We start from the raw sequence: 55149 nt of genomic DNA, 5'->3' as shown, positions 1-55149 counted from the left end.
CAATGTGGCGGTCTCGTCCGCCAAGGCCCTGAGCGGGCAGGTCAGCGTGACCCTGGCCGGCGACAGCAAGATCGGCAGTGCCATTGGTGGCGCCGTGGGGGTGCCGCTGGTGGTGGGCGGCACGCTGGACAACCCGGAAGTCACGCTGTCGCGTGCGGCGCTGCTGGGGGCCGCCATCGGCACGGTGTTGCTGCCTGGCGTGGGTACCGGGGCCGGCGCTGGTGTGGGCGAAAAGGTCGGTAAAAGCCTGCGCGGCATCTTTGGCAAATAAGCCGGACGCCTTCCCGGTTGATGCGTCAATGAGCGCTTACTTGCCCCTAAAGCCTTGGCTGTTCTGAAGTTGCGCTGAGCTGCGTCCTTGTCCTACAGGGCCATGCGGGCGCTGCTGATTCGGAAAATCGTCGCCTGCTTTTAGCATGGGCTTATGGGTCATGGGCTGCGTTGACTCACCTTGACTTCACACTTTGATGCCCATGACGTGCGTAACGCCGTAACGCCTCATCCTGCGCATTCGCGCAAGAGGCCACTTTCTGGAGGCCATCATGCTCAAGTACGCGATTATTTTTGCGCTGATTTCATTGGTTGCCGCTGCCCTCGGTTTCGGTGGTGTGGCAGCGGGCGCAGCAGGCATTGCCAAAATCCTGTTCGGCCTGTTCCTGATCCTCGCGGTTATCTTCATCGTGCTGGCTGCGCTGGGTGTAGGCGCTGCAAAGAAAGCGCTGAAGTAGATGGCTGCGAGCACCGACATGCCGGCCAGCACCATGGCCGCGCGGTTCCGGCAGCGGCTGTTCCACCCGTGGCGACAGCCGGGCAATGAGGCTGCGCGCTTGCCTGCGTCGCCTGCCGGTGTGGCGCCCAAACGGCCGCTGGGTTTCCAGGCCAGCATTGCCGAGTTTTTACTGATCAACCGCCTGCGCGCGCGCCGGCCGGCGGCGCCGTCTGCCGAAGTGCTGGAGCGCGCGGCCCGCATTGTGTTTGTGACCTGCAAAAACTGGTTTGCACCGGCCGAGAACCGGGAAGTCAGCCACCGCACACGTCTCTGACTGCGCGGCCGCCTGACGCACATTCCTGCAAACCGTGCCGCTACTGCACGTCACGCATCCACAAGGTTTCTTTTCACCGGTTCAGGCTTATGCACACCACCCTTATTGACCTGCTGCTGGAATACGAGGTCACTCATCCTGCCCATTTCCTGTTTCACATCGAGGCGGCTTTTCACGAAGGCCACCACGTTGTGGAAGAGCGCCTGACCATCACGCCCAGCATGAAGGTGCGGAATTTTTCGGATGAGCGCAGCGGCAACCGCTTTATTCGGCTGGATGCTCCCAAGGGCGTGCTTTCGGTGAACTACCATGCGCGCGTGGAGCTGCACCCGGCCCCGGTTCCCCTGCACCTGGACGAAACCCCCGTGACGGCGGTGCCGGATGAAGTGCTGCGCTACCTGATGCCCAGCCGCTATTGCGAATCCGACGTTATGAGCCGGGCCGCGCAGCAGCTGTTTGGCCACTTGCCGCCGGGCATTGGCAGGGTGCGTGCCATCGAGGCCTGGATTCACGACTCGATTGGCTACCTGCCGGGTTTCAGCAACTCCACGACGACCGCGCAGGAGGTGTTTGTGCAGCGCGCGGGTGTCTGCCGTGACTTTGCACACCTGGGCATCACGCTGTGCCGGGCCTTGAACATTCCGGCGCGGCTGGTGGTGGGGTATGTGCATTTTGACGAGCCGCCGGAAGATTTCCATGCCGTGTTTGAAGCCTGGCTGGAGGGGCGATGGGTAATTTTTGACCCGACACGCATGGCGCCTATCGACCGCCTGGTGCGCGTGGGCACAGGCCGCGACGCCAAGGACGTGGCCTTTGCAACCATTTTTGGCGGTGTGCAGATGCTGCGCAAGGAACTCTCGATCACCGAGGGAGACATCCTGCCCGGCGTTTCAACAGGCGTGCATTCGCCCGCGCTGACCGTGGTCACGGTTTAGCCCGCAGGCGCTGCCATGGCTGCCGCGTTGCGGCGCTTCAGCACCAGCAGCCCGAACAGTGTGGCCGTGATGTACATGCTGAAGGAATAAATCGCCGCCGGCAGGGCCAGCTGGAAGTTGTTCAGCACGGCCAGCGCGATGAAGATGGCCAGCGTCGCGTTGTGAATGCCGATCTCGTAGCTGATGGCGGTCGAGATGGGTTTGTCCAGGCCCGTGGCCCGCGAGACGTAGTAGCCGGCCAGCAGGCTCACGAGGTTGAAGGCCAGCACCGCAGGGCCGACAGCCGCAAAGGTGCTGGCAAGCGCCTGCCACTCCTTGACGACTGCGCCAATGGCCACCACGGCCAGCACGATGATGCTGAAAATCTTGGTCGGGTTTTCGCTGCGCGCGGCCCAGGCGGGTTTGCGCGTGCGCAGCCACATGCCGATGGCCACCGGCACCAGCACGATGACGATCACCTCCACCACCTTGCCGAACTGCAGCGGCACGACCTGGCCGGTTTTGGCGAAGGTCTCGATCGCCCAGTTGGCGATCACCGGCATGGTGACGATGGACAGCAGCGTGTTGATGGCGGTCAGCGAGATGTTCATGGCCACGTTGCCGTCGAAGAGGTGGCTGAACAGGTTGGCCGAGATACCACCGGGCGAAGCGGCCAGCAGCATCAGCCCCACCGCAAAGAGCGGCGGCACATTCAGCAGGACGATGATCGCGTAGCAGGCCACGGGCAGCACGATGACCTGCAGCACCAGTGCCACCGCCACGGCCTTGGGGTATTTGAGCAGGCGGGTGAAGTCCTCGACCTTCAGGGTCATGCCCAGGCCGAGCATGACCAGCGCGAGTGCCGCGATCAGCAGCTGCGCGACGACAGGTGAGCCGCCGCTCATGACTTGTAGCTTTCGTCGAGCTTGTCGAGCTTGCGAATCAGCGAGGGCCAGACAAAAGCACCACCCAAGCCGCCGGTCTGCACGCGCATGGCCTCGGCCACACCCTTGACGATGAGCGGGTTGACCTCGGTGAGTTCGCCGCCGGCCTGGGCGTCCAGCTGGATGCGGCAGGTGTTCTCGAAGGTGTACATGCTCAGGAAGGCGTCGGCAATCGTTTTGCCCACTACCAGCAGGCCGTGGTTGCGCAGCATCAGGAAGTTGGCTTGCCCCAGGTCGGCCTGCAGGCGCGGTTTTTCATCGTCGCGGAAGGCCACGCCTTCGTACGCGTGGTACGCGAGGGACGCCAGCACGAAGGTGGACTGCTGGCTGATGGGCAGCACGCCGCACTTTTGCGCGCTCACGGCCACGCCGGCACGCGTGTGGGTGTGCAGCACGCAGCCGGCGTCGGCGCGCGCGTCGTGGACCGCACTGTGGATCACAAAACCGGCCGGGTTTACCGGGAAGGGCGTATCAATGATCTTGTTGCACTGGCCGTCGATCTTGACCAGGCTGGAGGCCGTGATCTCGTCGAACATCAGGCCGTAGGGGTTGATCAGGAAATGGTGATTGCCGGCGCCGGAAATGGTCTCAGGCAGCTTGGCGCTGATGTGGGTGAAGACGAGGTCGCTCCAGCCGTAGAGCGCGACGAGGCGATAACAGGCGGCGAGGTCGCAGCGCAGTTGCCATTCTTCGGCGCTGACGACTTCCTTGAGGGAGGGGATGTGCATGAGGGTTGTCTCCGTGGTGTGTATGAATAAAGGTGCTCTGCGGCATGAACTGCCCACGATACGTGGGTGCTTGACGGGGAACTGTCAAAAATTTGACAATTGACCGCATGCCTGTCGTTCCGAAGACACCTTCGCCCCTTTCACCGCTCTCACCGCCATCCTTGCTTGCCCGCATGTCGGCCAACCCGTGGTTCGGTGCGCTGCCGGCGGCGGACCGTCAGGCGCTGCTGGCGTCGTCCGAGGTGCTGCGCCTGCGGCCCGGCGAAATGCTGTTTCGCCAGGGGGATGCACCCGGCGGCTTTTATGGCCTGCTCGGCGGCCTGCTGAAGATCTCCTCGCTGCGGGAGGATGGGCGCGAGGCGATTCTGGTGGTGCTGGAGGCGGGCAACTGGATCGGCGAGATCTCGCTGATGGACGGCGAGCCGCGCACGCACGATGCCACGGCCTTGTCGGCGGTGGAGGTGCTGGTGGTGCCGCAGGCCGCTTTTACCCTGCTGATGCAGGGTGCGCCGTTTGCGCGGGCCATTGCTGGCTTGCTGGCCGCGCGCGTGCGCTCGCTCTACGGCATGGTGGAAGACGCCGCGCTGCGTTCGACGCGCGCCCGGGTGGCGCGCCGCCTGCTGTTGCTGGCGCGCGGCGATGCCACGATGGCATTGAAGGCGCGGCCGGTGGTGCGGGTTTCGCAGGAGGCGCTGGCCATGATGCTGGGCATCTCGCGGCAGACGCTGTCGGTGGAACTCAAGGTGATGGTGCAGCGTGGCGCCATCGCGCTCGGTTACCGCTGCATTGAAATTGTTTCGCCTGCGCGGCTGGAGGCGTTGGGCAACGTATCGCGCTAGGGCGGGTTCAATGCCGGCCGGGCCGCGTGTCGTTTTCCAGCCGGGTCAGCCAGACCATCGCGCTTCCCGCGTCGGCGCCACACATCTCGGCAGACGCCATGAGCTGCCCGCACACCGCAGGCCGTTCGGGCTGGCCGAAAATCAGGCAGCGGTTGGCATCGTCCAGCTGCGCGCAGCGCACGCCGGCCGGCTTGCCGTGCGGCATGCCGGGTATGGCGGAGCTGATGGAGGGCGCGATGCAGCAGGCGCCGCAGCCGGGACGGCAGTTCATGGCTGGTGGTTTGCTATGAAAAATATAGCTGCTCGCGCAGATTTCTATTGGGCTGGAGCCGTATTTGATGCTCAAAAAAGGCCTGTGGGGCCGTTTGTGGGGCAAAAATCAGTCGGGTTTGATTTTTGCCCGTGCCGCCACTTCCTTCCAGCGCACCTGCTCGGTCTTGATGAAAGCGCCGTACTGCGCCGGGGTGTCGCCGATCGGCTGGGCGGTGTCGCCGCGCAGGCGTTCGGTGGCCTGCGGATTGCGCATGGCCTTGTTGCAGGCTTCGGCGATGCGGTCGATGTTGGCCTGCGGCATGTTGGCCGGCGCATTGAGGCCATACCACTGCGTCATTTCAAAACCGGGGTAGCCGCTTTCCGCCACGGTAGGCACGTCGGGCAGCTGGGGCAGGCGCTCCTTGGTGCCGGTGGCAATGCAGCGCAGCTTGCCTGACTTGATGTGCGCCAATATGGCTGGCGCACCTACGCTCGCCGCTTCGAGCCGCCCGGCCAGCAGGTCGGTCAGCTGCGGGCCGGTGCCGCGGTAGGGCACGTGCAGCACAAAAATGCCGGTGGCCATCTTCAAATATTCAAACGCCAGATGGCCGGCACTGCCGTTGCCGGCCGAGCCGTAGTTGAGCTGGCCGGGCTTGGCCTTGGCCAGCGCGATGAATTCTTTCAGGTTGTTCGCAGGCACGCTGGAATTGACGACATACAGGCTGGGCACCTTGGCCAGCAGCGAGATGGGCTTGAAGTCCTTGTTGGTGTCGAAGGGCAGCTTGTCGAAGATGAAGGGGTTGACCGCCATGGTCCCGATGTGGCCCAGGATGATGGTGTGGCCGTCGGTGGAGGCTGCGCACTCCTGCATGGCGATGTTGCCGCTGGCGCCGGGCTTGTTTTCCACAAACACGGTTTGGCCCAGGCTCTTGGTGAGTTCGTTGGCCGCTGAGCGCGCAACGATTTCCGAGCTGCCGCCGGGCGCGAAGGGTACGAGCAGGCGTATGGGTTTGCTGGGCCAGGTGCTTTGCGCGTGCGCGCTGCCGAGAAGAAGGCCGGGGAAGGCCGAGACAGCGGCTGCGGCGCTGCCGGCCTTGAGGCCAAACTGCAATGCGCCGCGGCGCGTGTTGAGGTGTTTCATCTGATGTGTCTCCATGTTGTGGTCGCCGCCGTTTTCATCGCCGGCGTGTCGGTCCAATATAGGACCGAACATGAGGTGCGGCGCTACGTGATTCCGCTAATGAGGCTAACCCCCATGCGCTAGATGAAGGATGCGTCGAAACGTTCGCGCGCGGCCTTCAGGTTCTGGTGGTTGCGCTCGGCCCAGTTGTCCAGCGGGATCAATGTTTCGCTGAGCGACTGGCCCAGCGCGCTGAGCTGGTATTCCACATGGGGCGGCACGGTCTGGCGGTCAAAGCGCAGCACCAGGCCATTGCGCACCAGCTCCTTGAGTGTCTGCGTCAGCATCTTTTGCGAGATGCCTTCGATGCGGCGCATCAGTTCGTTGTTGCGCACCGGGCCGTCAGCCAGCGCCGGGATCACCAGCAAAGCCCACTTGCTGGCCACCAGCTCCAGCGCTTGCCGCGACGGGCAGGCCTGGCTAAACACATTTGAAGCGTCGGTGGGTGGGTCGCCGGGAATTGTCATGGTTACCAGAAGGTGCGTACTTGCCTATGGGTAATCGTAAACCTAAGCTGGTGGCTCTTCAACCGATTAACCCTGTTCCTGAAAGAAGTCCCCTGATGGCCTGGCTCTATTTACTCGCTGCAAGCATTGTCGAAATCGCAATGGCTTTGTTCCTGAAATCTTCCGAAGGCTGGACGCGCCTGTGGCCCAGCGTGCTGGGGGTGGCCGCGGCCGGCGCCAGCATTTTCTTTTTGACGCATGCCGTCAAGACCTTGCCGGTGGGTACGGCCTACGCGATCTGGACGGGCATCGGCTCGGTCGGCGTGACGCTGATTGGCATTCTCTGGATGGGCGAAAGCGCCTCGGCACTGCGCCTGACCTGCGTGGCGTTGGTCGTGGCCGGCATGGTGGGCCTGCGCTTGCTGGATGGCACTGTTTGATCAACCCATCGCACGGAGAAACGCATGACCCATCTGGTTTATATCGAAGCCTCGCCGATGCAGGCGGCATCCACTTCAACTTCCGTCGCCACCGCCTGGCTGGACGCTTATCGCCAGGCGCATCCAGACGTCACCGTGGACACGATCAACGTGTGGGACATCGACCTGCCGCCTTTTGACGCCGACATGATCGCAGCCAAGTTTGCCGTGTTGCGCGCGCAGAATGCGACAGCGCCGCAGCAGGCGCTGTGGGCGCGGGCAGTGGAGGTGTCGCAGCGCTTCAATGCGGCGGACCGGTATCTCTTCAGCCTGCCGATGTGGAATTTCGGCATTCCCTATCGGCTCAAGCATTTCATCGATGTAGTGACCTTGCCGGGGCAGAACTGGAGCTGGTCAAGAGAGGCCGGTTATAAGGCGCTGCTGCCAGGCAAGAGTGCGACGCTGGTGTATTCAAGCGCAGGCGCGTATCTGCTGCGGCCCGAGGAAGATGAATCCGATTTCCAGAAACCATACATGCGGCGCTGGCTGCGTTTCCTGGACATTGCGGTGACGGCGGAAATCAGCGCCGCACCGACGCTGGTGCCGCCCGAAGAACTGGCGGCGACCAGGGCCGGTGCGATGGAACGCGCCCGCACCTTGGCCTCAACCCGTTAAGTTATGTCGCCAGCCGGGCGCTGGCAAACAGCACCTGGTCGATCACCGCCTGCACATTTTTGAGGTGCGCATCATCGAGCAGCTTGCCGTCCGCGTCAAAAGCGGTGCCGGCGCGGCCCAGGGCAAAAGCCTTGGGCGCGACCCAGCACTGCGCGTTGAGCAGCAACGGCACCAGATGGCTTTGCGAACGCAGGCCGCCCAGCGCACCGGGCGAGGCGCTGAGAACGCCCACGACTTTGCCAGTGAAAGACTTGAAGCCTTCGTGCCAGGCCGGGTCGCTCTTGACGGGGCTGGAGACCCAGTCGATGGTGTTCTTGAGCAGCGCGGTGTAGCTGCCGTTGTACTCGGGCGAGCAGATGATCCACGCCGGGTGTTCAAACATGAGCTGCTTGAGTTTCATCACGTCGGGCGGCGTGCCCTGCGCCTCCAGGTCGGCGTTGTACATGGGGATGTCGAAATCAGCCAGCTCGATGTGGGTGACTTCGGCGCCGCTGGCGCGCGCCAGTGTGGCGGTCACCTGGGCGAGTTTGCGGTTGAAGGAGTTTTGGCGGGTGCTGCCAGCAAAGACGAGTAGTTTCATGCCCGCTATTGTGGCCGTTAGGGTGCCGGCTTTGGGCCCTCTGCCGCACACAATCGTCTTTCAGAAGTCTTTTGGGTCTGCAGCCCAAGCAGGGAAAGCGCGGGCAGCTATTAATTTGATAGCTAAACCCTGAGGCCAAGCAAGGCCATGCCCTCCGGCGGGCCGCACAAATCAGGCCTCGCCTGATAAAATCACGCCTTCGTCCTGTGGGGACCGATGGGCCAGGGCACCGCATGGCGTGCCGTGCGGCTGCGGCAGGCCTGGCCACCATCGACACCGGACCGCTCCATGGCATGCAGGCGCCCCAGCCTGAAAGCCGCTTTACCCGAAGGAGGCGTGATGCACTCGCCTTATGTTTACCCGCAAGAATTTGACGTGATCGTGGTCGGTGGCGGCCATGCCGGCACCGAGGCCGCGCTGGCTTCCGCACGTATGGGCTGCAAGACTTTGCTGCTGACCCACAACATCGAGACCCTGGGCCAGATGAGCTGCAACCCGTCCATCGGCGGGATCGGCAAGGGCCACCTGGTCAAGGAGGTGGACGCCATGGGCGGCGCGATGGCACTGGCCACCGACGAAGGCGGCATCCAGTTCCGCATCCTGAACAGCTCCAAGGGCCCGGCCGTGCGAGCCACCCGCGCGCAAGCCGACCGCATTCTGTACAAGGCGGCGATTCGCCGCAAGCTGGAGAACCAGCCCAACCTCTGGCTCTTCCAGCAGGCGGTCGACGACCTGATGGTCGAGGGCGACCGGGTTGTCGGGGCGGTGACGCAGGTCGGCATTCGCTTTCGTTCCCGCACCGTGGTGCTGACGGCCGGCACTTTCCTGGACGGCAAGATCCATGTCGGACTCAATAACTACTCGGCGGGCAGGGCAGGCGATCCGCCTGCGGTATCGCTCTCAGCCCGGCTCAAGGAACTCAAGCTGCCGCAAGGCCGGCTCAAAACCGGCACGCCTCCGCGCATCGACGGCCGCACCATCGACTTCAGCAAATGCACCGAACAACCCGGCGACGGCATGCCGGGCGGCACTGAAGGCCCGGTGCCGGTGTTCAGCTTTATGGGTGGCGGCATTGCCCATCCGCGGCAAATGCCGTGCTGGATCACCCACACCAACGAGCGCACGCACGAGATCATCCGCTCCGGTTTTGACCGCAGCCCCATGTTCACCGGCAAGATCGACGGCGTCGGCCCGCGCTATTGCCCGAGTGTGGAAGACAAGATCAACCGCTTCGCCGACAAGGACAGCCACCAGATTTTCCTGGAGCCGGAAGGCCTGACCACGCACGAGATCTACCCCAACGGTATTTCGACCAGCCTGCCTTTTGACATCCAGTACGACCTGGTCCGTTCCATGGCGGGGATGGAAAACGCCCATATCCTGCGACCCGGCTACGCCATCGAGTACGACTACTTTGACCCGCGGGCGCTGAAATCCAGCTTTGAAACGCGCGCCATTGGCGGGCTGTTTTTTGCCGGCCAGATCAATGGCACCACCGGTTATGAAGAGGCGGCGGCCCAGGGCATGTTCGCCGGTATCAACGCCGCACTGCAATGCCAGGAGAAAGAAGCCTGGTTGCCGCGGCGCGACGAAGCCTACCTGGGCGTACTGGTCGACGACCTGATCACCAAGGGCGTGACCGAGCCTTACCGCATGTTCACCAGCCGGGCCGAGTTCCGCCTGATGCTGCGCGAGGACAACGCCGACATGCGCCTGACCGAAAAGGGCCGGGAACTGGGTCTGGTAGACGACGTCCGCTGGGATGCTTTCAACCGCAAGCGCGACACTGTTTCACGTGAAACAGCCCGGCTTCGGGCAATCTGGGTCAACCCCAACAACCTGCCGGTGGCCGAAGCTGAGCGGGTTCTGGGCAAGTCCATCGAGCGGGAGTACAACCTGCTGGACCTGCTGCGCCGCCCGGATGTGAACTACGCCGGACTGATGTCACTGGAGGAGGGCAAGTACGCCAACCCCGAACTGGCCGCCGAAGCAGCGGCCAGCGACGACATGGCCAAAAGCGTGATCGAGCAGATCGAGATCACGGCCAAGTACGCCGGCTATATCGACCTGCAAAAGACCGAGGTCGAGCGGGCCGCGCACTACGAAAACCTGAAACTCCCGACGGATCTGGATTACCTGCAGGTGCCCGCCCTGAGCTTTGAGGCGCGCCAGACCCTGGCCAAACACCGGCCCGAAACCCTGGGTTTGGCCTCCCGGATTTCCGGCATCACGCCCGCCACCATTTCCCTGCTACTGGTGCACCTGAAGAAAAACCTCTGGAAAAACACGACGCCGCTCCAGGCGGCCGGGGCTTCCACCGAAAAAGCCCAAGCCTGATGCGGGGCGGTGAACAGGATTTGCGCGCCGGCCTCAAGGCGCTGCAGCTGGACTTGAGCGATGCACAAGTCGGCCAGTTGCTGGATTACCAAGACCTGATCGGCAAATGGACCAAGGTGTACAACCTGACCGCCGTGCGCGACCCGGCTGAAATGCTGACCCACCATTTGCTGGACAGCCTGGCGGCGGTGCTTCCGCTGCGCCGGCAACTGAAAAAAGCCGGGCTGGAGCAGGGTGCTCGCTTGCTGGATGTGGGTTCCGGCGCCGGCCTTCCGGGTGTCGTTATTGCGATTTGCTGCTCCAATGTAGCGGTGACTTGCGTGGATACGGTGGCCAAAAAAGCCGCGTTTATCAAGCAAGCGGCGCTGGCTTTGAAGCTACCCAACCTCTCCGGCCTGCACGCCCGGGTCGAAACCATCACCGCCCCTTTTGACGTGATTTGCTCCCGGGCCTTTGCGTCCTTGGTCGATTTCACCAACTGGTCGACCGACGCGCTGGCACCGCAAGGTGTGTGGATGGCCATGAAGGGCAAACACCCGGCCGACGAAATTGCCGCCCTGCCAGCCGGCGCTGAAGTGTTTCACGTGGAACAACTGCAAGTTCCGGGGCTGGACGCCGAGCGCTGCATTGTCTGGATGCAGGCGAAAGCCGCCGCCAGCCCGGCCTGAAAACCGGGGCCGAGCGCCTCAGCCCGTTGTTCGGGCACAAAAAGAAACCTCTGCGGACACTGAATCAGCCCTGATCGGGCTGGTTTGGCATTTCTGCGGCACACCCCTGTCGTAAACTCACAGCCTCACTTCTCTCTACTTTCTGGAGAACCTCCATGTTGGGCTCATTCGTCGCTACTACTGGTGTGGCCGACTACGGCGCTTTTGTCGTCGCCATCATTGTCTTTTTGCTGATTCCCGGTCCGGGCAACCTGGCGCTGATCACCTCGACCAGCAAGGGTGGCATCGCGGGCGGCCTGGGTGCAACCTTTGGCGTGATTGCTGGAGACCAGGTTTTGCTCTGGGCGGCGGTCGCGGGGGTGTCGGCCATCATGGCGGCCTACCCGACGGCTTTTCATATCGTCCAGTGGGCGGGTGCCATTTACCTGGCCTGGCTGGGCATCAAGATGTTGATGGCCAAGCCCGGTGACGCGCCCTTGCTCAATATCAAGCCGCGCCACTACTTTCAGCAGGCGATGATGATCACCTTGCTGAACCCCAAGGCCATCGTGTTCTATATGGCTTTTTTCCCGCTGTTTGTCGACCCGGCCCTGCACCAGGGGCTGAAGACTTTTGCCGTGATGGCGGCCACGATTGCGGGCCTGACTTTCCTGTATGGCCTGACCTCGGTCATGATCACCTACCACCTGGCTGAGCGCATACGCGCCAACCCGAAAATCACGGCGGCCCTCAACAAGCTGGCCGGCGTTTTCCTGATCGGCTTCGGCCTCAAGCTCGCGGTCTCCAAATGAATAACAAAAATCACATGAATAACAAAATGCAATTTTTCGACGGGCCGCCCCTAGAAAAATTAGCCCCCTCGGGGGGCAGCGCCTTACACGCAGTGAAAAGCGTGGGGGCTCTTTGATGGCCAAAATATTCTGCATAGCCAACCAAAAGGGTGGGGTAGGGAAGACAACAACGACGGTGAACCTGGCCGCAGGCCTGGCCAAAGTCGGCCAGCGTGTGCTGATGATTGACCTGGATCCGCAGGGCAATGCCACCATGGGTTCAGGCGTCGACAAACGCAAGCTGGAAATGACGGTGTACGACGTGCTGCTGGAGTCGGCCTCGGTGGCCGAGGCACGCGTGCACAGCGAGAAGTGCGGCTACGACGTGTTGGGCGCGAATCGCGAACTGGCCGGCGCAGAGGTCGAACTGGTCGATGTCGAACGCCGCGAAAAGCGCCTCAAGCTGGCGCTGGCCGAGGTCGACAGCCAGTACGACTTCGTGCTGATCGACTGCCCGCCGTCGCTCAGCATGCTGACGCTCAACGGCCTGTGCTGCGCGCACGGCGTGATCGTGCCCATGCAGTGTGAATACTTTGCGCTCGAAGGCCTGACCGACCTGGTCAACACCATCAAGCAGGTGCACGCCAACCTCAACAAGGACCTGCAGATCATTGGGCTCTTGCGCGTGATGTTCGACCCGCGCATCACATTGCAGCAGCAGGTGAGCGACCAGCTCAAGGAACACTTTGCCGACAAGGTGTTCAACACCGTGATCCCGCGCAACGTGCGCCTGGCCGAAGCGCCCAGCTACGGCTTGCCGGGCGTCGTGTTTGACCCGGCCTCCAGGGGCGCGCAGGCTTTCGTCACGTTTGCCGAAGAAATGGTGGGGCGCATCAAGGCGATGTGAACCGCACAAGTGCTGTTCTGTAAGCAAAAATGCCTGCAGACCAATAAGCACGGGCGCAAGCAGCTATTAAAATCATAGCAAGCTGATTCTTCTTTTCATGAAACCCGACAACGTCCTCATTCTTCCCGGCTGGAAAAACAGCGGCCCCGGCCATTGGCAAACGCTGTGGGAGGAGGTCGACGGCTACACCCGCGTGGAGCAGCACAGCTGGATGCACCCACTGCGCGGCGACTGGACGGCGCGCCTGGAAGAGGTGCTGTTGTCCTGCGACGAACCCGCGGTGCTGGTGGCGCACAGCCTGGGCTGCATGCTGGTGGCGGCCTGGGCCAGCCACTCCAGGAACATTCACCGCGTCAAAGGTGCGCTGCTGGTGGCCCCGCCTGACGTCGACCGCGAAGACGTGCGTGAGCTGCTGCCCAGCTGGTCGCCAGTGCCGCTGAATAAACTGCCGTTTGAGAGCGCGCTGTTTGCCAGCATTGACGATCCTTTCTGCGCGATCCAGCGGGCGCGGCAATTCGCGGCCGCGTGGGGCTCTACCTTTGTGGACACCGGACCTTGCGGGCACCTGAATGCCGAGAGCGGCCTGGGCGGCTGGCCCGAAGCGTACCTGCGGCTGCTGCAGCTCAAGGACCTGACCTCGCCGGCCATTGAACCTTCACCCGGCATCACCCCTGGCCTATGACCTCATTTTTTTACCAACGCACGCGCGCGCGCTACCTGCAACTCGCCCTGATAGTGCTGGCGACAGGGGCGAGTGCCTCTCTGCATGCCGAGCCTGATGAAGAGTTGCTTGGAAAATCGCAAAATTATCCGCTGGGCAACGTGAACAACTGGCAGCTCAACCCTTTTCGCGTTGGCTCCTGGTCGGCGCTCGACAAAGTGCCCGGGGTGCGGATCCGCGTGGTCGGGCACCCGGCCGAGGCCAGCCCCTTGCCGCGCGCAGCCAGCCCGGCGGCGGTCAGCTACCGCTACAAGAACACGAACTACACGCTGGCCGACTACCTGGACCGCCAGCGCGCCACTGGCCTGCTGATCCTGAAAAACGGCGAGATCGTCGCCGAGCACTACCGCTACGGCCGTAAGGACGACGCGCGGTTTTTATCTTTTTCCATGGCCAAGAGCGTGACCTCGCTGCTGGTCGGCAAGGCACTCTCGCTCGGGTTGATTGCCTCGCTCGACGACCCCACCGAAAAATACGCCAGAGACCTTGCCGGCAGCCCCTATGGCGCCACTACGATTCGCCAGCTGCTTCGCATGAGTTCAGGGCTGACGTTTACCGAACGTTACGATGGCAAGGACGACATCGCGCGCCTGTCGCGCGCCTCGTTCGGGACGCCTGGTGCGGGCATGCCGCTGGATGTGCTCAAGTCCATCACCGACCGGCATTCACCCCCCGGCGAAAAGTTTGTCTACGCCGGCTCCGAGACCGACGTGCTGGGCCGCGTGGTGGTGGCCGCCACCGGCAGGAACATGTCCGAGCTCACCACGGAGTGGCTGTGGAAGCCCATGGGCGCCGAACATGATGCCTTCTGGCGTGTCTCCGCCGACGGGCAGGAGCAATCCTACGGAGCCTTCAACGCCACCCTGCGCGACTGGGCGCGGCTGGGCCAGTTGCTGGCCAATGACGGCCATGCCATCGACAAGGCCACCGGCAAACCCGGCGCATTGCAGGTCTTGCCGCTGGACTACCTGCTGGACGCCACGGATCCGGCGCGCCAGCCGCCCGCGTTCAAGCCGCGCAAGGCCACGCCTTACTTTGGTTATGGCTACCAGTTCTGGCTCATGCCGCTGCGGGCACGCACTTTTGCCATGCAGGGCATCCACGGCCAGACGGTATATGTGCAGCCGTCCACCGGCATTGTGATGGTGCTCACCTCGGTGTGGGAACAGGCCGGCGGCAAACAGGATGCGCAACCTTATGAAGAGCGCGACGCCCTTTGGCGCGGCGTGCTGCAATCACTGGGCGGGGACCTCACGCCCGGCTCGCAATGACGAATTGAAAGAAAGAAAAAAACCATGGTCACCAAAAAACCCAAGGGCCTGGGCCGCGGGCTCGAAGCACTGCTCGGCCCCAAGGTCAGCGAGACCGCCACCGACGCGGAAAACGCCAGCAGCACGGCCAACAGCCCCGGCTTGCCGGCGTCGCTGCGCCTGTCCGACATGGTCCCGGGCCAGTACCAGCCGCGCACCCGCATGGATGAAGGCGCGCTCTATGAGCTGGCCGAGTCCATCAAGGTGCAGGGCATCATGCAGCCCATCCTGGTTCGCCGGCTGACCAGCGGCGCCAACGACGGCAAGTACGAAATCATCGCCGGCGAGCGGCGCTTTCGCGCGGCCAGGCTGGCCGGGCTGGACGAGGTGCCGGTGCTGGTGCGCGACGTGCCCGACGAGTCGGCCGCCGCGATGTCGCTGATCGAAAACATCCAGCGCGAAGACCTGAACCCGCTCGAAGAGGCCCACGGCCTGCAGCGCCTGGTCAAGGAATTCGGCCTCACGCACGAGCTCGCCGCGCAGGCCGTCGGCCGCTCGCGCAGTGCTGCTTCCAACCTGCTGCGGCTTTTGAATTTGGCTGATCCGGTGCAAACGATGCTGATGGCGGGCGACCTGGACATGGGTCACGCGCGCGCCTTGCTGGGCCTGGACCGTGCGGCACAGATCACCGCGGCCAACCAGATATCGGCCAAAAAAATGTCGGTGCGCGAGGCCGAAAGCCTGGTCAAAAAACTCAGCGCTGAGTTTTCACTGAAGCCGCAAAAAGCCACCAAGGAAAAGTCCCGCGACACCCGCCGCGTGGAGGAAGAACTCGCCGACCTGCTGATGGCCAATGTGGAAGTGCGCATCAAAAAACAGGTCAAGCGCAACGGCCGGCGCGAAGACATGGGCGAGGTGGCGATCCAGTTCTCATCGATGGACGAACTCAACGGCCTGATCGAACGCTTGCGCGGCAATAAATAGACTGTTTGGGTTATTTTTCGCCGATGAATCGGGTGGCGATAGTCAAAATGTGAACTAATTCACGACTTTTGTGACTCTTACAAGGCTTTCTCCAGAAAGCGGGTGACGGCTGGCGCCTACATGCTTATTGTTACTACATGTAATTATTTGTGTGTTTGCGTATGAATTACCTGGCGAATCGTTCTTTCCGTAGCGCTCACCTGGCCCGGTTCGGCGTCACCACCGTCTCCGACATGACAGACTGGATCAAGCCAGACTGGCGAGAAGGGTTTGCCGGCCTTGGCGCCTGCGCCACCCTTGCGGTGGTGATGGCCTTGGCGCCTCAGGCCGCAAAGGCGCAGCAAACCATTGAGCGCGTCAAGCTCACGGACAACGACCTCAGCTGCCAGCAGATGTACGCCGAGGCGCAGCAGATGGACACCACCATGGCCCTGGCGGTTGTCAGCGCAGCGCCCGCGGCCACTGCCACGCCCGTTGCCGTCGTGCCCGTTGCCGTCGTGCCCGGTGGCGCGCTCACGCTGGCGCAAATGCATGCGCCGACCGCCGCGCTGGCCACGCAGCAGGGGCTTTCGACCCAGTACCAGCAACAAATCGCCAACAACATGGCGGCGGCCCAGCAAAACGGGCGCAATTCCGCTGCGCCATCGCCCGCGCAGCCCAGCGGCCTGGCCGGTGCGCTGGGCGCAGGGATGTTGGGCTCCTTGCTGGCGCGCACCGGTGCCGCAGCTGCCGCCACCGCCACCGTACCGGCGCCAGTTCAGGCGGCTGGTGCTGGTCTGGGGGCCCAGGCCAGGGCGCGCAAGGATCACCTGACTGGCTTGTTCCTGTCCAGGGGCTGCAAGCTCTCGGAAATGCAGAAGTAGCCCCCAATTTTTTACCCCCGTTTCCCCCAACCTCCATCAACCTTACCTACTGCAGGACCGGTCATGAAACAACACTCCCTTGCCGCCGCGCTGGCGCTTTCCCTGGTGGCTGCCACCGCATCTGCGCAAACCATCGAGCGCGTAAAGATGACGGACAACGACCTCACGTGCCAGCAGATCTATGGCGAGATCGGACAGATGGACAGCGTGGTCACGCGCGCCGCCCAGTACACCGCGGCACCGGCCACTGCGGATCCCACAGATGCAGGTAGTCAGGTTGCCGGAGCGGTGGTGCAAACTGCGCTGGCCACCGCAGCGGCCAATACGGCGGCGCAAAACGCCGGCGGCTTTGGCGGATTCGGCGGCGGCCTGGGCGGCATGTTTGGCGGCATCGTGCAGCAGCTGGCAGGCAATACGGCCCAACAGGCCGCCAACAGTGGCGTCGCCCAGCAGCAGGCCGCAACCGCGCAGCAACAGGCCGTCGCCCTGCAGGGCCAGCAGGCGCAGGGCCGCAAGGAACATCTCACTGGCGTGTTCCTGGCCAAAGGCTGCAAGATGAGCGATATCCAGAAATAATTGAGCCCCCACGCTCCCCCACTGCGTGTGGGTCGCTGCCCCCCGAGGGGGCCGCCCGCCCTCCGGCCCGGCAAAGCCGGTTCCGGGGCTCATGCTGGGTTGAAGAATTCTTTGGGCACTATCAAGCGGGGGCCGCGGGACTGGCTTTGCCAGACCGCAGGCGCCGCCCCCTCGAGGGGGAACGGGCTACACGAAGTGAGCCCGGACGGGGGTGGTTATAGATCGCACGGCACGAGCTGGTGAAGAGGGCCTCAGTTCAAAAGCCCGCTTTTTAGCGGGCTTTTCACATCCACTGCAAACGCGCAGTAGAGCTCGCTTCACAGCGAGAAAATCTTGCCCGGGTTCATGATGTTCTTCGGGTCGAGCGCGCGCTTGATGGTGCGCATCATGTTGACTGCGCCGTCACCGGCTTCGGTTACCAGAAAGTCCATCTTGTGCAGGCCCACGCCGTGCTCGCCGGTGCAGGTGCCTTCGAGCGCCAGCGCGCGGGTGACCAGCTTGTGGTTCAGCGCTTCGGCCACTTCGCGCTCCTTGGGAATCGTCGGGTCGATCAAATAGCCGAAGTGGAAGTTGCCGTCGCCGACATGGCCGACGAGGAAGTAGGGAATGCCGCTGGCATCGACTTCGGCCACCGACTCCAGCAGGCAATCGGCCAGGCGCGAAATCGGCACGCAGGTGTCGGTGGAAATCGCGCGGCAGCCGGGACGCGACTGGATGGCCGCGAAGTAGGCGTTGTGCCGTGCCGTCCACAGGCGCGTGCGCTCTTCCGGTGTGCTGGCCCATTCAAACGCGTTGCCGCCGTGGCCGCTGGCGAGCTCCTGCACCAGCTCGGCCTGCTCTTTCACGCTGGCAGGTGAGCCGTGAAACTCCATCAGCAGCATGGGCTCTTCGCGCAGCGTGAGCTTGGAGTGCGCATTCACCATGCGCACCGTGTTGTGGTCGATCAGCTCCACGCGCGCAATCGGAACCCCCAGCTGGATGATTTCGATGGTGGTGCGCACGGCGGCTTCGATACTCGGAAAGGAACACACCGCAGCGGAGATGGCTTCAGGCAGGGGGTACAGCCTGACGGTGACTTCGGTGATCACGCCCAGCGTGCCTTCGCTACCCACCATCAGGCGCGTGAGGTCGTAGCCCGCCGATGATTTCTTGGCGCGCGTGCCGGTGCGGATGACGCTGCCGTCTGCGGTGACGACCTCCAGTGCCAGCGCGTTCTCGCGCATGGTGCCGTAGCGCACCGCATTCGTGCCGCTGGCGCGCGTGGCGCTCATGCCGCCCAGGGTCGCATCGGCGCCCGGGTCGATGGGGAAGAAGAGGCCGGTGCTTTTGACCTCTTCATTGAGCTGCTTGCGCGTCACGCCCGCCTGCACGGTAACGGTCAGGTCTTCGGCATTGATGGACAGCACCTTGTTCATGCGGCTCACGTCGATGCTGATGCCGCCCTGCACGGCCAGCAGGTGGCCTTCCAGCGATGTGCCCACGCCGAAAGGAATCACCGGTACGTTGTGCCGGGCGGCCAGCTTCACCGCATCTGCCACGTCTTGCGTGCTTTCGGCAAACACCACGGCCGAAGGCGGCGGCGCGGCGAAGGAGGACTCATCGCGGCCATGCTGCTCGCGCACCACCAGGGCGGTGGAGCAGCGCTCGGCAAAGCGGGCTTTCAGCGCGTCGATCAGCGCGGCAGGGGTTTCGCGCTGGCAGATTTCGGGAAGCAGGTGCGTGGGCAGGGGGGCGTTCATGGTGTCTCCGGGTCGGTGGCACAGTTTACGACGTGTCCGTCGTTCCTGCCAGCCATTGACCCGGTGAAAACCCCCTTGGTGACGGCGCGGCGCCGGTCAGGAACTTGCTGCCTTGATCAGCTCGCCCAGCGAGATAAAGGTGTCGTGGTTGGTGTCGATTTGCTCGAAGCGCTGTGCCACGGCGGGAAAGTGCTCGGCTTCCTGGCGGTCCAGCTTGCCGTCCTTGTTGGCGTCCGCACGGTTGAAAGCCGCTTCAATGTCTTTGCTGGTCACACGGTTTTGCGGCACGGCGCCGGCTGCGCCGCCCGTACCCGGGGATGAAGGCGCCACCTGCGCAGGAGGGCTGTTGGGGCTGGCGGGCGAGGGCGTTGCAGTTTGCGCCCGTGCGGCGCCGGCTGCACCCACGGCCAGTGCGGCCACCAGGAGCACGCTGCGCAACTCGAAGCCGGGAATAGAATGTTTTGTATGCTGTGTTGCTGTCGTGTGCATGGTCATGCGAAGAGTCTTTCAAGGAGTGAACAAGCAACCATTGCAACCCAGCCTGTCCGTTGCGGCCAGCAGTTTTGCAGGGTGTTTCCTCACTCACATGATGGCGTACGACGACACATTTTCTTGCCCGGCGTAACGCTTGGAGCTTCATGCACTTTCACCGCGCTTCACCGCGTCTCAGACCATGGCCAACAGACTCTCACAGATCGCAACGCGCACCGGCGATAACGGCACCACCGGCTTGGGCGACAACACGCGTGTGTCCAAGGACAGCCTGCGTGTGCATGCCATGGGCGATGTCGATGAACTGAATTCGCACATTGGCGTGTTGTTGTGCGAAGAGCTGCCGCCGGGCGTGCGCGAATTGCTGGTGGAGGTGCAGCACCAGCTCTTCAACCTGGGCGGCGAACTCTCCATTCCCGGCTTTGAACTGCTTAAGCCCGAAGCCGTGGCGCTGCTGGACGACGCGCTGGCCGAACACAATGCGAAGCTGCCGCGCCTGGCGGAATTTATCTTGCCGGCGGGCTCGCGTGCCGCGTCGCTTGCGCATGTGTGCCGCACGGTGGCGCGCCGTGCCGAACGATCGGTGGTCGCGCTGGGTGCGGCCGAACCGGTCAAGGAGTCGCCGCGCCACTACCTTAACCGCCTGAGCGATCTGCTCTTCGTTCTGTCGCGCGTACTCAACCGCATGAACGGCGGTGACGACGTGTACTGGAAGAGCGAACGCATGGCACAGGCCGCCGGTACGAAATAACAACAACGGCCTGCGCGGTGTTCTCCGCGTGAACTGCAGCCATGCCGGCCAGCCGGCGTCTGTAAACAGGTCCCGTTCGGGTGCGGTTGGAGCTGGCGGTTTTGCTATCAATAAGATAGCCATTGCGCGCGATCATCAAGCGTCGCAGCACTAAAACATCTTGATCTCAAGTTGCCGTCGGGTTCTGGCCAAAAAAATGGCGCTTCTAGACCCGCGTCAGCATGTGCGCCGGCAGCCAGCCGGAGAAGGCGGGCAGCAGCGCATTGATGCGCCGCGCTGCCTCCTCCTGATAGAACTGGCGGGCGACCAGCTGGAAGATCTCTCCCCGCAGCTGCCAAAGGTGCTGTGCGGTGTGCGCCTCGTCGATGCGCCAGTGCATGCGTTCGCACATGGGCCCTTCGCATCGTTGCAGCGTATCGTGGAGCTGATGGCGCAGCTGGTCCAGGTCCAGCGTCGATGGCTCCAGGGCACTTTCATGCGGCCGGCTGTGCAGCGACTTCATCCATGCCATGGCGGTCTTCTCATGTGGAGGGCCTCGATACAGCTGGGCGTCAGCGCACAAAGCGGCCCTCGAGGCTCACGATGGAGAGGTCCGCGAAGTCCAGGCCCGTGTGGTCGTCGGGGCTGAAGCTCACTTCCAGCCCGCCCAGGTCGAAGCGTTTCATGCCTTCCAGGGCCGCCTGCAGCGTCTCCCGCGTCGGGTTCTTGCCCGCGCGCCGCAGGCCCTCCACCAGCACCTTGGCAGCGGCATAGCCTTCCAGCATCGCCGGCGACAGCGCTATCCCCTTGGCTTTGGCCAGGTCGTTGGCTTCCTGCACCATCGTGTAGGCGTAGGAGCGCTCCGCCGGGTAGACCTGCGTGACGATGACGCCGCGTGAATACTCCCCCAGCGCCTTGATAAAGCCCGTCGATGCATTGTTGGACAAGGTGACCACGCGCACGGACGACTTGGTGGCGCGCAGGGCCCGCACCCCTTCCGCCACGGCGTTGCTCGAGCCGATCCAGAGCACGGCTTGTGCATCGCTTGCCAGAATGGGTGGAACAAGCTGGTTGTAGTCGGGCTTGCTGCGGTCCGCTTTCAGGATATTGGTGGGCTTCAGCTTCGCCTGCGTAAAGCCCTTGTTGGCCCCTTCCAGCCCGTCACGGCCAAAGGAGTCGTCCGCATGCACCACAGCGATACGCTGGATGCCCAGCGTGTGCAGGTGCTCGATGGCCTTCTCGGCCTCTCGCTGGTAGGTTGCGCGCACGTTGAAGACATAGCGGTTGACCGGCTGGTGCAGGATCATCGCGCCCGTGGAGGGGCCGACCAGCGGCATGTGGTTGGCTAGCAGTACGGGCAACACGGCTTCGGTGGGGGGCGTGCCGCGCGTCAGGAACAAGGCGACGGCGCCGCGCTCGGCCAGCTTTTGCGCGTTCTCGCCGGCGAGCTTGGGGTCGAACTTGTCGTCCAGTGACACCAGCTCCAGCTGCCGGCCCGCGATCCCGCCCCGCGCGTTCACCGCGTCCAGCCACAGTCGTGCGCCGTCGGTGTTTTCCTTGACGCCCGCGGCCACGGGACCCGTGAAACCGGCTGTCTGGCCGATCAAAATCTGTGCGTGTCCCGCGCCGCACAGGACGGCTGCCAGCAGCGCTGTGGCCCATCGACTTACAGTTTTTGTGTCCATTTGTTACCTTTCGTCTTCTTGTCGGCGAACGATACAAATGCGCATCTATAAGATCAAATACGATTCAAACCATCTCTTGAGACGAAAAAAATATGGAGCTGAACCCTGTCGTTATGAGCAGATTTGGCCTCTGGCGCGGCTTTCGGAGGGAAGGCCTCATCACAGCCCCTGAAAACACCGATAACCGTGGCCATGAATGTGCGCCTGGCCAGGCAAAGTGCAGGGTGGATATCTGGCGCGGGAGAATTGTTGCTATTTGTAAATATGCAGCTTGTGCGTAGCCATCAAGGGTGGGTGCGCCATTACACCTATCACCCTTCGAATCGCCTCACTCTGGCCGCAGCATCGCCATCGTGATGCGCGAGACACAGGTCAGTTCGCCCGCGTCATTGGTGAGCTCGATTTGCCAAACCTGCGTACTGCGCCCTATGTGCACGGGCCGCGTGGTGCCGGTGACCCAGCCGCTGGTGACGCCCTTGAGGTGGTTGGCATTGATGTCCAGCCCGACAGCGCGGTGCCCTTCGGGTGCCGCATAGGCCGCGCCGCAAGAGCCCAGGGTCTCCGCCAGCACCACCGATACGCCGCCATGCAGCAAGCCATAGGGTTGCACCGTGCGGCGGTCCACCGGCACGCGGGCACGGATGAAGTCGTCACCCACCTCCAGGAATTCGATGCCCAGATGGGTGACCGCACTGTCGGCATTGTGGTGCGTGAGCAGTTCGACGGAGATGGGCTGTTTCCAGATGCGCATGAGGGTTCTCACAGGGCTGATACCCCCTCACTATAAGGTTGCGGCCTACAGCGCTTGGGCACCTTGTCGCGTAGGCTGCAGCGGCGGCCAGGCTTAAGCTGGCCGTATGAGACACACGGAATACATGAACCTGGATTACCGGGACCGGGGCTGCCCGGCTCCATCGGGCCGATGACACGTTCGCACAAATGGCTGGCAGGGCTGCTGGGTGTCGCACTGGCCCTCGGCTTGCTGTGGTTCGCCGCACTCCGGCTGTTGCCGAGTGACGAGGAACTCGCGCAGCGTGCTGCCACCGAGCTTGAGGCGCAATTGGGCGTCAAGGTCCGTGTCGGTGCATTGCACTGGCGTTTGCTGCCTTCGCCGGCGGTGGTGATTGAAGAGGCCAGCACGGAACAGCCCCAGCCGATCCTGATTAAAAAACTCACCGTCTATCCGGACCTCTTCGCCCTGTGGCAACGCCGCGTGAAAATTGACCGCGCCGATCTGGAAGGTGCCGTGGTGCCCCAGCTGTCGCTGCGCGGATTGGGGAAACAGCGTGAAAAAAAAGACGAGATGGCCGGCGATGAACTGCCGCTGGCGCGCTTTGTGTTTCACGACGTGACCTGGATCTCGCGCCGCGGCATCTCTGTGGTGTATGACGGCGAGGTTGATTTTGACCCCGGCTGGCGTCCGCGCAAGGCCGCGCTGAGGCGTCCCAATGTCGAGCCCACCACCCAGCTGAGCCTGACACGCCAGGGCCAGGAAGACCGCTGGGATACACGCATTCGGGTGGGCGGCGGCACGGCCGATGGGGAAGTCCGGCTCGAGTTTCGCGCCAACGGGCGCATGCATCTCGAAGGCACCCTGCAGCCCCGCGATATCGAAGTTGAAAGTGCATTGGCTGCTTTCAATCGCCGGTCTGTCGTTGCAGGTCGGGCCTCTGGCGAAACCACACTGTCGGCCAACGGCGACACGGTGGCCGAGCTGGCGCAGTCGTTGCACACCAAAACCCCCTTTACGGTGGGCAAGTCCATGCTGCTGCGCTTTGACCTGGAAAAGGCCGTGCGCACGGCCGGCAAGGAACACGCCGGCCAGACACCGCTGGACACCATCACGGGCCAGCTCGACACGCAGAACACGCCCGAGGGTATGGTGGTGACCTACACCGGCGTGAGGGCCAGCTCCGGTGCGCTCACCGCCTCGGGTGACGCCAAAATTGCCAACCGGCAGATCGCGGGCGAGTTTGCCATTGACCTGGTGGACGGCATAGTGGGCATCCCGCTGACGGTCAGCGGCCCGCTCGACAACGTCAAATTCTCCGTGTCGGGCGGCGCCATTGCGGGCGCCGTGGTGGGCACTGCGGTACTGCCGGGTGTTGGCACGGCCATTGGGGCCCGCATCGGCTCCACACTGGGCAAGATTTTCAGCCCGGGCCCGGCGCAGCCTGCCAGCGCGGCGCGCAGCGGCAAGGCACCCGCCGCACCGCCCAAATCGCGCTGAGGGTCCGATCCATCAACTGCGCCCGGCGGGTCCGGTTGCCGTCAATACCCACATCCGATGCTGAGCTTCTGGCCCTCTGAATTTGCCGCAGGTGGTTAAAATCCCGCTGAAGCAGCGCAAGCCAACACCATCATTTTTTGCGGATACCCACGTTTCAACGACCCGCATCAACCGACCATAAGGCCATCGATATGCCACAGCAGCAGTCTGCCGCTTCCACCACCGCATCGACTCCCCTGGAGCGCGCGCTCGGGCAAAACGAAGCCGTCAAGGACACCGTGGAGCAATCGGCCGCCGAGCTGCTGGTGATCAATACGGTGCTCAAGCAGGAACTCCCGCCGCATGTGCAAGCCGGCGAAGTGGCTCAGGCCCTGCAGAAAACCGACGCCCTCGAAACCCGCATCCAGGAATCCGCTGAAGACCTCGCGCAGGTCAATGAAACCCTGGAACAGGAAATCGGCGAGCGTGCCGACCTGGAACGCGAACTCGCCAGAACCAAGGCGGCCCTTGCCAGGGCTACTGGCCAGCCCCAGGCCAAGTAACTGGCTAAACCGGCCAGGCCGACGATAAGCCGGCCATGCCCCGGCAATTTCACAGCTGCCTGCGCTTTGTCATCAATTGGTAAGGGTTTACCCCTAGAATCATTTAATCCTAAATGATTTGCTTTGCCCTTCTGGCGCGCTGCTGTGCGCCGGTTGGCGAGCGGTTTTTACCCTGCAAGGTCACTCGGCCTTGTCTTTTGGCCTTCACGGCTACCCCACCTTTTGGAGATTTGCGATGCTTCGCCGCCGCTTCCTTTCGTTTGCCCCTCAAATGGCTGCCCTTGCCGCCGCCCCTGCCTTCATCCGCAACGCCTACGCCCAGGAAGGCCTGACGGCCAAGGCCATCACCATCGGCAGCACGGGCGCGACCAGCGGCCCGCTGGCCGGTGTGGGCGCCGAGTTGAAGCAGGGCGTCGATGCCGCCATGGGCGAGATCAACGCCAAGGGCGGCGTGAATGGCCGCATGCTGCAGTTCCAGATGATGGACGATGCCTATGTGCCGCAGCGCAGCGCCGACAACGTCAAGAAGATGATCGGTGACGGCAGCATTTTTGCGCTGATGTCCTGCGTCGGCACGCCCAACAACGCCGCCATCATGCCGGTGATTGAAGAGTCCAACCTGCCTTACGTCGGGCCGCGCTCGGGCGCCTCGTCGCTGCGCAAGCCCGGCATGCGCAACGTGTTCCACGTGCGCGCCAGCTTCACCGACGAAACCCAGCGTCTGGTGCAGCGGCTCGTGAGCATGGGCATGAAGGACCTTACCGTCGTTTATCTGGACAACGACTACGGCAAGGAAGTGCTGGCCGACGTCAATCGCGCACTCCAGGCGCAGGGCGCGAAGGCCGCTGCGCAGGTGGCGCTCGCCGTCGACGGCAAGAACCTCAACGACGTCGTCAGCCAGGTCGTCGCGGGCAAGCCCGGCGCCGTGCTGCTGGGGACCGCCGGCTCGGCTTCGGTCGGCGTGATTGCCGCGCTGAAGAAAGTTTCGCCCATGCTGCCCATCGCGGGCCTGAGTGTCACGCTGTCAGGCGAAGGCATCAAGGCGCTGGGCGCGGCCGGTTCCGGCCTGGCGCTGACCATGGTGTTCCCCGACCCGTATCGCGCCAGGCTCGAGGTGGTGCGTGAGTACCAGGCCGCCATGCGCGCCATCGGCCAGCAGGAGTTCTCGCTCGGCAGCCTGGAGAGTTACATCAACACCCACGTGATGGCCGCGGGTCTGGAGCGCGCCGGCCGCGACCTGACGCGCGCCAAGCTGCGCACCGCACTGGCCGGCCTGCAGAAGTTCGACCTCGGCGGTTTCAGTGTCGACTATGCCGCGCCGCCGTTCGCGGGTTCGAAATTTGTCGAACTGGGTGTTCTCGGCGCAGGTGGACGTTTCCTGGGCTGATGGACCATTGATCCTGGCTGGCAGCGCCTGTTGCCGCCAGCCAGAAAAAAGCCCCGGTTGTTGGGTCAACCGGGGCTCTTGGCATTAAAAGGAAGCTGAAGCCCAATCAGGACTTGCGCAAGCAGCTATCAAATAGATAGCGATTCGTTGATCAGGGTTTGCGGCTCAGCAAGGCGTACAACAGGATGGCGCCGAAGGTCGCGGTGCCGATGCCACCCAGTGCGAACTGGCCGAACTTCAGCGTGAAGTCACCGGTGCCGAGCACCAGCGTGATGGCGGCAACAATCAAATTGCGGTTGTCCGAAAAGTCCACCTTGTTGTCGACCCAGATCTTGGCGCCGGCCACGGCGATGAGGCCGAACACCACGATACTCACGCCGCCCATCACCGGCAGCGGAATCGCCTGGATCAGCGCGCCGAACTTGGGGCTGAAGCCCAGCACGACGGCGATCAGCGCCGCCACCACGAAGACGGCGGTGGAATAGATCTTGGTCGCCGCCATCACGCCGATGTTCTCGGCGTAAGTCGTCACGCCGGTGCCGCCCGCGCTGCCCGAGACGATGGTCGCCACGCCGTCGCCGATGAAGGCGCGGCCCATGTAGACATCGAGGTTCTTGCCCGTCATGGCCGTCACCGCCTTGATGTGGCCGAGGTTTTCCGCCACCAGGATGATGGCGACGGGCGCAATCAGCAGCATGGCATTGGCGCTGAACACCGGTGCTGTGAAGCCCGGCAGGCCGACCCAGGCGGCATTGGCAATGCCCGACAGGTCCATCGGCTTGCCCAGGCCCAGTCCGTTGGTCAGCACTGCATAAATCACGCTCGCCACGATCAGGCCGACCAGGATCAGCAGCCGCTGCACCATGCCGCGTGTCATCACGGCCACCAGGGCGACGCTCACAAACGTCACCACCTGCATCCATGAATCGAAATTACCGGCCGCCATATTCTTGATGGGAATGCTGGCCAGGTTCAGGCCGATTACCGCCACCACGGCGCCGGTGACCACAGGCGGCATGAAACGTTCTATCCAGCCGGTGCCGATGGACTGCACGATGAAGCCGATCAGCGTATACACCACGCCGCAGGCAATGATGCCGCCCAGGGCCACGCCCAGGTTGGCATTCGGCCCCTTGCCGGCGTAGGCCGTGGCGGCAATCACCACACCGATGAAGGCAAAACTCGAACCCAGGTAGCTGGGCACCTTGCCGCCGGTGATGACGAAGAAAATCAGCGTGCCGATGCCGCTCATCAGGATGGCGATGTTGGGGTCAAAGCCCATGAGGATGGGTGCCAGCACCGTGGCACCGAACATCGCGATCACGTGCTGCACGCCCATCACCGCGGTCTGCGGCCATGGCAGGCGTTCGTCGGGCCCGATGACGCCGCCCTGTTGCAATACCGCGCTGCTTTTTTCTGTCCAGTCCAGCATTCCCATCATGTCTCCTCGTTGTAAAAGTGAGGCAATGCTAGGGGGAATGCGCGCGCCGCACAAGGGCGGGCACGCTGGAGAGGTACCTGGCTCAGGCCAGGAAAGCGGCAACCTGGCGCAGCACCTCATCATCCTTGAGGATTTTGCGATGGCCCAGGCCTTCGGTGGCCACCAGGCGTGCGCCGGCGATCGCCTCGCTATAGGCCACGCCGTCGGCAAAGCGGTTGATGCTGTCCTGCCGGTCATGCACCACCAGCGTGGGCAGGGCGATGCGCGGGCCGACCATCGCCGGCTCGAACTGCGGCATCAAAATGCCTTCGCGCGCCTCGATGCGCCGCTGCATGGCCGCGCGCGTGGATTCGCGCAGGCCGAATACGTGGGCGAACAGCCGCGTGTATTCGAGCGGCGAGGCAGGCGGCGCCAGCAACACCAGCCGGCCGGCCGCCAGCCCGCGGCTGGCGGCATAAGCGCCGGCGTTCGCCGACAGCGAATGCGCCACCACCGCGCGCAGCGTATGGCCCTGTTGCTGCAGCCGTGCGGTCACGTACTCGAGCACGCGCGCAAACTGCGGCAGGTTGGTGACCGAGCCGCTGCTGCGGCCATGCGCCGGCATCTCAACAATCACGGGCCGCAAGCCTTGCGCGCTCAAGACCTCCGCCAGCGCCAGCATCTGCCCGGCGTGTCCGCCCCAGCCGTGCACCAACAGCACCACCGGGCCGGCAGGCGCGACGGGGCGGCTGTACATCGTCACGCTGGCGTCTTCAAAAGGCCATTGCTCAATGTGCCAGTCGGGGCTCCACTTTCTGCGGCGACTCACCCACTTGGGCGGCAGCGGTGTGCCGAACAGGCGGTAAGCCGCCCGCACAGCCAGCGCCGGCCAGAGCTGCTGCGAAGCGCCCAGCCCCCAGCGGAAAATGCGTGTCAGGGGGCTGGCGTTATAAAAGGCCGCGGTGGCCTGGAGCGATGTGCGTGTCATGGTCTGCTGTCTCCGCGGTTTTCAGTACCAGACCCAGTCTTCATTGCTGCGCGGCAGTGTGCGCAGCGAAGCCTGCACCGCCATCACGGCGCGAACGCCAAAATAAATGCCAAAGCCAATGATCAGGATCAACATGATTTCCTCATTTCTCCGCACAGTCGTGCGAAATTAAAACTTGCCAACACATCGAAAATGGCATGGCTGCCCTTTCCGCCCAGTTTGTCTCTTACTTTTTGGTGACTGTCTCGGTCTGGTAGCTCTTGATCAGGCGCTCCCAGGCTGCCTGGGCCCGTTCAGCCGCGCGTGCATCGCGTAGAAAACGGGCATCGTGAAACATCCCCATGGCAATGCTGCTGATTTCCATGACCAGCTGTTCCGCATCGGTGTCGGCCTTCAGTTGACCGGCCTCCATGGCCTGCAGCACGGTGCGCCGCAACGTGGCGCGCCAGCGGGTGACCTCGCTGAACAGCAGGTCGCGCAGCTCGCCTTCGCGGTCGTCCAGCTCAAAGGCGCCCGCCGTGTAAATACAGCCTGACTTGGCTTCCACATCGCGCGTGCGCACAATCCAGCGCTGCACGATGGCTTCCAGCCGCGGCAGGCCCTTGGGCTGCTGCATGGCGGGCACGAACACGTCGGCAATGAAGCGCCGGCCGAACTCTTCGATCACGGCCTTCTGCAAAGCCTCGCGCGAGCCGATGCGTGAAAACACGCCGCTCTTGGAAATACTGATGCGGTCGGCCACAGCCTGCAAGGTGATGGCTTCCAGACCTTCCGCCGCAGCCAGGTCAATGCCTGCGCCGATGATGGCGGCGCGGGTCATTTCGCTTTTCTGGGTTTTGGCGTCCATGCGGCGAATATTAGCACGATTGTGCGAAAGTGCAATCCCCTCACCACTTCACGGGTTTCGGGTCTTCCGCGCAGGGCTAGCAGGCGGCGACGCAATCGATCTCGATGTCAAAGTGCCCTGGCCATGCCGGCACGCAGATGAAAATCCGGGCCGGTGGATCCTGGGGAAAGTAGCGGGCGTAAATAGCATTGACCGTTGCAAATTTCTCGGCCGATGTGCAATAGATGTTGCACTTCAGCACCTGGTCCAGCGACGAACCCGCTGTTTCCAGGCAGAGCTTCATCTGCTCCAGCACCAGCTCGGTCTGGCGTTCGAGGCTTGCATTGATGACCTCACCCGTGGCGGGATCAAACGGCGGAAGGCCAGAGACATAGACCGTATCGCCATGGCGCGTCATGACCGAAGTGGGCGCCTTCCACCGCTCGAGCCAGGTTGAAAGGGGCTCGACGCGAATAATCTCTTTGGCCATGCGTTGCTCCTGGGCAGGGTGTGCGGGGTGATGCGGGTACATCCACATTTGTACGCGGCTACGGCACTTCTTTGCTTCGCGCGGGAACGAAGCATTCACACCTGCGGCTAACGGCGACGCCTGATCGTTGGCGTCGGGCCTTTGGGCATCAGCCCCACCGCCGCCCGGGCCAGCGTATCGGCCTCCCGGTTGCGGTGGCGAGGTATCCACACCAGCCGCGCGCTCGCGAAGGAGTGCAGCACGGCGCGCACCTCTTCGAACAGCGGAGCCAGGCGCAGGAATGGCTCCGTGGCAGTTCCCGCCAGCTGCTGGACCACCACGCTGTTGTCGCAGTGAACAAGCAGCGCCGTTGCACCCTGCTGCCCGGCGTACTGCATGGCCGCCATCAGCGCACGCAACTCCGCTTCGTTGTTGCAGCCTCGGCCTTCCGCGGTGATAGACAGCGGATGCCGGCTGCCGTCCGGCCCGGTAACGACTGCACCCAGGCCCATACGGCCAGGGTTCGGCACGGCGCTGCCGTCGCAGTAGATGATCCAGGGGGCGCTATTCAATGAGCACTTCTTTCATGCGGAGTCAGCCAATATAGGCCATGGCGGGGATACCACCGGGTCGCATCCGCCTCGTCCTGGTTTATGGTTACGGCCATGTTCCAGATACGCAAGTACCAAAACTGGCTGCAGGCCACACGCGGCCTGTCATTCGACAACTATGACGCGCTGTGGCGCTGGTCGGTCACCGACCTCGACGCCTTCTGGCAAAGCATCTGGGATTACTTCGAACTGCAGTCGCCCACCGCGCACACGGCCGTGCTGGGCCGGCGCAGCATGCCGGGGGCTGAGTGGTTTCCCGGTGCGCAGGGCAACTACGCGCAGCAGGTGTTCCGCCACACGGCCGCGGCCGACGCGGCGGGCGTGCCTGCCATCGTCAGTCACGGTGAAGCCAGCCTGGCGAACGGCGAAGCAGCGCGGGAACTGGGTTGGGCCGAGATGCGCCGGCAGTCGGCGTCGCTGGCCTTGCACCTGAAGGCGCAGGGCGTACAGCCCGGCGACCGCGTGGCCGCCTACTTGCCCAACACGCCCGAGACCATGGTCGCCTTCCTCGCGACGGTCAGCATAGGCGCCGTGTGGAGCGTGTGCGCGCCCGACATGGGCACGCCCGCTGTGCTGGACCGTTTTCGCCAGATTGAGCCCAAGGTGCTGATTGCCTGTAACGGCGTGCACTACGGCGGAAAGGACATCGACCGCCGCAGCGTGGTGGCGGAGCTGGTTGCGGCGTTGCCCAGCGTCACGCACGTGATCCTTCACGAGGTGCTGCCCGGCAATTCAAATGCTATTGATTTGATAGCTGGTTGCGCATACCTGCAAAGCGCCACAGCCCGAAACGATGCACAAACAGCGGCCTTCGAGCCACTCTGGCTGCCGTTTGACCACCCATTGTGGATCGTCTATTCCAGCGGCACCACCGGCTTGCCCAAACCCATCGTCCACGGCCATGGTGGCGTGGCCTTGGTGGGGCTGGCGCTGCTGCGCCTGCACAACGACCTGGCACCCAGTTATGCCGACCCGGCCAATCCGGAACGATTTCACTGGTACAGCTCCACCGGCTGGATCATGTGGAACGTGCAGGCCGCCAGCCTGCTTAACGGCACGACCTGTTGCATCTACGACGGCAACCCGGCGGGCACGAACAAGGACGCACCTGACTGGACCACACTGTGGCGCTTTGTCGCCAACACCCGCGCTACCTTCTTCGGAGCGGGCGCGGCCTTCTTTGCCAACTGCATGAAGGCGGGCATTGACCTCGCACAGTGCGGAGACCTGAGCCGGCTGCGCACGCTGGGCACGACGGGATCACCGCTGAGTGAGGACACGCAGCGATGGGGAACCGCGCAGTTCGAGAAGCTACGTGATCGGGAAAACCGAAGACGCCTGACCGCCGGGCCGCCCCAAGGCCAGGCAGCCCCCTCGGGGGGCAGCGTATTACACGAAGTGAAAAGCGTGGGGGCACCGATATGGTGGTGCAATATTTCCGGCGGGACTGATTTCGCCGGTGCGTTTATAGGCGGCAACCGCGAACTGCCCGTGGTTCCCGGCGAAATGCAATGCCGCATCCTCGGCTGCGCGGTCGAGGCCTGGAACGACAAGGGCGAGTCCGTCGTCGATGAAGTCGGTGAGCTGGTCTGCACGCAGCCGCTGCCGTCCATGCCGCTTTACTTCGTTGGCGACAAGGACAACCAACGCTACCTCGCGAGCTACTTCGACACCTACCCCGGCGTGTGGCGGCATGGCGACTGGCTCAAGGTTACGCCCTCGGGCAGCTGCATCATCTATGGCCGCAGCGATGCCACTATCAACCGCCACGGCCTGCGCATGGGCACCAGCGAGCTTTACAGCGCGATTGAGGCGCTGCCCGAAGTGCTGGACTCCATGGTGGTCGACCTTGAATACCTGGGCCGTGAAAGTTACATGCCGCTCTTCGTTGTACTGCGTCCCGGCCACGAGCTGGATGACGCGATGAAAGCCAAACTCAACCAGGCCGTCAAGACCGCGCTGTCGCCGCGCTTTGTGCCCAACGACATCTTCGCCGTGCCGGAAATTCCGCGCACGCTCTCGGGAAAGAAGCAGGAATTGCCGATCAAGAAACTGCTGCTGGGCCAGCCGCTGGAGAAGGTGGTGAACCGCGACGCGATGGCCAACCCCGGTTGCCTGGACTGGTACGTGGCTTTCGCGCAAAAGCGTGCCGCAGGTGATCGACGGGATTGAGCAGGCGGTTCACACCCGCGCGCGCAACCACTGCGCCAGGTCCGTCATGACCCGCAAACCGACAGGCGATACGGCAGTGAAATGGATACAGGCATGAATCGCCTCCGGGTAGTGCCGGTGCGCCACCTCCACCCCGGTCGAGGCCACGCGCAGTGCGAGGGCATGGCCTTCGTCACGCAACGGGTCGTGGCCCATGGTGGCCACCCAGGTGGCGGGAAGGTTCGCCAGGCCCCCTGAGTCCAGCAAGGCAAAGTCAGGATGCTTGTCCGCACCGGCCTGCTTGCCGAGATAGCTGGCCATAAACCACTGCATCACGCCCATGCTGAGAAATTTGCCTTCGTTCTCCGGGTAGGAGGCACTGGGCTGGCTGGGGTGTTGTGTCACCGGATAGATCAGGCCGAGCGCGCGAACGGCTTTTGCGTTCACGCGCCGTGATGCCACCAGTGCCAGCTGTGCGCCGGCGCTGTCGCCGGCCACCGCGATACGGTTTGCGTCGCCGCCCAACGCAGAGGCATTTGCCAGTACCCAGCGCAAGGCGGCCTCGACGTCGTCAGGTGCGGCGGGGAAGGGGTGCTCCGGCGCCAGCCGGTAATCCACCGCCACGACCAGCATGCCGGTGTGGTGGCACAGCGTGCGGCAGACCTTGTCATGGGTCTCCAGGTCGCCGATTACAAAACCACCGCCATGCGCATACAGCAGCACAGGCCAGGGGCCGATGGTGTCGGGGCTGTACACGCGCAGGCGCACGGGGCCGCCCGGACCGGGAAAGCTGGTGTCATCCACTTTCCCGATGGCCGGGGCCGGCAAACCCAATGTGTCGGCCAGCTCGCGGTAAACCTGCCGTGCGATGGCAGGTGGCAGGCTTTCCAGCGGCGGATTGCCTTGCGCGGCGGCCTGGGCCAGAAAGCCGGCCAGGCCAGGGTCCATATCGGCCGTCTCCAGCACCGGCTTCACAACAGCATTCATTCGAGAGTCTCCTCATGGGTGGGTAACGTGTTCATCGCAACAATTTGCCGTCGCGGGCGCGCATGCCGATCTCGACATGGTCCGAGGCGTGGTGCCGCTCCCGGCCGAACGAGAGCCTGAAGCCGCCCAGGTCCAGTGCTCCAAGGCTTTCAATCGCCTCGCCGAGGCGCAGCCCGTCGGCGCGGGGCCCGGCGCGGCGCAGTGCCTCCGTGCAGACACGCAGATTCAGGTAGGACTCCAGGCCTTCGAAGGTCATAGCTTCGGGGCCGATGAAATCGTCTGCATCGCGCTCGAGCTCGCGCACGATGGGCAGGCGGGCCACCTCGGGATTCGGCACCACGCTGGTGTAGCCCACCAGCCGGTTGCGGAACAGCCGTGTCAGCTGCGTCAGCCCCGCCGTCGACAAAGTGGCGACGGTGGACGGCACGCTGTCATAGGCTGAGGCCGGAAGCCGCCCCAGCGCATCCAGCACCTCGTTGCCCAGGTTGAGGACCAGGGCCTGCGGCGCGGCCTTGGCCACGTCGCGGAATGCCGCTTCGATGGACGCCAGCCGCGCGTCGGCGGTGATGCGTGTGACCTGCCGGCCGTCGCGTTGCAAGGCTGCCACCAGCGCCTCGGTGCGCGCCGGTTCGGAACCGTCGGCCAGCACCGCCACCCGGGTGACGCCGATGGATGCCAGCTGGCGCACCAGTGCATCGGCCTCGCGCGCATCATCCGGTCGCAGGCTGAAAACATGGCGGACATCGGGGGAACGCAAAGCCGACGCGCCCGACATCGGGCCGACCAGCGGCACGCGAAGTTCGCGCGTGGCCTGGGCAGCCTCAAGGCAGGCCCGTTCACCGAGGCAATTGGCAATCAGCACCGCCTTGTGCTGGCCCACCAGGATGCGCAGGTTGGCCGCCACACGCCGTGGGTCACCGCCGTCATCCAGCGTCACCAGTTCAACGCGTCGCCCGGCAATTCCGCCCGACGCGTTGACGCGCTCCACATGCGCGCGGGCGCCGGCCAGCACGCGGTTGGCGACCGGAAAGCCCGCACCGGTGAGCGGCAGAGACTGGCCGACGACCAGGGTGTCGGGCGCGGCATGGCTTGCCGCGGCCGCGCCCAGCAGCATCGCCGTGCCAAGAAGCCTGCGCGTGCGGCGGGTCAGTGTGTCGCTACGCCGGCTCATACCGGCACTCGTGCATTGACCGGCATGGGCAGGGCCACCGCCGGCCGCAGCAGGAAGTAGCCCAGCGCGGGCAGCAGGACCAGCGCCCCCACCATGTTCCACACAAACATGAAGGCCAGCAAAATGCCCATGTCGGCCTGGAACTTGATGGGCGAAAAAGCCCAGGTGCCAACGGCTAGCGCCAGCGTGATGCCGGTGAGCAGGACCACGCGGCCGGTGAACTGCAGCGCGTGGTGGTAGGCCTCGGACAGGCTGGCGCCTTCCCGCATGCGGGCCAGCGTGATGCTGAGCACATAGAGGGCATAGTCCACGCCGATGCCCACGCCCAGCGCAATCACCGGCAGCGTGGCAACTTTCACCCCCATGCCCAAGCCCACCATCAGCGCCTCGCAAAGGATCGAGGTCAGCACCAGCGGCAGTACCGCCACCACCACCGCACGCCAGGAGCGAAAGGTGACCCAGCACAAAATCACCACCGCTGCATACACCCACAGCAGCATCTCGCGCATGGCCTTGCCCACCACGATATTGGTCGCCGCATCAATGCCGGCGCTGCCCGCGGCCAGCTTGAAGGTGACGTCCTGCGTGTTGTTGATCGCAGCGAAGCGGTCCACATCGGCCACCACGCGCGCCAGGGTTTCGGCCTTGTGGTCCTTCAGGTAGACGTACAGCGCGAGGAATGAGCAGCTCTGGTTAAAGAGTTCGCGCGGCGCGCGCGTCTGCACCCCGCCCAGGGCGCCTTCATTGGGGAGCAGCTCAAACCACTTGAAGTTGCCTTCGTTGTAGCCCACCATGGCCAGCTTGGACAGCGCGGCCATCGAGTTGGTGGACTCCACCCCGGGCAATTGTTCAAGCTGCCAGGCCAGGGCGTCCACCTTGGCCAGCGTGCCGTAGGCCGTGCATTTATCCGCGGGTGTGGTCACCATCACAGTCAGGATGTCGGCGCTGGCCGCGTAGTGGGCGATCTGGTAGGCGTTGTCCTGGTTGTAGCGCGAGCCGGGCCGCAGCTCGGACGCGCCGGGGTCGAGGTCGCCGATTTTCAAGTGCAGGCTGATGGCATAGCCGCCTGCGGCCATGAGCGCCGCAACGACCACTGCTGCCGTGGCCCAGCGCTTTTGCGTGAAATGGTCCAGCAAGGCCCATAGCCATGAACGTTGCGCCCCCTGTGATGCTTCCTGGCGCAGGCTGCGCGCCGCCGCAGCAGGGGCCACACCCGCATAAGACAACAGGATGGGCAGCAGCACGAGGTTGGTGAAGATCAGAACCGCCACGCCGATGCTGGCAATCAGGGCCAGGTCCTGGATGACCTTGATCTGGATGATGACCAGCACCGCGAAGCCCACAGCATCGCAGAGCAGGGCGGTCAGGCCTGCGACGAACAGGCGCCGGAAGGTATAGCGGGCCGCCACCACACGGTGCGTGCCGCGGCCTATGTCCTGCATGATGCCATTCATCTTTTGTGCGCCGTGGCTCATGCCGATGGCAAACACCAGGAAGGGCACCAGAACCGAATAGGGGTCAAGCTCATAGCCCAGCAATGCCAGCAAGCCGAACTGCCAGACTACCGCCACCACCGAACACGCCACCACCAGCGCGGTGCTGCGGGCGCAGCGGGTGTAGGCAAAAAGAACCGCGGTGGTGATGGCAAGTGCCAGCAGGAAGAATAGCAACACCTGATGCAGGCCCTCGATCAGGTCACCAGCCACCTTGGCGAAACCGGTGACGCGGATCTGCAGCGCATCGCTGCCGTGCTTGGCGCGCAGGACTTCGATCTGGCGTGACAAATCGCCATAGTCCAGTGCCTTGCCGGTGTCCGGGTTGCGGTCCAGCAAGGGAACAAACACGATGCTGGACTTGAAGTCGCCCGCCACCAGCTGGCCGATTTCCCCCGAGCGCTCGACGTTGGCGCGCAGCCCGGCCAGGCTGGCAGGCGAGCCGTCGTAGGCATCGGGGATCACCGGCCCGCCGTCCAGGCCTTCTTCGGTCACGGCCACCCAGCGGGTGTTGGATGTCCACAGCGACTTCATGAAAGGCCGGTCCACGCCGGGCAGCAGGAAGATTTCGTCGTTGATCTTCTGCAGCGCATCGAGGTAGGCCTTGTCGAAGATCGTGCCCTGCCGGGCCTCCACCACCAGCCGCAGCGCATTGGCCTGGCCGCCGAGATCGGCCTTGTGGGCCAGGTAGTTGACGATGTAGGGGTGGCCCGTCGGAATGGTTTTTTCAAAACTGGCGTTGAGCTGCAGCTTGGTGGCCTGCCAGCCCAGCACGAGGGTCAGCAGCAGGCACACCGCCATGACCCAGGGCCGGTGATTGAAAAAAGCGCGCTCAAGCAGCGTGCCCGAACGCGTGTCAAAGTCTTCAAGCCGCGCGACGACGGGCTGGGTATCTGAAGAGGAAGCGGAGGAGGAGGAATCGGCGTGCATAAAGTTTCGCTGTTGGCGGCGTATGTCTCTTCGTTGTTTTCAGTTAGCCGGCAGTGCGGGCAAGTGCCGCATGCCACGCAGGCTTGCCAGCACCAGGCTGCCGTCGGCCGCCAGGGCAACGCCGGAAACCGGAACCGGCTCGCGTGCCGGGATGCGCCGCAGGCCGGGCCCGCCTGCGGTGCCCATCAGGGCGTCGCCCGCCTGGCTCATCAGCACAAAACCGCCGTCCGGCAAAGCCATGCCGGCTCCCACCGCCATGGGCACGCCGGTGTCGAGCTTGTCCCAGTGCACGCCCTCGTCTGTCGAGCGATAGGCTGAGCCGCGCAGGCCGTAGGCCACCAGCGCGCCGCCTCGGGTGCGCAGCAGGCCGAAAAAGCTGCCCTTGTACGGTGACTGCAACGCGGTAAAGCTGGCCCCGCCGTCACTTGAGCGCAGCAGCAAGCCCTGCTCACCGGCGATCACCAGCGTGCGGCCGTGGGCGCGCACGCCGTACAGATGCAGGGCTTTCGGGTTGGGCAGCCGCGGCCCCCACGCGGTCCATGTCTTGCCGCCGTCTTCGGTAGCAAAAATCAGGTTGTAAGCACCGACGGCAAAGCCGCGCCGGGCATCCACAAATTCCAGGTCAAAAAATGGTTTGTCTGCACCTTCTTCAACCAGATGCTCTGCCTGCGCCATGGCCTGGCTGTCGCCACTGCGCTGCGCAGCCTGCTTCACCAGCTCGGCCGCCTGGATGCCATCGAGCTGCTTTTCCCAGGTGGCCCCGCCGTCGACGCTGCGCAAAATCACGCCCAGGTGTCCTGCGGCCCAGCCGGTGCGTTCATCGGCGAAACACACGGCCGTCAAGGTGGCTTGCACAGGCACCTGCGCCTGTCGCCAGGTGGCGCCATGGTCATCCGACAGCAACACCGTGCCGCGCTCTCCCACCGCCACGAGCCGGGTGCCGGCCCGTGTCACGGCCAATGTGGCCGCGCCTGACGCCTTGGGCGTGACCAGCGCCGGCTGTGACAACACGGCGGGCCCGTTGGCAGCCCACGCGGGGAGTGCAGCGGAGGCCACCCAGCCGAGCAGCCCCCTCAGGGCTGCCCGCCGCGCAGCGCGAGGCTGGGCACTTCCGGTCATCAGCGAGCGCCTTCGCTGGCGAGCGATTCAGCGCTGAAGAAGGAGCGCGGAATCGGCGGCTGCACTTCGTACTGCTTGGGCAGCTCGTTGGAAGCCATGTTCAGGTAATAGGCGCCGGTCTGCATGTCATAGCCGCCCCACAGCACGACGTTGGTCACGGCCGGAATGTCCGGTGCCGTCAGCATCAGTGCGTAGTTGGTGCGCCAGAGCTGGCCTTTGGCGTCCCAGCCGTCGAACAGCGCGATCTGCCAGGAGTCTTCGTCGATGTAGTACTTGCGCTTGGGCACCACGTGGCGCTTGCCGGCAGCCAGTGTGGCTTCCACTTCCCATACCCGGTGCAGCTCCCAGCGTACCTGCGCAGGGTTCAGCGTGTTGGGCGTCACCAGGTCTTCGATCTTGGCCGAGGCGGCGCGGTTGTTGTTATAGGGAATGTAGATTTCCTTCTTGCCCACCAGCTTGAATTCGTGCTTGTCGATCGGGCCAAACAGCGTGAAGGCCTCGTCGAACAGACCGATGCCGGAGGTCACCGAGTCGGGTGTGTCGTAGGCCACGGAAGGCGCTTTGCGCACGCGGCGCTGGCCCACCAGGTACTGCCACAGGCCGCGCGGCGCGGCATCCGAAACACCGTCGAGCGCGAGAATGGCTTCGCCCGCCTTGGAGCCCGGCGCGTTGACCACCAGCTTGCCGTACTGGTAATAGCCGTCGAACTTCTCGGCGGTGCCGTCCTTGTCGTAGAAGGCCTGGCGTATGGTTTGCGTGCCGCCGGAGGCCATGGTGCGCTTGCCATCGGACGTCACCACCCACACGCGCATCGGCATGGAAAAGTTGCCGCCGCGCCAGGCTGTGCGCTGGTTCCACATGGCTTCATAGCCGTCTTTGGGAATCGGAAATGGTGTGCCGCCAAAAGCGCCTTCCATGCCGTAGCCACCTTCAATGGTCTTGGCCCGGGTGGCGTTCCTGAAGGTGTTGTCGTACACCGACTGCGGCGCCGCCGCGGTGCGGTGCGTGGGGTACACGTCGACGCGGAAGTCGGGGTACTTCTTCATCAGGGCCTGCACGCCGTCGGTCAGCTTGTCGGCGTGCTGCGCCATGTTTTTGGCGTTGATCGACAGGATGGGTTTTTCGTTGGGGTAGAGGTCGGGCCGCGCGTCGCCGTTCTTGTAGCCCGGGGTGGCCTTGGCGAGGCCCCCTTCCCACGGCGGAATGGTGCCTTCCTTGTTGCCGGCTTTCTCGGCGCCCATGGGCGTCAGCGAGGATTTGAGTTTGGCGGCCTCTTCGGCGGTGACAGCGGCCTGGGCGGACATGGCGCCGGCCAGCAGGGCGGCCACGAGCAATGAAAGTTTTGCGGTCTGCATCATGATGGTTGTCTCTGTAATGTTTTTCAGAAAGTGCGGGAAGCGGTGAAGGAAACGTAGTTGCGGTCTTTCAGTGTTTGCCCATAAGACAGCATGCGGGTGGGGGTTCTGGGGTCCGTGACGGTCAGGGTGTTTTCCTTGCCGAAGAAGGCGGTGTAGTTCAGGGCGAAGTTCCAGACGTTCTGGTATTTGCCCTTGATGCCTATGCTCACGTCGCCCGCTTGGCTGGCCCCGCCAGCAAAGTTGATAACGGCTGCGGAACGGCCGCCGAAGTTGTAGCCCAGGCCCAGCGGGATGGACAGGTCCAGGCCCGGCAGCACCTGGAAGTACTGCGGCTCAAAGATCATGCGGAACGCCGCGGCGTTCCGCGTTGCGTTCGGGTCCAGCCCGCCAAAGCCAACGGCGCTGGGGTTTTTTGTCACGCTCATGAGCCGGTTCCAGGCCAGTTCGGCCACCAGGGCGCCGCCGTCCCACAGGCTGGACTTGTTGAGTACGTAAATGCCCGACAGATTCAGGTGCGCCGTCTTGCCGGTTGCATAGCACGGGTTGGAGGGCGAGCCGTCGCAGTTGACTGGTGGCATGAAGGGTGCGCCGCCCAGCACGGCGGGATCGCTGGCCAATGGCGCGTCGGTGCGCACCGAGCCCTCCAACGCCCAGTTGAGCTGTCCTATCGACGAAGTGACGCTGGCACCAAAAGTCTTGATGCCCTTGGCGTAGACGTTGTGCACATTGCCGTTGATCAGGTCGAACACCGGAACGGCCGGGGTCTTGTCGTTGTAGCGTGCCGCGTACACGCCGAACTCATAGTTGCCGCCGGCCGGCGCCCAACGCAACTGGGCGCCGAACTGGCCGCTGTCGCCCGGCTTCTGGTCGCGGCTGGTGTCGGTGGGCAGCACCGGCCCGCCGAGATAGACACGGCCGCCGCCTATGTAGTCCTGGTTCGAAAAATAGCTGCCGACCCCGGGAATCTTGCTGGGCCGCCACTTGAGCTGGTAGTAGCCGCCCAGCGTCACGCCATCGGCCACCTGCAGCGTGCCGGAAATCTGCTCCACCGGCAGCAGTACTTCCTTGAATTGCCAGTTCGGCACCGAGACGATTTTTGCGATGTCCACCGGGCCTTGCGCGTTGGCAATGCCGTTCTGGCCGAAGAACACGCTCTCGCCATACTGCAGCGCGTGCTTGCCGACGCGGATCGAGGCTGGCATGCTGCCGATGGATCCCTTGCCCCAGACGAAGGCGTCGAGGAATTCGTCTCCACGGCCATGCTGCTCCCGGGTTGCCGGGACGAACTGGTTGGCGGCCTGGCCGGCGAAGTTGCTGACGCCGGCCGTGCCGTCATTGGCATTGGCGCGAAGGTACTGCGAGTCGTACCAGGCGGAGTGACTGATGCGCAGGCCCCAGTTGCTGCGGCTGTAGTCAAATTCGGTCAACAGGTCGGCGCGGTTGGAGATCAGGCCCTTCTTGAAGTTGAGGTCGCCGTCGTTTTCATTGGTCACACCGCCATCGCCGCGGGCGGCCGGCGAGGTGAGCAGTGCGGACGGGTCCTTCAGCCGCCAGGCCAGGCTGTACTTGGGTGTGAAGTCCAGCCGGATTTTGGTGTCGGGGTCGCCGTTGTCCAATTCCAGGGCGTGGACCGGCAGTGCGCAAGCCAGGCCGCAGGCCAAGGCCAGCGTGGCTGGCCTGAAGGGGGTGAATACCTTGTTCATCGAATGTCTCCTCGTTATGTGTCGTTGTTACGTGAATGGGGGATGGGTGCCCTCGCACCCGTGGCGTGTCAGCGTTAGATGTAGTTAGATATAGGTAGAGGCCAGGCCGCCATCAACGGGAATGTTGGCGCCGCTGACCCAGCGCGCGGCGTCGCTGCATAACCAGGCGATGACGGGTGCGATTTCGTCGGCAAAGCCAGGGCGCAGCATGCGATGCGCATCGGCTTGAACGCGCTCCTGGCCCAGCATTGCCACGAAGTCGCCCAGGATGGGTGTGAACACCGGGCCGGGCGCCACGCAGTTCATGCGCACGCCTTTGCCCAGGAACCACTCCTGCGACTGCGTGGCATTCCAGACGATCAGGGCTTCCTTGAAGTACTGGTAGCAGGTCGCCTGCGGCACCGGGTGGCCGCGCAGCCATGCGGCGCCGGCTTCAAATCCTTTGGCTGCCACCAGCTCCTTGTGCAGGGCCAGCCGCTGCGGCCATTCGGCGCCCAGGATGGACGCCACGTTGACGATGCTGCCGCCGCGCGGCATGCGCGCCAGCACCTTTTCCGTCAGATGCCGCAGGCCCAGGTAGTTCACGCGGGCCACCAGCTCGCCGTCAGCCGTGCCGGGTACGCCGGCGATGTTGCACAGCGCGTCAACCTGCGCCGGCAACTGGGCCACGGCGGCATCGATGGCCGCGGCGGTGCCGAGGTCGGCCTTGATGAAGCCGCCCAGCGTCAGGCTGGGATCGTTGCGGTCCATGCCGATGACCGTGGCGCCCTGGAAGCGCGCCAGCCTGGCCACCTCGGCGCCGATGCCGGACGAGGTGCCGGTGATGACAATGGTTTTGCCTTGCAGGCTCATAAAGCCTCCCGGGTATGCGGATTCATGAAGGTCTCCTTGATGTGGTGAGCCAAAAAAATCGAAAAAACCGAAAAGTCGAAGCGTTCCGTTAGAACGGGAACATGGGCGCGGTGTCCTTGACGGTCATCCACTGCCACTGCGTGTATTCCTCCCAGTCGGACGGGCCGCCCACGCTGGTGCCGTTGCCCGCGATGCCGGGGCCGCCGAAAGGGTTGACGCAGTCGTCGTTGACGGTCTGGTCGTTGATGTGAACCATGCCGGCCTTGAGCTGCTGCCCCACGGCCATGGCGCGGCCCACGGAGCGGGAGATGACGGCGCAGGCCAGGCTGCCGCTGTTGTTGTTGGCCAGTGCGACCGCTTCCTCGTCACTGCCGAAAGTGACGATGTTGGCCACCGGGCCGAAGGTCTCTTCATCGAACACGCGCATGCCGGGCTTGACGCCGGACAGCACCGTCGGCTTGTAGAACAGGCCGTCGTAGCTTCCGCCGGCTTCCAGCTTCGCGCCGGCCTTGATGCTGTCCTGCACGATGGCATGCACGCGATCGCGCTGGCGCGCATCGATCAGCGGCCCGAGCGCAACCTGGCCTGTGGCGCCGTCGCCGACCGGCAGGTGCGTGGCCTTGGCGACCAGGCGCTGCAGCAGCGGGGCCGCGATGCCCTGGTGCACCAGGATGCGGTTGGCGGCCATACAGATCTGGCCCTGGTGCAGGTAGGCGGCCCAGGCGGCGTTGCTCGCGGCGATGTCCAGGTCGGCGTCGTCCAGGATGATCAACGAGTTTGCGCCGCCGAGTTCCAGCGACACCTTCTTGAGGTGCTTGCCCGCGAGCTCGCCGATGCGCCTGCCCACCGCGGGCGAGCCGGTGAAGGCGATCATGGGCACCAGCGGGTCGGTGACCAAAGCTTCGCCGGCTTCAGCGTCACCGGGCAGCACGTGCAGCAAATCCCTGGGCAGGCCGGCCTCCGCAAAAATGCGCGCAATCATCAGGCCGCCGGTCACCGGCGTGCGGGTGTCGGGCTTGATCACCACGGCATTGCCTGCAGCCAGCGCCGGGGCCACCGCGCGCAGCGTCAGGATCAGCGGAAAGTTGAAGGGCGAGATGACACCCACCACGCCGTGCGGCACGCGGCGGGCGATGCTGGTGCGCCCCGGCACGCTGGGCAGCACATGGCCCTGGGGCTGCAAGGGCATGGCGGCGGCCAGGTGGCAGATGGTGATGGCTTCGCGAATCTCATGCTGCCCCTTGGGCAATATGCCGCCGGTCTCACGCGTGGCGTACAGCGCTAGTTCGTCGAAGTGCTGCTGGAACAGCGCGCCGGCGCGGCGGAAGACGTCGGCCCTCTCGCGCGGGGGCAGGGCGGCCCAGGGCTTTTGCACGTTGGCCGCCGCCCGCGTGGCCGCGGCCACGTCCGCCGCATTGGCGATGCCCACCGTGCACATCACTTTCCCGGTCGCCGGCTCGACCACGTCGCGCTTCCCGCCGCCTAGCGGCGCTTGCGTCAGCGCGGAAAAATCCAGAAATGCCATCGCGTCGGATACACCCATTTGCTTTTGTCCTTACGGTTGTTTGATCAGCTCGCCACATCGGCGCGTCGTGCTCCTGTATCGCAATGCATGTACCAGCGCCGCGCGAAAGAGTCCGCTTGCTGCGCTGCACCCAAAGTTTTTTCACTGGGAAACCCGGGACATACCCTAGGTATGTTTGCTGCGGTGCAGCACATGGAAATCACCCATACTTTTCTGATCAAATGGTTATAAAGTTGAATCAAATTTCACCAATTGATCAAATTGAGGAGCAAGCCATGCGCGTATCCGATCGCATTTCCCTGGCCGAGGTGGCCCGGGCCACCGGTGTCGCGCTGGGCAGCTTCGACAGCGCGTCGGTGGCCAAAGCCATGGGCGGGTTTGCCAGCACGCACATCGGCGGTGACACGCACCCGACGATCGCTGACATCAGCGAATGCCTGTTCTTCTCGCCGGGCGACGGGCGCATCTGGCTGCAGGACCAGCGCATGGTGCTGCTGCACACCGAGGCGCTGGGCTCCATGCGCCGCGAAATGATTGACAGCCTGGGCATCGAAAAAGCCCGCGGCCTGTTCACCCGCGCCGGTTATGTCAGCGGCGCCCGCGATGCCCAGCTGGTGCGCAAGCACTGGCCCGACGCCGACCCGCCGGCTGCAGCCATGGCCGGCACGCGCCTGCACGCGCTGGAGGGCGTGGTGAAGGTCGAATTGGTCAGCGTGACCTACGACCCGGACACCAGCGGCTATGAAGGCGAATTCATCTGGCACAACTCCAGCGAAGACGATGAACACATCGCCGCCTACGGCATAGGCGGCTCCCCGGCCTGCTGGATGCAGGTGGGTTACGCCACGGGCTATGTCAGCACGCTGTTCGGCCGCCTCATCGTTTTCCGGGAAACCATGTGCCGGTCCATGGGCCAGGCGCAATGCCGCGTGGTCGGCAAGTCCGCCGACAAGTGGGACAACATCGAAGAAGACATGCGCTACCTGAACGCCAGGGAGTTTGTCGACACCGCGGCCTATGCGCGCAGCGAAGCGGGCCCGGCCGACCTGGCGACCGGCGACGTGCCGGCCGGCGACGCGATGGTGGGGGCCTCATCGGCCTTTAACGCGGCCTGCCATCAATTGAGCCGGGTGGCGCGCACGACAGCCACCGTGCTGTTCACGGGCGAGTCGGGCGTGGGCAAAGAAAAGTTTGCCAGCATGCTGCACAGGATCAGCCCGCGCAAAGAGCTGCCGTTTATCGCGGTGAACTGCGCGGCCATCCCGGAAACCCTGATCGAGTCCGAGCTGTTCGGGGTGGAGCGCGGCGCCTACACCGGGGCCAGCCATTCGCGGCCAGGCCGCTTTGAGCGGGCCAGCGGCGGCACCCTGTTCCTGGACGAAATCGGCATGCTGAGTTTTGTGGCCCAGGGCAAGCTGCTACGCGCCCTGCAGGAGGGCGAGGTCGAACGCGTGGGCGGCACGCGCGGCATCGCGGTCGACGTGCGCGTGGTGGCCGCCACCAATGAAGACTTGCGCCAGGCCGTGCGTGAAGGCCGATTCCGCGAAGACCTGTTCTTCCGGCTCAATGTGTTCCCCATCCACCTGCCGCCGCTGCGCGAGCGGCGCGACGACATTCCCCTGCTGATGAACCATTTTCTGAACCACTACCGGCGCAAACACGGTTGCAACACCGGCGGCTTCACGCAGGCCTCGGTGCGCACGCTGCTGAACTACGACTTCCCCGGCAACATCCGCGAACTGCAAAACCTGATCGAGCGCGCCGTGATCATGGCCGATGCCGACGGCTTGATCGACGTGCACCACCTGTTCACCGGCGGCGAGACCTTGAGCACCGAGGTCATGACCTTGCGGATGCAGGGCAGTTCAGGCACCTTGAACTTCGACGGGGCGCCGGCCGGCGCGCATCCCGTGCCGGCAGGGACCGCCGCTTCGCAGCGGTCCCTGGAGCAAACCGAGCGCGACATGCTGGAACGCGCCATCTCGGCCTGCCAGGGCAATCTCTCAGCGGCGGCGCGGCGGCTCAAGACCACGCGGGCGAAGCTGGCTTACCGCGCCAGAAAACACAGCCTGATTTGAACCGCGTGCGGCGCCGTGGATCAAGCTGCCGGCGCCAGCGCCCCCAGGTAGGCCCTGACCTTCTCGTCGTGCGCCAGCGTGTCGAAGTCAGGCGCTTCGCTGACCGCACCTTTTTGTACAAAGATGAAACGCTCGCAGCATTGCCGCAGGATGTCGACGTGGTAGGGCTCGTTGGGATGCAGGCATAAAAACACCAGGCGGCCGTTGGCCCTGAGTTTGGCGAAGAAGTCCAGCATGAAGCCGATGTAGCCGTCCTGCGTATTGAACTGCGGTTCGTCGAACAGATGCACCAGCGGCGAGTCGTTCTGTGCGTGTTCCAACATGAAGTCGGGTTTGGTTTTCTGGAAAGACCGCACCTGGTAGGACTGGTGGTAGTGAATGGCGAGGCGATCCCGCTCGCGCGTGCGTACCTGGTGGATGTCCTGGCCGTTGACCAGCACACGGCCCGCGCTCGGCAGGTTGCTGCCGGTGATCAACTCGAACAGCGTGGTCTTGCCCGAGCCGTTAGGGCCCATGACACCGACCACGCAGGGCTTGTGCACTTCGAAATCGGCGGTCAATGAAAAGGTCGTGGTCTTGCGGAAGACGCCGCGCTGGTATTGCTTGGCGACGTTCTCGACGCGTAGCAGTGGATGGAGTGGATGGCTCATGCGGGTCAGACTCCCAAAAGTTGCCGACACAAGGCGGCATCGTTGCGCAGATCGGCCGCAGGGCCCTCGTGGACGATCACGCCCTGGTTCATCACATAGGCGCGGTCGGCCACCTGCAGCGCGCTCTGCACGTTTTGCTCGACCACCAGCACCGCAATGCCCTCGGCCTTGAGCCGGCTGATGGTTTTCATCACGTCCTGCACCACCTTGGGCGCCAGGCCCTGGCTGGGTTCGTCGAAGAGCACCAGGCCGGGCGAGCCCAGCAGCGCGCGCGAGATTGCGACCATCTGCATTTCGCCGCCCGAGAGGTTTTCGCACTCGCGGTGCATCAGGTATTCGAGCGCGCTGAAGATTTCAAAACACTCCTTCTCCTGCCAGGGGCGAAAGCGCGTGGTCTTGCGGGCGATAGCCAGATTGCGCGCTACCGTCAGCGTCGGGAAGATGCGGCGGTCATCCGGCACCCAGCCCATGCCGGCCTTGGCGATCTCGTGCGTGGGCATACGGGTGATGTCGCACGCGTCGAAGGCAATGCTGCCCTTGCGTGGCGGCGTGAGGCCGAGCACGGAGCGAAGCAGCGTGGTCTTGCCTGCGCCGTTGGGGCCCAGCAGTGCCACCACTTCGCCGGCGCCGACTTTCAGCGACACGTCGAACAGCACCTGCGTTTCGCCGTAGTAGGTGTCTATGCGGTTCACCGCCAGCATGTCGGCCTGCGGCGACACGGTTTTGATGACGGACTTCAGGACCGCGCTCATGCCAGCGCCCCCAGGTTGGACCGGCGCACCCATTCGTTTTCACGCAACTGGTCAGGTGTGCCCTGGCTGATGACCTGGCCCCAGTGGATGACGGAGATCTGGTCGGCGAGCTTGAAAAGGAAATTCATGTCGTGTTCGATGATCACAATCGTGAGCTGACGCTTGAGTTCTTTCACCAGCTCCATCAGGCGCGCCGTGCCTTCGGCGCCCAGGCCGGCGGTGGGTTCGTCGAGGAAGAGCATGCGTGGCTCGGCTGCGAGTGCCACACCGATCTCCAGCGCGCGGCGCTCGCCGTAAGACAGGCTGCTGGCCAGCACGTGCTCCTTGCCCTTGAGGCCGACGCGCTCGAGGATGGCCGCGGCCAGTTGTTGCGCCGTGCTGTCGGCGCCCAGATCGCGCCAGGGGTTGAAGCCCTGCCTGCGCACATGCGGCGTGGCCACCAGCACGTTGTCGAGCGCGGTGTAGCTGTCGAAGAGGTTCATGATCTGGAAGGAACGCGACACGCCCTTGCGGGCAATCTCCCGCGGCGAGAGGCCGGTGATGTCCTCGCCGGCAAAGGTCACACGGCCGCGGTCGGGCTTGTAGCGGCCGGTCAGCACATTGAAGCAGGTGGTTTTGCCCGCGCCGTTGGGGCCCATGATGCCATTGAGCTCACCTTCCCTGAAGCTGAGGGTGATGTCTTGCAGCACCACCTGGGCACCAAAGCGTTTGGACAGGCCGCTGGCCTCGAAGAGCTTCACAGTGCACCTCCGGCGGGGGTTGTCACGGGTTTGGCCACCACAGTGCGCCGCGGCCGTGCCTTCCAGGCCTGCCACGCGCCGGCAATGCCTTCGGGCTTGAACAGCACCATCGCCATGAAGACGAGGCCATACCAGAGCAGCCAGGTCTCGGTGTAGGCGCCCAACAGGTCACGCGCCAGAATAAAGAAAGTGGCGCCGATGATGGGGCCCCAAAAGCTTACGAGGCCGCCGCCTATCAGCACCATCATCACGACGAATCCCGAGTTGTGCAGGCTCATGACGTTGGGGTAGGCCGACTGCTGCGCCATGGCGAACAGCGCACCGGCCAGGCCCGCCACCGCGGTGGAGATCGTGAAGGCCAGCCACTTGTAAAGCCACACGTTGTAGCCCACAAAGGCGGCGCGGGTCTCGTTCTGCTTGATGGCACTGAAGATGCGACCCAATGGCGAATGGATCAGCCGCCACAGCGCCAGCAGCACCAACCCGAACAGCACGAGGCAAAAGAAGAAGAGGGCGTTGTTGCCGGAGAGATTGAAAGACACAAAACCAAAATCGGCCGGCAGGCGCTTGATGTTCAGCAGCCCGTCTTCACCGCCAGTGACGGTATGCCATTTGTTGGCGATGAACCAGAACACCTGCCCGAATGCGATGGTGAGCAATGCGTAATAAATGCCGCGCCTGTGCGAGATGAACAGCGCCACCAGCGCGCCGAGCGCCGCTGTGACCAGCACCGCGCCGGCCAGGTCGAACCACAGGTTGGGCCAGACCTTGAGTTGCAGCAGGCCGAAGGCGTAGGCGCCCGTGCCAAAGAATGCACCGTGCCCGAAGGAGGGCAGGCCGGTGAAACCCAGGAGCAGGTTGTAGCCCATCGCAAACAACACCCAGATCATGATTTCCAGGGCCAGGTATTGGTACAGCCCGACGCGGCCCACCCACAGCGGCGTGGACAGCAGCACCAGCAATGTGGCGAGCATCGGCAGAGGGATCAGCGGCGCGCGGCCGGAAGCGAGTTGCATGGGGACCTTGTCTCTTCGGTTTTTCTGGGTGAATGAGTGGAGCTTGAAAAATAAGTGCTGAAAAAAGGGCTGGACACAACAGAATATACGTTCTATTATTTAAATAAGCAAGAATATTTATTCTAATTTGATGCGACGCAGGCCCGACCCGTCCATCGCATTCCCGAGGCGGCAACGACATATGGACTCTGCAACGACTTACGAAGAACTCAAGGCGCTGATTGGCCGGACTTATCCGGACATGTCCAAGCAGCTGCAGCGCATCGCGCGCTTCGCGCTCGAGCAGCCCAACGACCTGGCGCTGGGCACGGTGGCGACGGTGGCCGAGGCCACCGAAGTGCAGCCTTCGGCCATGATCCGCTTCGCCAACGCGCTGGGTTACGGCGGTTTTTCCGAAATGCAGCAGGTGTTCCGCGGCCACCTGCTGGAGCGTTCCGACAGCTACCGCGAACGCATAGACCAGATGCGCCGCAAGCAGCTCAACGGCGAGCGAGCACCGGCCGGTGTACTGCACCAGTTGGTGGGCGAATCGGTGGCCGAACTCGGCCACCTCGAGGAAAGCATCGCCCAGGCCGACCTGAAAGCGGCCGTCAAGCTCATGGCCTCGGCGCCGCGCATCCATGTGCTGGCCCAGCGCCGCGCTTTCCCGGTGGCGGGCTACCTCGCTTATGCGCTGAGCCAGCTCGAACTGCGCACCCACCTGCTCGACGGAACGGGCGGCATGCTGCGCGAAAGCCTGCGCTCCATTGCGCCCGGCGATGTGTTGATCGCCGCCAGCTTTCGCAACTATTCGCCCGAAGTCATCGCGGCTGCAGCAGAGGCTGCCAAACTGGGAGCGCTGGTAATTGCCATTACCGACGGCCCGCTCTCGCCGCTCAAGGCGCATGCCAAGGTTTGCCTGGAGCTGGCCGACGATTCCTCCAAGCCGTTCCGCTCGCTGGTCGCACCGCTGTGCCTGGCACAGGCACTGGTGGTCAGCACCGGTCATCAACTGGCTGAGCAGGGCGCAGCAAAAGCCAAAACCAGGAACAGCAAGGCCGCAGCCAAGCCAACTCGCAAGGGGGCCGTATGAGCCGCCCGCTGGATCTGATCTGTGTCGGCCGCGCCGCAGTGGACCTGTATGGCGAGCAAATCGGCGGCCGTCTTGAAGACATGCAGAGCTTCACCAAATATTTGGGTGGCTCGCCGGCCAACACCGCGGTGGGCGTGGCGCGCCTGGGTCTGAAGCCCGCCATGCTGACCCGTGTGGGTGACGAGCACAACGGCCGTTTTGTGCGCGAAACCCTGGCGGCCGAAGGCGTGGACGTGAGCCATGTCGCCACCGATCCCAAGCGCCTGACGGCACTGGTGTTTCTGGGAATCCAGGACCGCGACACTTTTCCGCTGGTGTTCTACCGCGACAACTGCGCCGACATGGCGATCAGTCCGGACGACTTCGATGCGGCCTTCATTGCTTCGGCCAAGGCACTCCTGATTTCGGGCACGCACCTGTCGCAGCCGCTCACCTATGAAAGCTGCAAGCGTGCCATGATGATGGCCAAAGCCGCGGGCACGCGCGTGGTGCTCGATATTGATTACCGCCCCGTGCTGTGGGGCCTGACCAGCCCCGGCATGGGCGAGCAGCGCTTTGTGCCTTCGGGCGAAGTCAGCGCGCATCTGCAAACCGTCGTCGGTCACTGCGATCTGGTGGTCGGTACTGAAGAAGAAGTTCATATCGCGGGGGGCAGCACCGACACGCTCGCAGCCCTGCGCCGCTTGCGCGAGTTGACGCAGGCCACGCTGGTGGTCAAACGCGGGCCCATGGGCTGCGTGGTGTTCGATGGCGCGATTCCCGATTCACTGGAAAAAGGTTTGCAAGGCCCCGGCTTTCCGGTGGACGTCTACAACGTATTGGGCGCCGGCGATGCGTTCATGTCGGGGTTTCTGCGCGGCTGGATCCCGGGGGAGCCGCTCACGCGCTGCTGCGCCTATGCCAACGCCTGCGGCGCTCTGGTGGTGTCGCGCCATGGCTGTGCGCCAGCCATGGCGAGCTGGGAAGAGCTGCAGTTTTTTTTAGTGCATGGCTCGGCCACTCGGCGCCTGCGCGAAGACGCGAAGCTCGAACACCTGCACCGTGTCAGCACGCGCACGCGCCGCTGGGAAGAACTGGTCATCCTGGCGTTCGACCACCGCATGCAGCTGGAAGAGGTGGCGGCACGCCATGGCGCGCCTGGCGAACGCATCCCCCTTTTCAAATCCCTGATCGCCGAAGGTGCGCGGCTCGGAGCCGGCCAGCGCGGTGGCGTCGGTGTGATCGTTGACGGACGTTTTGGTGAAGAGGTACTTCCAACGGTGACCGGCAAAGGCTGGTGGGTCGCAAGGCCGGTCGAGCTGCCGGGTTCACGACCGCTGCAGTTCGAAGCCGGCGCCGGCCTGGGCGCGGTCATGCGAACCTGGCCCGGCGAGCACGTCGCCAAATGCCTGGTGTATTACCACCCGCATGACAAGCCGGCCTTGCGCGACACCCAGCTGGCCAAATTGGCCGACCTGCAGCGAGCCAGCGTGGACAGCTTTCACGAGTTCCTCATCGAGGTGATCCCACCCAAGGACATGCCCGCGGATGGCGACACCGTACCGATGGCGCTCGAACAAATCTACCAGGCCGGCATCTTCCCCGACTGGTGGAAGCTGCCGCCAGCCGATAGTGCGGCTGCCTGGGAAAAGATCGCGGCCGTGGTGGCGCAGCACGACCCGCATTGCCGCGGTGTGCTGGTGCTGGGCCTGGAGGCCAGCGAGGAAAAACTGGATCAGAGCTTTCGAATCGCAGCGCCGCACGCCATCTGCCGCGGCTTTGCCGTGGGGCGCTCGATCTTTGCCGATGCCGCAACTGGCTGGTTCTCAGGCGCCATGGACGACGCGGCGGTGGTCAAGGCCATTGCCGAGCGCTATGCGCGGCTGATCTCGCTGTGGGACCAGGCGAGGGCGGGCGCAGGGGCCACTGTTTCGGCCGCCGCCACTGAGGCCGTGAACTAAGCCGCCAAACGCAACAGACAGAACAGACAAGCTACAACGGGAAAGAAAACGGAGACAAACATGACAATACCCAAAATCGGATTCATCGGCATCGGCATGATGGGCCACGGCATGGCCAAGAATCTGCTGGCCAAGGGCTTCGCCCTCACCTTCAAGGTCAACCGCAACAGGGACAACCTGGCCGACCTGATTGCCGCCGGCGCGAAAGAGGCCAGGACCAATGCCGAATGCGCACAGGCCAGCGACATCGTTTTCATCTGCGTGACGGGTTCGCCCCAGGTCGAAGACATCGTTTACGGCAAGGATGGCCTGCTGGACAGCGGCCGCAAAGACCTCATCGTGGTTGACACCTCCACGGCCGAGCCTGCCTCCAGCACCCGTATCCGCAACGACCTCGCGGCCAAAGGCATCAAGCTGGTCGATGCGCCACTGGCTCGCACGCCCAAGGAAGCCGAGGAAGGCCGGCTCAACACCATGGTGGGCGCGGAGCCCGAAGACTTCGCAACGCTGGAGCCCGTGCTCAAGGCTTTTTGCGAAAACATCTTCCACGTCGGCCCGCCCGGCCACGGCCACGTGCTCAAGCTGGTCAACAACATGATGGCCATGAGCTTTGCGGCCTCGATTGCCGAGGCCTTTGCGGTGGCGGCCAAAAGCGGGCTGGACCTCAACCGCCTCTATGACGTGATCTCGGCCGGCGGCGTGAATTGCGGCATCTTCCAGATGATGGCAACGAAAACACTCAAGGAAGGCGACGTCACCGGCTTCAAATTCGGCATCGCCAATGCGCAAAAAGATTTGCGCTACTACACCCATCTGGCCGAGATGCTGCCCGTCACCAGCTTCATGGGTGAGGCCACGCACCAAAGCCTGATCCAGGCCAGCAACGCCGGTTTCGGCGACAAGCTGATCGCCTCCCTTTTCGAAGCACAGGAAAAACTCAACGACGTCAAGATCGTTCCCCGTTAAGCCAACCCGTTTGACCCATTTACACGCAGGAGACAAAACCATGAGCGACATCAAGAACAACCACGCAACACCTGAATCCCAATCCGACAGCAAGGCCACCTCGCGCCGCGCGCTGCTCAAGCACTCAAGCCTGGCGCTGGTGGGCGCGGGCCTGTACGGCGCGGCGCCCTTCATGGGGCCGTGGAAGCACAACCACGCCTGGGCGCAGACCGGCCAGAAGAAACCGCTGACCATTGGCCTGACCATGGACGCTTCGGGCCTGTACGCAGCCTCGGGCGCCGAAGAGCGCCTGGGCGCCATGATGGCCATCAAGGAATTTAACGACAAGGGCGGTGTGCTGGGCCGACGCATTGAGGCCATCCATATCGACACGGAAACGACGCCGGCCACCGGCTCGCGCGTGGCCGAACGCATGATCACGCGCAATGAGGCCTCCTTCCTGATCGGTGCAGTGCACTCAGGCGTCTCCAATGCCATCTCGCAGGTTGCGCAAAAATACGGCACGGTATTTTTTAACACCAACTCCAGCAGCCCGACCGAGGCCGGCAAGGACTGCCACCGCACCAAGTTCGTCTGGGACGGCAACGGCACCAACTTTTCCAACGCGATCGTCAAGAACGCCATCAAGGCCAGCGGCAAGAACTGGGTGCTGCTGACCAACGACTATGTGTGGGGCCACACCACCTCCAAGGCGACACGCGCGATCGTGGAAGCCAACGGCGGGCGCATCGTTGAGGAGCTGCTGGTGCCGCAAAACACCCGCGACTTCTCGTCCTACCTGCTCAAGCTGCAACAGCTCAAGCCCAATGTGGTGGCCACGGCGGTGGGCGGTGACGACATCAAGGCGCTGCGCCAGCAAGTTGTGCAGCTCAAGATGAACCAGTCCATGGCGTGGATCAACAACCAGCAGGACTGGCCAGATGTCTACGGTCTGGGCCCTGAAGCCATCTTCGGCGTCTTTGGCACCACCTGGTACTGGCGCCTGGGCCTGCCGGGCGTCAAAGAGTTTGTGGCGGCCTACCAGAAGCAGTTCCCTGGCATGGCGATTCGCGTGCCGGGCAATGTGTATCACAACGGCTATATGGCCACGCGCGAACTTCTGCGTTGCGTGGAAGAGGCCGGCACCACCAACAACATTGCCGTGATCAAAAAACTCGAAGGTCGCAAGATGAGCGCGGCCGACCGCCTGCAGCACTACGACGCGTGGATGGATCCCGTCACCCACCAGTGCCAGCAGACGATTTACATGGCGACCTACAACGACCAGCCCGCCGAGAAGGACGACATCTTCAAGATCCTCACACAGGCCGATCCCAAGGATGTGGCGGACAAGGATGCCGGCGGCGCCTGCAAGCTTGAGAGCTACGACGCGACACCTAGCTACGAAGTCTGATTTACTTCAAGCTCCAAAGACCGCAATGGACTTCTTGCTTCAGCTTATTCCGCACCTCGTCAACGGCATCTCGCTGGGCTTGTTGTTCGCGCTCATCGCGCTGGGCTTCATGCTCATCGTGGGGGTGATGGAAACCATCAACCTGGCGCACGGTTCGCTGTTTGCGCTGGGCATGTACTTCGCGCTTTTCCTGATCGCACCGCAGCTGGGCATGTTTCCGAATCTGCAGGCCTGGTACATGAGTTTGCCGCTGGGAACGCGTTACCTGGTGGCACTCATTCTTGCGCCCATCCTGGTGGGTATTTTCGGCATGTTGCTGGAGCTGTGCATGCGGCGCACTTATGGCCGTGACCCGCTCTATGGCCTGCTGCTGACCTTCGGTGCGGCGCTGGTCATTGAGGAAACCATACGCCTGGTGTGGGGCTCCTCGGAAAAGCAGTTGATGCTGCCCGAGGTCATCTCCGGCGCCTTCCTGATGGGCGACCTGGTTTATTCAAAGTATCGCTTCTTCGCCAGCGGATTCGCCATCCTCATGATTGTGCTGCTGTGGGTGTTTTTGCAGAAAACACCGTACGGCGCCATCATCAAGGCCGGCGCGCATGACAGCGAAATGGTGCGCGCGCTGGGCATCAACCTGTCGCGCCTGCGCCTGTTTGTGTTTGGTCTGGGCGTGGCGTTGGCCGCCATCGCCGGCGTGGTCATGGCGCCGATCTGGGGTATTCGCCCGCATGTGGGCGTAGACGCAGTGGTGCCGGCATTCCTGATCATTGTGCTGGGCGGCGTCGGTTCGCTCTGGGGTGCAGTGATCGCCGGGCTGATGGTCGGCATGGTCGTCGGGCTCACGGGTTCGTATGCGTCCGAATGGTCGTTGATGTCCATGTACCTCTTGTTCATTGCCGTCGTGACATTCCGCTCACGTGGATTGTTTGGCAAGAAGAGCGTCCTGGACGCTTGACATTTGGTACATCCCCGTCTCGGCTCACTTCGTGTAGCCGGATCCCCCCTTGCAGGGGGCAACAGCTGCGGCCTGGCAAAGCC

55 protein-coding genes (1 of these 55 running past the window's edge) are annotated in these 55149 nt (G+C 63.7%); 27 read left to right on the top strand and 28 right to left on the bottom strand.

Annotated features, from left to right (window positions below; all coding sequences use genetic code 11):
- The 4 genes from ACXJKE_RS17450 to ACXJKE_RS17435 all read left to right on the top strand — a co-directional run.
- Nucleotides 1–271, top strand: the final stretch of a protein-coding gene (locus tag ACXJKE_RS17450) for an AsmA family protein (RefSeq protein WP_457281860.1). It extends 1136 nt beyond the left edge of the window; the window shows 271 of its 1407 coding nt (coding positions 1137–1407); its start codon lies off the left edge, out of view; its stop codon occupies nt 269–271.
- 271 nt (nt 272–542) lie between these two features.
- On the top strand, nt 543–728 hold the full coding sequence (locus tag ACXJKE_RS17445; protein WP_457281859.1) for a DUF1328 family protein: 186 nt from the start codon (nt 543–545) through the stop codon (nt 726–728).
- Nucleotides 729–1043: a hypothetical protein gene (locus ACXJKE_RS17440; RefSeq protein ID WP_457281858.1), complete on the top strand. Its 315-nt coding sequence runs from the start codon at nt 729–731 to the stop codon at nt 1041–1043.
- A gap of 89 nt (nt 1044–1132) precedes the next feature.
- Complete coding sequence (locus ACXJKE_RS17435) at nt 1133–1978, top strand: transglutaminase-like domain-containing protein (protein WP_457281857.1); 846 nt, start codon at nt 1133–1135, stop codon at nt 1976–1978.
- Here ACXJKE_RS17435 and ACXJKE_RS17430 read toward each other — a convergent pair.
- Entirely contained in the window at nt 1975–2862 is an 888-nt protein-coding gene (locus tag ACXJKE_RS17430; RefSeq protein WP_457281856.1) for a bile acid:sodium symporter family protein, read from the bottom strand. The genes ACXJKE_RS17435 and ACXJKE_RS17430 overlap by 4 nt on opposite strands.
- The gene (locus tag ACXJKE_RS17425) at nt 2859–3629 is read right to left on the bottom strand and encodes a class II aldolase/adducin family protein (protein ID WP_457281855.1); all 771 of its coding nucleotides are present in this window, start codon (nt 3627–3629) and stop codon (nt 2859–2861) included. The genes ACXJKE_RS17430 and ACXJKE_RS17425 overlap by 4 nt, the downstream gene beginning before the upstream one ends.
- A 173-nt stretch (nt 3630–3802) precedes the next feature.
- On the opposite strand from ACXJKE_RS17425, the gene ACXJKE_RS17420 reads away from it, so the two are divergent.
- Nucleotides 3803–4468, top strand: a complete 666-nt coding sequence (locus ACXJKE_RS17420) for a Crp/Fnr family transcriptional regulator (RefSeq protein ID WP_457282083.1) — start codon at nt 3803–3805, stop codon at nt 4466–4468.
- Nucleotides 4469–4475: 7 nt separating this feature from the next.
- On the opposite strand, the gene ACXJKE_RS17415 is transcribed toward ACXJKE_RS17420, so the two are convergent.
- The 3 genes from ACXJKE_RS17415 to ACXJKE_RS17405 form a co-directional block, all read right to left on the bottom strand.
- On the bottom strand, nt 4476–4739 hold the full coding sequence (locus tag ACXJKE_RS17415; RefSeq protein WP_457281854.1) for a YkgJ family cysteine cluster protein: 264 nt from the start codon (nt 4737–4739) through the stop codon (nt 4476–4478).
- 108 nt (nt 4740–4847) lie between these two features.
- A complete protein-coding gene (locus ACXJKE_RS17410; protein ID WP_457281853.1) occupies nt 4848–5861 on the bottom strand; it encodes a Bug family tripartite tricarboxylate transporter substrate binding protein in 1014 nt (337 codons plus the stop codon).
- A gap of 119 nt (nt 5862–5980) precedes the next feature.
- Nucleotides 5981–6367 (bottom strand): winged helix-turn-helix transcriptional regulator, encoded by a 387-nt coding sequence (locus ACXJKE_RS17405; protein WP_457281852.1) that lies wholly within the window; start codon nt 6365–6367, stop codon nt 5981–5983.
- Between the two features lie 95 nt (nt 6368–6462).
- Here ACXJKE_RS17405 and ACXJKE_RS17400 point away from each other — a divergent pair, with 95 nt between their 5' ends.
- Together ACXJKE_RS17400 and ACXJKE_RS17395 are read left to right on the top strand one after the other, a co-directional pair.
- Complete coding sequence (locus tag ACXJKE_RS17400) at nt 6463–6786, top strand: DMT family transporter (RefSeq protein ID WP_457281851.1); 324 nt, start codon at nt 6463–6465, stop codon at nt 6784–6786.
- 24 nt (nt 6787–6810) lie between these two features.
- Nucleotides 6811–7440 carry an FMN-dependent NADH-azoreductase gene (locus ACXJKE_RS17395; protein WP_457281850.1) on the top strand — a complete coding sequence of 210 codons (630 nt, stop codon included), beginning with the start codon at nt 6811–6813 and terminating at the stop codon, nt 7438–7440.
- Nucleotide 7441: 1 nt separating this feature from the next.
- Here the strand turns inward: ACXJKE_RS17395 and ACXJKE_RS17390 are convergent, their stop codons facing one another.
- Nucleotides 7442–8020: an NADPH-dependent FMN reductase gene (locus ACXJKE_RS17390; protein WP_457281849.1), complete on the bottom strand. Its 579-nt coding sequence runs from the start codon at nt 8018–8020 to the stop codon at nt 7442–7444.
- A gap of 339 nt (nt 8021–8359) precedes the next feature.
- Here ACXJKE_RS17390 and mnmG point away from each other — a divergent pair, with 339 nt between their 5' ends.
- The 9 genes from mnmG (at nt 8360) to ACXJKE_RS17345 (ending at nt 17096) form a co-directional block, all read left to right on the top strand.
- Nucleotides 8360–10357, top strand: a complete 1998-nt coding sequence (mnmG, locus tag ACXJKE_RS17385; protein WP_457281848.1) for a tRNA uridine-5-carboxymethylaminomethyl(34) synthesis enzyme MnmG — start codon at nt 8360–8362, stop codon at nt 10355–10357.
- Nucleotides 10357–11025 carry a 16S rRNA (guanine(527)-N(7))-methyltransferase RsmG gene (gene rsmG, locus ACXJKE_RS17380; protein WP_457281847.1) on the top strand — a complete coding sequence of 223 codons (669 nt, stop codon included), beginning with the start codon at nt 10357–10359 and terminating at the stop codon, nt 11023–11025. Before mnmG ends, rsmG begins: the two co-directional genes overlap by 1 nt.
- Nucleotides 11026–11180: 155 nt before the next feature.
- A complete protein-coding gene (locus ACXJKE_RS17375; RefSeq protein ID WP_457281846.1) occupies nt 11181–11816 on the top strand; it encodes a LysE family transporter in 636 nt (211 codons plus the stop codon).
- 115 nt (nt 11817–11931) lie between these two features.
- Nucleotides 11932–12702, top strand: a complete 771-nt coding sequence (locus ACXJKE_RS17370) for a ParA family protein (protein WP_457281845.1) — start codon at nt 11932–11934, stop codon at nt 12700–12702.
- 97 nt (nt 12703–12799) lie between these two features.
- Nucleotides 12800–13384 carry an RBBP9/YdeN family alpha/beta hydrolase gene (locus tag ACXJKE_RS17365; protein ID WP_457281844.1) on the top strand — a complete coding sequence of 195 codons (585 nt, stop codon included), beginning with the start codon at nt 12800–12802 and terminating at the stop codon, nt 13382–13384.
- Nucleotides 13381–14694, top strand: a complete 1314-nt coding sequence (locus ACXJKE_RS17360; protein ID WP_457281843.1) for a serine hydrolase domain-containing protein — start codon at nt 13381–13383, stop codon at nt 14692–14694. The genes ACXJKE_RS17365 and ACXJKE_RS17360 overlap by 4 nt, the downstream gene beginning before the upstream one ends.
- 24 nt (nt 14695–14718) lie before the next feature.
- Nucleotides 14719–15657 (top strand): ParB/RepB/Spo0J family partition protein, encoded by a 939-nt coding sequence (locus ACXJKE_RS17355; protein ID WP_457281842.1) that lies wholly within the window; start codon nt 14719–14721, stop codon nt 15655–15657.
- 233 nt (nt 15658–15890) lie between these two features.
- Nucleotides 15891–16520, top strand: coding sequence for a hypothetical protein (locus ACXJKE_RS17350; protein WP_457281841.1), 630 nt, complete (start codon nt 15891–15893; stop codon nt 16518–16520).
- Nucleotides 16521–16583: 63 nt separating this feature from the next.
- On the top strand, nt 16584–17096 hold the full coding sequence (locus tag ACXJKE_RS17345; protein ID WP_457281840.1) for a hypothetical protein: 513 nt from the start codon (nt 16584–16586) through the stop codon (nt 17094–17096).
- A gap of 317 nt (nt 17097–17413) precedes the next feature.
- Here ACXJKE_RS17345 and ACXJKE_RS17340 read toward each other — a convergent pair whose 3' ends face one another.
- Both ACXJKE_RS17340 and ACXJKE_RS17335 read right to left on the bottom strand, forming a co-directional pair.
- Nucleotides 17414–18835, bottom strand: coding sequence for an FAD-binding oxidoreductase (locus tag ACXJKE_RS17340; RefSeq protein ID WP_457281839.1), 1422 nt, complete (start codon nt 18833–18835; stop codon nt 17414–17416).
- Between the two features lie 96 nt (nt 18836–18931).
- A complete protein-coding gene (locus tag ACXJKE_RS17335) occupies nt 18932–19330 on the bottom strand; it encodes an EF-hand domain-containing protein (protein ID WP_457281838.1) in 399 nt (132 codons plus the stop codon).
- Between the two features lie 178 nt (nt 19331–19508).
- On the opposite strand from ACXJKE_RS17335, the gene ACXJKE_RS17330 reads away from it, so the two are divergent.
- Nucleotides 19509–20078, top strand: coding sequence for a cob(I)yrinic acid a,c-diamide adenosyltransferase (locus tag ACXJKE_RS17330; RefSeq protein WP_457281837.1), 570 nt, complete (start codon nt 19509–19511; stop codon nt 20076–20078).
- A gap of 205 nt (nt 20079–20283) precedes the next feature.
- On the opposite strand, the gene ACXJKE_RS17325 is transcribed toward ACXJKE_RS17330, so the two are convergent.
- The 3 genes from ACXJKE_RS17325 to ACXJKE_RS17315 all read right to left on the bottom strand — a co-directional run bounded on the left by ACXJKE_RS17325 (nt 20284) and on the right by ACXJKE_RS17315 (nt 22493).
- The gene (locus tag ACXJKE_RS17325; RefSeq protein WP_457281836.1) at nt 20284–20589 is read right to left on the bottom strand and encodes a hypothetical protein; all 306 of its coding nucleotides are present in this window, start codon (nt 20587–20589) and stop codon (nt 20284–20286) included.
- A gap of 40 nt (nt 20590–20629) precedes the next feature.
- Entirely contained in the window at nt 20630–21742 is a 1113-nt protein-coding gene (locus ACXJKE_RS17320) for an ABC transporter substrate-binding protein (RefSeq protein WP_457281835.1), read from the bottom strand.
- 328 nt (nt 21743–22070) lie between these two features.
- Nucleotides 22071–22493, bottom strand: a complete 423-nt coding sequence (locus ACXJKE_RS17315; protein ID WP_457281834.1) for a hotdog fold thioesterase — start codon at nt 22491–22493, stop codon at nt 22071–22073.
- A 171-nt stretch (nt 22494–22664) separates the two neighbouring features.
- Between ACXJKE_RS17315 and ACXJKE_RS17310 the strand changes: the two genes are divergently transcribed.
- The 3 genes from ACXJKE_RS17310 to ACXJKE_RS17300 all read left to right on the top strand — a co-directional run bounded on the left by ACXJKE_RS17310 (nt 22665) and on the right by ACXJKE_RS17300 (nt 25901).
- Nucleotides 22665–23972: a hypothetical protein gene (locus ACXJKE_RS17310; protein WP_457281833.1), complete on the top strand. Its 1308-nt coding sequence runs from the start codon at nt 22665–22667 to the stop codon at nt 23970–23972.
- 191 nt (nt 23973–24163) lie between these two features.
- Entirely contained in the window at nt 24164–24514 is a 351-nt protein-coding gene (locus ACXJKE_RS17305; protein ID WP_457281832.1) for a hypothetical protein, read from the top strand.
- Nucleotides 24515–24749: 235 nt separating this feature from the next.
- Entirely contained in the window at nt 24750–25901 is a 1152-nt protein-coding gene (locus ACXJKE_RS17300; RefSeq protein WP_457281831.1) for an ABC transporter substrate-binding protein, read from the top strand.
- A 151-nt stretch (nt 25902–26052) separates the two neighbouring features.
- On the opposite strand, the gene ACXJKE_RS17295 is transcribed toward ACXJKE_RS17300, so the two are convergent.
- From ACXJKE_RS17295 to ACXJKE_RS17275, 5 genes are all read right to left on the bottom strand, one after another.
- The gene (locus ACXJKE_RS17295; protein ID WP_457281830.1) at nt 26053–27339 is read right to left on the bottom strand and encodes a solute carrier family 23 protein; all 1287 of its coding nucleotides are present in this window, start codon (nt 27337–27339) and stop codon (nt 26053–26055) included.
- 85 nt (nt 27340–27424) lie between these two features.
- Nucleotides 27425–28309 (bottom strand): alpha/beta hydrolase, encoded by an 885-nt coding sequence (locus ACXJKE_RS17290; RefSeq protein ID WP_457281829.1) that lies wholly within the window; start codon nt 28307–28309, stop codon nt 27425–27427.
- 226 nt (nt 28310–28535) lie between these two features.
- Nucleotides 28536–29156, bottom strand: a complete 621-nt coding sequence (locus ACXJKE_RS17285; protein ID WP_457281828.1) for a TetR/AcrR family transcriptional regulator — start codon at nt 29154–29156, stop codon at nt 28536–28538.
- A gap of 76 nt (nt 29157–29232) precedes the next feature.
- On the bottom strand, nt 29233–29625 hold the full coding sequence (locus tag ACXJKE_RS17280) for a RidA family protein (RefSeq protein WP_457281827.1): 393 nt from the start codon (nt 29623–29625) through the stop codon (nt 29233–29235).
- Nucleotides 29626–29732: 107 nt separating this feature from the next.
- The gene (locus tag ACXJKE_RS17275) at nt 29733–30176 is read right to left on the bottom strand and encodes a ribonuclease HI family protein (protein ID WP_457281826.1); all 444 of its coding nucleotides are present in this window, start codon (nt 30174–30176) and stop codon (nt 29733–29735) included.
- A gap of 93 nt (nt 30177–30269) precedes the next feature.
- Between ACXJKE_RS17275 and ACXJKE_RS17270 the strand changes: the two genes are divergently transcribed.
- On the top strand, nt 30270–32387 hold the full coding sequence (locus tag ACXJKE_RS17270) for an acetoacetate--CoA ligase (RefSeq protein WP_457281825.1): 2118 nt from the start codon (nt 30270–30272) through the stop codon (nt 32385–32387).
- A 9-nt stretch (nt 32388–32396) separates the two neighbouring features.
- Here the strand turns inward: ACXJKE_RS17270 and ACXJKE_RS17265 are convergent, their stop codons facing one another.
- From ACXJKE_RS17265 to ACXJKE_RS17230, 8 genes are all read right to left on the bottom strand, one after another.
- Complete coding sequence (locus ACXJKE_RS17265; protein WP_457281824.1) at nt 32397–33353, bottom strand: alpha/beta hydrolase; 957 nt, start codon at nt 33351–33353, stop codon at nt 32397–32399.
- A gap of 31 nt (nt 33354–33384) precedes the next feature.
- Nucleotides 33385–34524, bottom strand: a complete 1140-nt coding sequence (locus ACXJKE_RS17260) for an ABC transporter substrate-binding protein (RefSeq protein ID WP_457281823.1) — start codon at nt 34522–34524, stop codon at nt 33385–33387.
- Nucleotides 34521–36947 (bottom strand): efflux RND transporter permease subunit, encoded by a 2427-nt coding sequence (locus ACXJKE_RS17255; RefSeq protein ID WP_457281822.1) that lies wholly within the window; start codon nt 36945–36947, stop codon nt 34521–34523. Before ACXJKE_RS17255 ends, ACXJKE_RS17260 begins: the two co-directional genes overlap by 4 nt.
- 39 nt (nt 36948–36986) lie before the next feature.
- A complete protein-coding gene (locus tag ACXJKE_RS17250; RefSeq protein WP_457281821.1) occupies nt 36987–38066 on the bottom strand; it encodes a WD40/YVTN/BNR-like repeat-containing protein in 1080 nt (359 codons plus the stop codon).
- Complete coding sequence (locus ACXJKE_RS17245; RefSeq protein WP_457281820.1) at nt 38066–39424, bottom strand: DUF1329 domain-containing protein; 1359 nt, start codon at nt 39422–39424, stop codon at nt 38066–38068. The genes ACXJKE_RS17250 and ACXJKE_RS17245 overlap by 1 nt, the downstream gene beginning before the upstream one ends.
- Nucleotides 39425–39447: 23 nt before the next feature.
- Complete coding sequence (locus ACXJKE_RS17240) at nt 39448–41127, bottom strand: DUF1302 domain-containing protein (RefSeq protein WP_457281819.1); 1680 nt, start codon at nt 41125–41127, stop codon at nt 39448–39450.
- Between the two features lie 84 nt (nt 41128–41211).
- Entirely contained in the window at nt 41212–41979 is a 768-nt protein-coding gene (locus ACXJKE_RS17235; protein ID WP_457281818.1) for a coniferyl-alcohol dehydrogenase, read from the bottom strand.
- Between the two features lie 88 nt (nt 41980–42067).
- Nucleotides 42068–43522 carry a benzaldehyde dehydrogenase gene (locus ACXJKE_RS17230; RefSeq protein WP_457281817.1) on the bottom strand — a complete coding sequence of 485 codons (1455 nt, stop codon included), beginning with the start codon at nt 43520–43522 and terminating at the stop codon, nt 42068–42070.
- A gap of 257 nt (nt 43523–43779) precedes the next feature.
- Here ACXJKE_RS17230 and ACXJKE_RS17225 point away from each other — a divergent pair, with 257 nt between their 5' ends.
- Nucleotides 43780–45582, top strand: a complete 1803-nt coding sequence (locus ACXJKE_RS17225) for a sigma 54-interacting transcriptional regulator (protein ID WP_457281816.1) — start codon at nt 43780–43782, stop codon at nt 45580–45582.
- A 20-nt stretch (nt 45583–45602) separates the two neighbouring features.
- Here the strand turns inward: ACXJKE_RS17225 and ACXJKE_RS17220 are convergent, their stop codons facing one another.
- Genes ACXJKE_RS17220 through ACXJKE_RS17205 form a run of 4 tightly spaced genes read right to left on the bottom strand, consistent with a single transcriptional unit; the run spans nt 45603 to nt 48740 of the window.
- Nucleotides 45603–46232 (bottom strand): ATP-binding cassette domain-containing protein, encoded by a 630-nt coding sequence (locus ACXJKE_RS17220; protein WP_457281815.1) that lies wholly within the window; start codon nt 46230–46232, stop codon nt 45603–45605.
- A gap of 5 nt (nt 46233–46237) precedes the next feature.
- Entirely contained in the window at nt 46238–46984 is a 747-nt protein-coding gene (locus ACXJKE_RS17215) for an ABC transporter ATP-binding protein (protein WP_457281814.1), read from the bottom strand.
- Entirely contained in the window at nt 46981–47724 is a 744-nt protein-coding gene (locus ACXJKE_RS17210; RefSeq protein WP_457281813.1) for an ABC transporter ATP-binding protein, read from the bottom strand. Before ACXJKE_RS17210 ends, ACXJKE_RS17215 begins: the two co-directional genes overlap by 4 nt.
- Nucleotides 47721–48740: a branched-chain amino acid ABC transporter permease gene (locus tag ACXJKE_RS17205; RefSeq protein ID WP_457281812.1), complete on the bottom strand. Its 1020-nt coding sequence runs from the start codon at nt 48738–48740 to the stop codon at nt 47721–47723. Before ACXJKE_RS17205 ends, ACXJKE_RS17210 begins: the two co-directional genes overlap by 4 nt.
- Nucleotides 48741–48921: 181 nt before the next feature.
- On the opposite strand from ACXJKE_RS17205, the gene ACXJKE_RS17200 reads away from it, so the two are divergent.
- The 5 genes from ACXJKE_RS17200 to ACXJKE_RS17180 are packed head-to-tail and all read left to right on the top strand — an operon-like array spanning nt 48922 to nt 55066.
- On the top strand, nt 48922–49812 hold the full coding sequence (locus tag ACXJKE_RS17200) for a MurR/RpiR family transcriptional regulator (protein ID WP_457281811.1): 891 nt from the start codon (nt 48922–48924) through the stop codon (nt 49810–49812).
- On the top strand, nt 49809–51752 hold the full coding sequence (locus tag ACXJKE_RS17195; protein ID WP_457281810.1) for a bifunctional 5-dehydro-2-deoxygluconokinase/5-dehydro-2-deoxyphosphogluconate aldolase: 1944 nt from the start codon (nt 49809–49811) through the stop codon (nt 51750–51752). Before ACXJKE_RS17200 ends, ACXJKE_RS17195 begins: the two co-directional genes overlap by 4 nt.
- Before the next feature lie 60 nt (nt 51753–51812).
- Nucleotides 51813–52718 (top strand): NAD(P)-dependent oxidoreductase, encoded by a 906-nt coding sequence (locus ACXJKE_RS17190; RefSeq protein ID WP_457281809.1) that lies wholly within the window; start codon nt 51813–51815, stop codon nt 52716–52718.
- A 40-nt stretch (nt 52719–52758) separates the two neighbouring features.
- A complete protein-coding gene (locus tag ACXJKE_RS17185) occupies nt 52759–54111 on the top strand; it encodes an ABC transporter substrate-binding protein (RefSeq protein ID WP_457281808.1) in 1353 nt (450 codons plus the stop codon).
- A gap of 25 nt (nt 54112–54136) precedes the next feature.
- Nucleotides 54137–55066, top strand: a complete 930-nt coding sequence (locus tag ACXJKE_RS17180; protein ID WP_457281807.1) for a branched-chain amino acid ABC transporter permease — start codon at nt 54137–54139, stop codon at nt 55064–55066.
- Nucleotides 55067–55149 lie beyond the last annotated feature (83 nt).

It is taken from the genome of Polaromonas sp. P5_D5, from assembly GCF_054049435.1.
Note: the sequence above shows the minus strand (reverse complement) of the source record. Positions and strands in the feature narration are given on the sequence as shown.

Bases quoted from the DNA above. Each gene is read 5' to 3' on its own strand.
- ACXJKE_RS17400 (WP_457281851.1), top strand. From the start codon at position 6,463: ATGGCCTGGCTCTATTTACTCGCTGCAAGCATTGTCGAAATCGCAATG.
- ACXJKE_RS17390 (WP_457281849.1), bottom strand. From the start codon at position 8,020: ATGAAACTACTCGTCTTTGCTGGCAGCACCCGCCAAAACTCCTTCAAC.
- ACXJKE_RS17220 (WP_457281815.1), bottom strand. From the start codon at position 46,232: ATGAGCCATCCACTCCATCCACTGCTACGCGTCGAGAACGTCGCCAAG.
- ACXJKE_RS17310 (WP_457281833.1), top strand. From the start codon at position 22,665: ATGACACGTTCGCACAAATGGCTGGCAGGGCTGCTGGGTGTCGCACTG.
- ACXJKE_RS17230 (WP_457281817.1), bottom strand. From the start codon at position 43,522: ATGGGTGTATCCGACGCGATGGCATTTCTGGATTTTTCCGCGCTGACG.
- ACXJKE_RS17200 (WP_457281811.1), top strand. From the start codon at position 48,922: ATGGACTCTGCAACGACTTACGAAGAACTCAAGGCGCTGATTGGCCGG.
- ACXJKE_RS17355 (WP_457281842.1), top strand. From the start codon at position 14,719: ATGGTCACCAAAAAACCCAAGGGCCTGGGCCGCGGGCTCGAAGCACTG.
- ACXJKE_RS17240 (WP_457281819.1), bottom strand. From the start codon at position 41,127: ATGAACAAGGTATTCACCCCCTTCAGGCCAGCCACGCTGGCCTTGGCC.
- ACXJKE_RS17245 (WP_457281820.1), bottom strand. From the start codon at position 39,424: ATGATGCAGACCGCAAAACTTTCATTGCTCGTGGCCGCCCTGCTGGCC.
- ACXJKE_RS17305 (WP_457281832.1), top strand. From the start codon at position 24,164: ATGCCACAGCAGCAGTCTGCCGCTTCCACCACCGCATCGACTCCCCTG.
- ACXJKE_RS17255 (WP_457281822.1), bottom strand. From the start codon at position 36,947: ATGCACGCCGATTCCTCCTCCTCCGCTTCCTCTTCAGATACCCAGCCC.
- ACXJKE_RS17440 (WP_457281858.1), top strand. From the start codon at position 729: ATGGCTGCGAGCACCGACATGCCGGCCAGCACCATGGCCGCGCGGTTC.
- ACXJKE_RS17430 (WP_457281856.1), bottom strand. From the start codon at position 2,862: ATGAGCGGCGGCTCACCTGTCGTCGCGCAGCTGCTGATCGCGGCACTC.
- ACXJKE_RS17260 (WP_457281823.1), bottom strand. From the start codon at position 34,524: ATGAGCCGGCGTAGCGACACACTGACCCGCCGCACGCGCAGGCTTCTT.
- mnmG (WP_457281848.1), top strand. From the start codon at position 8,360: ATGCACTCGCCTTATGTTTACCCGCAAGAATTTGACGTGATCGTGGTC.
- ACXJKE_RS17265 (WP_457281824.1), bottom strand. From the start codon at position 33,353: ATGAATGCTGTTGTGAAGCCGGTGCTGGAGACGGCCGATATGGACCCT.
- ACXJKE_RS17405 (WP_457281852.1), bottom strand. From the start codon at position 6,367: ATGACAATTCCCGGCGACCCACCCACCGACGCTTCAAATGTGTTTAGC.
- ACXJKE_RS17185 (WP_457281808.1), top strand. From the start codon at position 52,759: ATGAGCGACATCAAGAACAACCACGCAACACCTGAATCCCAATCCGAC.
- ACXJKE_RS17315 (WP_457281834.1), bottom strand. From the start codon at position 22,493: ATGCGCATCTGGAAACAGCCCATCTCCGTCGAACTGCTCACGCACCAC.
- ACXJKE_RS17360 (WP_457281843.1), top strand. From the start codon at position 13,381: ATGACCTCATTTTTTTACCAACGCACGCGCGCGCGCTACCTGCAACTC.
- ACXJKE_RS17420 (WP_457282083.1), top strand. From the start codon at position 3,803: ATGTCGGCCAACCCGTGGTTCGGTGCGCTGCCGGCGGCGGACCGTCAG.
- ACXJKE_RS17320 (WP_457281835.1), bottom strand. From the start codon at position 21,742: ATGGACACAAAAACTGTAAGTCGATGGGCCACAGCGCTGCTGGCAGCC.
- ACXJKE_RS17195 (WP_457281810.1), top strand. From the start codon at position 49,809: ATGAGCCGCCCGCTGGATCTGATCTGTGTCGGCCGCGCCGCAGTGGAC.
- ACXJKE_RS17415 (WP_457281854.1), bottom strand. From the start codon at position 4,739: ATGAACTGCCGTCCCGGCTGCGGCGCCTGCTGCATCGCGCCCTCCATC.
- ACXJKE_RS17180 (WP_457281807.1), top strand. From the start codon at position 54,137: ATGGACTTCTTGCTTCAGCTTATTCCGCACCTCGTCAACGGCATCTCG.
- ACXJKE_RS17190 (WP_457281809.1), top strand. From the start codon at position 51,813: ATGACAATACCCAAAATCGGATTCATCGGCATCGGCATGATGGGCCAC.
- ACXJKE_RS17225 (WP_457281816.1), top strand. From the start codon at position 43,780: ATGCGCGTATCCGATCGCATTTCCCTGGCCGAGGTGGCCCGGGCCACC.
- ACXJKE_RS17435 (WP_457281857.1), top strand. From the start codon at position 1,133: ATGCACACCACCCTTATTGACCTGCTGCTGGAATACGAGGTCACTCAT.
- ACXJKE_RS17340 (WP_457281839.1), bottom strand. From the start codon at position 18,835: ATGAACGCCCCCCTGCCCACGCACCTGCTTCCCGAAATCTGCCAGCGC.
- ACXJKE_RS17300 (WP_457281831.1), top strand. From the start codon at position 24,750: ATGCTTCGCCGCCGCTTCCTTTCGTTTGCCCCTCAAATGGCTGCCCTT.
- ACXJKE_RS17330 (WP_457281837.1), top strand. From the start codon at position 19,509: ATGGCCAACAGACTCTCACAGATCGCAACGCGCACCGGCGATAACGGC.
- ACXJKE_RS17335 (WP_457281838.1), bottom strand. From the start codon at position 19,330: ATGACCATGCACACGACAGCAACACAGCATACAAAACATTCTATTCCC.
- ACXJKE_RS17280 (WP_457281827.1), bottom strand. From the start codon at position 29,625: ATGGCCAAAGAGATTATTCGCGTCGAGCCCCTTTCAACCTGGCTCGAG.
- ACXJKE_RS17215 (WP_457281814.1), bottom strand. From the start codon at position 46,984: ATGAGCGCGGTCCTGAAGTCCGTCATCAAAACCGTGTCGCCGCAGGCC.
- ACXJKE_RS17445 (WP_457281859.1), top strand. From the start codon at position 543: ATGCTCAAGTACGCGATTATTTTTGCGCTGATTTCATTGGTTGCCGCT.
- ACXJKE_RS17410 (WP_457281853.1), bottom strand. From the start codon at position 5,861: ATGAAACACCTCAACACGCGCCGCGGCGCATTGCAGTTTGGCCTCAAG.
- ACXJKE_RS17365 (WP_457281844.1), top strand. From the start codon at position 12,800: ATGAAACCCGACAACGTCCTCATTCTTCCCGGCTGGAAAAACAGCGGC.
- rsmG (WP_457281847.1), top strand. From the start codon at position 10,357: ATGCGGGGCGGTGAACAGGATTTGCGCGCCGGCCTCAAGGCGCTGCAG.
- ACXJKE_RS17395 (WP_457281850.1), top strand. From the start codon at position 6,811: ATGACCCATCTGGTTTATATCGAAGCCTCGCCGATGCAGGCGGCATCC.
- ACXJKE_RS17295 (WP_457281830.1), bottom strand. From the start codon at position 27,339: ATGGGAATGCTGGACTGGACAGAAAAAAGCAGCGCGGTATTGCAACAG.
- ACXJKE_RS17250 (WP_457281821.1), bottom strand. From the start codon at position 38,066: ATGACCGGAAGTGCCCAGCCTCGCGCTGCGCGGCGGGCAGCCCTGAGG.
- ACXJKE_RS17285 (WP_457281828.1), bottom strand. From the start codon at position 29,156: ATGGACGCCAAAACCCAGAAAAGCGAAATGACCCGCGCCGCCATCATC.
- ACXJKE_RS17425 (WP_457281855.1), bottom strand. From the start codon at position 3,629: ATGCACATCCCCTCCCTCAAGGAAGTCGTCAGCGCCGAAGAATGGCAA.
- ACXJKE_RS17350 (WP_457281841.1), top strand. From the start codon at position 15,891: ATGACAGACTGGATCAAGCCAGACTGGCGAGAAGGGTTTGCCGGCCTT.
- ACXJKE_RS17345 (WP_457281840.1), top strand. From the start codon at position 16,584: ATGAAACAACACTCCCTTGCCGCCGCGCTGGCGCTTTCCCTGGTGGCT.
- ACXJKE_RS17290 (WP_457281829.1), bottom strand. From the start codon at position 28,309: ATGACACGCACATCGCTCCAGGCCACCGCGGCCTTTTATAACGCCAGC.
- ACXJKE_RS17370 (WP_457281845.1), top strand. From the start codon at position 11,932: ATGGCCAAAATATTCTGCATAGCCAACCAAAAGGGTGGGGTAGGGAAG.
- ACXJKE_RS17235 (WP_457281818.1), bottom strand. From the start codon at position 41,979: ATGAGCCTGCAAGGCAAAACCATTGTCATCACCGGCACCTCGTCCGGC.
- ACXJKE_RS17205 (WP_457281812.1), bottom strand. From the start codon at position 48,740: ATGCAACTCGCTTCCGGCCGCGCGCCGCTGATCCCTCTGCCGATGCTC.
- ACXJKE_RS17375 (WP_457281846.1), top strand. From the start codon at position 11,181: ATGTTGGGCTCATTCGTCGCTACTACTGGTGTGGCCGACTACGGCGCT.
- ACXJKE_RS17270 (WP_457281825.1), top strand. From the start codon at position 30,270: ATGTTCCAGATACGCAAGTACCAAAACTGGCTGCAGGCCACACGCGGC.
- ACXJKE_RS17325 (WP_457281836.1), bottom strand. From the start codon at position 20,589: ATGGCATGGATGAAGTCGCTGCACAGCCGGCCGCATGAAAGTGCCCTG.